General features: G+C 71.7%; 62 protein-coding genes (2 of these 62 cut by a window edge). 39 read left to right on the forward strand and 23 right to left on the reverse strand.

The features are described from left to right. Together ACIA5G_RS25880 and ACIA5G_RS25885 are read right to left on the reverse strand one after the other, a co-directional pair. Positions 1 to 343, reverse strand: partial view of a sigma-70 family RNA polymerase sigma factor gene (locus ACIA5G_RS25880; protein ID WP_395928010.1) — the 5' portion only. It extends 251 nt beyond the left edge of the window; the window shows 343 of its 594 coding nt (coding positions 1-343); its start codon is at positions 341 to 343; its stop codon lies off the left edge, out of view. A gap of 146 nt (positions 344 to 489) precedes the next feature. Beyond that, positions 490 to 978 carry an RNA polymerase sigma factor gene (locus ACIA5G_RS25885; RefSeq protein WP_395927490.1) on the reverse strand — a complete coding sequence of 163 codons (489 nt, stop codon included), beginning with the start codon at positions 976 to 978 and terminating at the stop codon, positions 490 to 492. Between the two features lie 158 nt (positions 979 to 1136). Between ACIA5G_RS25885 and ACIA5G_RS25890 the strand changes: the two genes are divergently transcribed. Together ACIA5G_RS25890 and ACIA5G_RS25895 are read left to right on the forward strand one after the other, a co-directional pair. Continuing rightward, positions 1137 to 1382, forward strand: coding sequence for a hypothetical protein (locus ACIA5G_RS25890; RefSeq protein WP_395927492.1), 246 nt, complete (start codon positions 1137 to 1139; stop codon positions 1380 to 1382). A 333-nt stretch (positions 1383 to 1715) separates the two neighbouring features. After that, entirely contained in the window at positions 1716 to 1979 is a 264-nt protein-coding gene (locus tag ACIA5G_RS25895) for a WhiB family transcriptional regulator (RefSeq protein WP_395927494.1), read from the forward strand. 235 nt (positions 1980 to 2214) lie between these two features. Here ACIA5G_RS25895 and ACIA5G_RS25900 read toward each other — a convergent pair whose 3' ends face one another. Further along, a complete protein-coding gene (locus ACIA5G_RS25900; RefSeq protein WP_395927496.1) occupies positions 2215 to 3189 on the reverse strand; it encodes an RNA polymerase subunit sigma-70 in 975 nt (324 codons plus the stop codon). Between the two features lie 40 nt (positions 3190 to 3229). On the opposite strand from ACIA5G_RS25900, the gene ACIA5G_RS25905 reads away from it, so the two are divergent. Continuing rightward, complete coding sequence (locus tag ACIA5G_RS25905) at positions 3230 to 3973, forward strand: SDR family NAD(P)-dependent oxidoreductase (protein ID WP_395927498.1); 744 nt, start codon at positions 3230 to 3232, stop codon at positions 3971 to 3973. 207 nt (positions 3974 to 4180) lie between these two features. Further along, complete coding sequence (locus ACIA5G_RS25910) at positions 4181 to 5392, forward strand: LCP family protein (RefSeq protein ID WP_395927500.1); 1212 nt, start codon at positions 4181 to 4183, stop codon at positions 5390 to 5392. Between the two features lie 4 nt (positions 5393 to 5396). On the opposite strand, the gene ACIA5G_RS25915 is transcribed toward ACIA5G_RS25910, so the two are convergent. The 7 genes from ACIA5G_RS25915 to ACIA5G_RS25945 all read right to left on the reverse strand — a co-directional run bounded on the left by ACIA5G_RS25915 (position 5397) and on the right by ACIA5G_RS25945 (position 11874). After that, positions 5397 to 6587, reverse strand: coding sequence for an acyl-CoA dehydrogenase family protein (locus ACIA5G_RS25915; RefSeq protein WP_395927502.1), 1191 nt, complete (start codon positions 6585 to 6587; stop codon positions 5397 to 5399). Between the two features lies 1 nt (position 6588). Then, positions 6589 to 7500 carry a 3-hydroxyacyl-CoA dehydrogenase NAD-binding domain-containing protein gene (locus tag ACIA5G_RS25920; protein ID WP_395927504.1) on the reverse strand — a complete coding sequence of 304 codons (912 nt, stop codon included), beginning with the start codon at positions 7498 to 7500 and terminating at the stop codon, positions 6589 to 6591. Next, the gene (locus tag ACIA5G_RS25925; protein WP_395927506.1) at positions 7497 to 8243 is read right to left on the reverse strand and encodes an acetoacetate decarboxylase; all 747 of its coding nucleotides are present in this window, start codon (positions 8241 to 8243) and stop codon (positions 7497 to 7499) included. The genes ACIA5G_RS25920 and ACIA5G_RS25925 overlap by 4 nt, the downstream gene beginning before the upstream one ends. A gap of 1 nt (position 8244) precedes the next feature. Continuing rightward, complete coding sequence (locus tag ACIA5G_RS25930; RefSeq protein WP_395927508.1) at positions 8245 to 8994, reverse strand: crotonase/enoyl-CoA hydratase family protein; 750 nt, start codon at positions 8992 to 8994, stop codon at positions 8245 to 8247. Positions 8995 to 9009: 15 nt separating this feature from the next. Then, complete coding sequence (locus ACIA5G_RS25935; RefSeq protein ID WP_395927510.1) at positions 9010 to 10164, reverse strand: CaiB/BaiF CoA transferase family protein; 1155 nt, start codon at positions 10162 to 10164, stop codon at positions 9010 to 9012. Positions 10165 to 10281: 117 nt separating this feature from the next. Next, entirely contained in the window at positions 10282 to 11187 is a 906-nt protein-coding gene (locus ACIA5G_RS25940) for a LysR family transcriptional regulator (protein WP_395927512.1), read from the reverse strand. 150 nt (positions 11188 to 11337) lie between these two features. Then, the gene (locus ACIA5G_RS25945; RefSeq protein WP_395927514.1) at positions 11338 to 11874 is read right to left on the reverse strand and encodes a TetR/AcrR family transcriptional regulator; all 537 of its coding nucleotides are present in this window, start codon (positions 11872 to 11874) and stop codon (positions 11338 to 11340) included. An 81-nt stretch (positions 11875 to 11955) separates the two neighbouring features. Between ACIA5G_RS25945 and ACIA5G_RS25950 the strand changes: the two genes are divergently transcribed. Then, positions 11956 to 12360 (forward strand): ester cyclase, encoded by a 405-nt coding sequence (locus tag ACIA5G_RS25950; protein ID WP_395927516.1) that lies wholly within the window; start codon positions 11956 to 11958, stop codon positions 12358 to 12360. 61 nt (positions 12361 to 12421) lie between these two features. On the opposite strand, the gene ACIA5G_RS25955 is transcribed toward ACIA5G_RS25950, so the two are convergent. The 6 genes from ACIA5G_RS25955 to ACIA5G_RS25980 all read right to left on the reverse strand — a co-directional run bounded on the left by ACIA5G_RS25955 (position 12422) and on the right by ACIA5G_RS25980 (position 17512). After that, positions 12422 to 13810, reverse strand: coding sequence for a sensor histidine kinase (locus ACIA5G_RS25955; protein WP_395927518.1), 1389 nt, complete (start codon positions 13808 to 13810; stop codon positions 12422 to 12424). Next, entirely contained in the window at positions 13807 to 14493 is a 687-nt protein-coding gene (locus ACIA5G_RS25960) for a response regulator (RefSeq protein WP_395927520.1), read from the reverse strand. The genes ACIA5G_RS25955 and ACIA5G_RS25960 overlap by 4 nt, the downstream gene beginning before the upstream one ends. A gap of 45 nt (positions 14494 to 14538) precedes the next feature. Beyond that, positions 14539 to 14727 (reverse strand): hypothetical protein, encoded by a 189-nt coding sequence (locus tag ACIA5G_RS25965; protein ID WP_395927522.1) that lies wholly within the window; start codon positions 14725 to 14727, stop codon positions 14539 to 14541. Continuing rightward, complete coding sequence (locus ACIA5G_RS25970; protein WP_395927524.1) at positions 14724 to 15146, reverse strand: hypothetical protein; 423 nt, start codon at positions 15144 to 15146, stop codon at positions 14724 to 14726. The genes ACIA5G_RS25965 and ACIA5G_RS25970 overlap by 4 nt, the downstream gene beginning before the upstream one ends. Positions 15147 to 15216: 70 nt before the next feature. Next, positions 15217 to 16974, reverse strand: a complete 1758-nt coding sequence (locus ACIA5G_RS25975) for a CocE/NonD family hydrolase (RefSeq protein ID WP_395927526.1) — start codon at positions 16972 to 16974, stop codon at positions 15217 to 15219. A 10-nt stretch (positions 16975 to 16984) separates the two neighbouring features. Continuing rightward, positions 16985 to 17512, reverse strand: coding sequence for a TetR/AcrR family transcriptional regulator (locus tag ACIA5G_RS25980; RefSeq protein WP_395927528.1), 528 nt, complete (start codon positions 17510 to 17512; stop codon positions 16985 to 16987). 23 nt (positions 17513 to 17535) lie between these two features. Between ACIA5G_RS25980 and ACIA5G_RS25985 the strand changes: the two genes are divergently transcribed. The 4 genes from ACIA5G_RS25985 to ACIA5G_RS26000 all read left to right on the forward strand — a co-directional run bounded on the left by ACIA5G_RS25985 (position 17536) and on the right by ACIA5G_RS26000 (position 19855). Continuing rightward, positions 17536 to 17976, forward strand: coding sequence for an SRPBCC family protein (locus ACIA5G_RS25985; protein ID WP_395927530.1), 441 nt, complete (start codon positions 17536 to 17538; stop codon positions 17974 to 17976). Between the two features lie 66 nt (positions 17977 to 18042). Then, a complete protein-coding gene (locus tag ACIA5G_RS25990) occupies positions 18043 to 18618 on the forward strand; it encodes a TetR/AcrR family transcriptional regulator (protein WP_395928012.1) in 576 nt (191 codons plus the stop codon). A gap of 40 nt (positions 18619 to 18658) precedes the next feature. Next, positions 18659 to 19030 (forward strand): winged helix-turn-helix transcriptional regulator, encoded by a 372-nt coding sequence (locus ACIA5G_RS25995; RefSeq protein ID WP_395927532.1) that lies wholly within the window; start codon positions 18659 to 18661, stop codon positions 19028 to 19030. A gap of 99 nt (positions 19031 to 19129) precedes the next feature. Beyond that, positions 19130 to 19855, forward strand: a complete 726-nt coding sequence (locus ACIA5G_RS26000; RefSeq protein WP_395927534.1) for a M50 family metallopeptidase — start codon at positions 19130 to 19132, stop codon at positions 19853 to 19855. On the opposite strand, the gene ACIA5G_RS26005 is transcribed toward ACIA5G_RS26000, so the two are convergent. Continuing rightward, entirely contained in the window at positions 19856 to 20506 is a 651-nt protein-coding gene (locus ACIA5G_RS26005) for a response regulator (RefSeq protein WP_395927536.1), read from the reverse strand. It abuts the gene before it with no gap. Continuing rightward, complete coding sequence (locus ACIA5G_RS26010) at positions 20481 to 21716, reverse strand: sensor histidine kinase (RefSeq protein ID WP_395927538.1); 1236 nt, start codon at positions 21714 to 21716, stop codon at positions 20481 to 20483. The genes ACIA5G_RS26005 and ACIA5G_RS26010 overlap by 26 nt, the downstream gene beginning before the upstream one ends. Before the next feature lie 166 nt (positions 21717 to 21882). Between ACIA5G_RS26010 and ACIA5G_RS26015 the strand changes: the two genes are divergently transcribed. Then, positions 21883 to 23334, forward strand: coding sequence for an ArnT family glycosyltransferase (locus ACIA5G_RS26015; RefSeq protein ID WP_395927540.1), 1452 nt, complete (start codon positions 21883 to 21885; stop codon positions 23332 to 23334). 10 nt (positions 23335 to 23344) lie between these two features. Next, the gene (locus ACIA5G_RS26020) at positions 23345 to 23998 is read left to right on the forward strand and encodes a GPP34 family phosphoprotein (RefSeq protein ID WP_395927542.1); all 654 of its coding nucleotides are present in this window, start codon (positions 23345 to 23347) and stop codon (positions 23996 to 23998) included. An 80-nt stretch (positions 23999 to 24078) separates the two neighbouring features. Here ACIA5G_RS26020 and ACIA5G_RS26025 read toward each other — a convergent pair whose 3' ends face one another. Next, a complete protein-coding gene (locus ACIA5G_RS26025; protein ID WP_395927544.1) occupies positions 24079 to 24675 on the reverse strand; it encodes a TetR/AcrR family transcriptional regulator in 597 nt (198 codons plus the stop codon). Between the two features lie 92 nt (positions 24676 to 24767). Here ACIA5G_RS26025 and ACIA5G_RS26030 point away from each other — a divergent pair, with 92 nt between their 5' ends. The 5 genes from ACIA5G_RS26030 to ACIA5G_RS26050 all read left to right on the forward strand — a co-directional run bounded on the left by ACIA5G_RS26030 (position 24768) and on the right by ACIA5G_RS26050 (position 29259). Beyond that, on the forward strand, positions 24768 to 25265 hold the full coding sequence (locus ACIA5G_RS26030) for a PH domain-containing protein (RefSeq protein WP_395927546.1): 498 nt from the start codon (positions 24768 to 24770) through the stop codon (positions 25263 to 25265). Then, positions 25262 to 26734, forward strand: coding sequence for a PH domain-containing protein (locus ACIA5G_RS26035; RefSeq protein ID WP_395927548.1), 1473 nt, complete (start codon positions 25262 to 25264; stop codon positions 26732 to 26734). The genes ACIA5G_RS26030 and ACIA5G_RS26035 overlap by 4 nt, the downstream gene beginning before the upstream one ends. 9 nt (positions 26735 to 26743) lie before the next feature. Further along, entirely contained in the window at positions 26744 to 27508 is a 765-nt protein-coding gene (locus tag ACIA5G_RS26040; RefSeq protein ID WP_395927550.1) for an isocitrate lyase/phosphoenolpyruvate mutase family protein, read from the forward strand. 31 nt (positions 27509 to 27539) lie between these two features. Next, positions 27540 to 28550, forward strand: coding sequence for an aminotransferase class V-fold PLP-dependent enzyme (locus ACIA5G_RS26045; protein WP_395927552.1), 1011 nt, complete (start codon positions 27540 to 27542; stop codon positions 28548 to 28550). A gap of 88 nt (positions 28551 to 28638) precedes the next feature. Continuing rightward, on the forward strand, positions 28639 to 29259 hold the full coding sequence (locus ACIA5G_RS26050; protein WP_395928014.1) for a hypothetical protein: 621 nt from the start codon (positions 28639 to 28641) through the stop codon (positions 29257 to 29259). 42 nt (positions 29260 to 29301) lie between these two features. Here ACIA5G_RS26050 and ACIA5G_RS26055 read toward each other — a convergent pair whose 3' ends face one another. Beyond that, on the reverse strand, positions 29302 to 30237 hold the full coding sequence (locus ACIA5G_RS26055; RefSeq protein ID WP_395927554.1) for a ferritin-like domain-containing protein: 936 nt from the start codon (positions 30235 to 30237) through the stop codon (positions 29302 to 29304). A 110-nt stretch (positions 30238 to 30347) separates the two neighbouring features. Between ACIA5G_RS26055 and rimP the strand changes: the two genes are divergently transcribed. The 7 genes from rimP to ACIA5G_RS26090 all read left to right on the forward strand — a co-directional run bounded on the left by rimP (position 30348) and on the right by ACIA5G_RS26090 (position 37089). Then, positions 30348 to 30881, forward strand: a complete 534-nt coding sequence (gene rimP, locus ACIA5G_RS26060) for a ribosome maturation factor RimP (RefSeq protein WP_395927556.1) — start codon at positions 30348 to 30350, stop codon at positions 30879 to 30881. Next, entirely contained in the window at positions 30878 to 31924 is a 1047-nt protein-coding gene (nusA, locus tag ACIA5G_RS26065; RefSeq protein ID WP_395927558.1) for a transcription termination factor NusA, read from the forward strand. Before rimP ends, nusA begins: the two co-directional genes overlap by 4 nt. 110 nt (positions 31925 to 32034) lie before the next feature. Further along, positions 32035 to 32319, forward strand: a complete 285-nt coding sequence (locus ACIA5G_RS26070; RefSeq protein ID WP_395927560.1) for a YlxR family protein — start codon at positions 32035 to 32037, stop codon at positions 32317 to 32319. A 78-nt stretch (positions 32320 to 32397) separates the two neighbouring features. Beyond that, complete coding sequence (gene infB / locus ACIA5G_RS26075; protein ID WP_395927562.1) at positions 32398 to 35394, forward strand: translation initiation factor IF-2; 2997 nt, start codon at positions 32398 to 32400, stop codon at positions 35392 to 35394. A gap of 87 nt (positions 35395 to 35481) precedes the next feature. Next, a complete protein-coding gene (locus tag ACIA5G_RS26080) occupies positions 35482 to 35775 on the forward strand; it encodes a DUF503 domain-containing protein (protein WP_155545954.1) in 294 nt (97 codons plus the stop codon). Positions 35776 to 35784: 9 nt separating this feature from the next. Beyond that, complete coding sequence (gene rbfA / locus ACIA5G_RS26085) at positions 35785 to 36261, forward strand: 30S ribosome-binding factor RbfA (protein ID WP_395927565.1); 477 nt, start codon at positions 35785 to 35787, stop codon at positions 36259 to 36261. 3 nt (positions 36262 to 36264) lie between these two features. Further along, positions 36265 to 37089 (forward strand): alpha/beta hydrolase, encoded by an 825-nt coding sequence (locus ACIA5G_RS26090; RefSeq protein WP_395927567.1) that lies wholly within the window; start codon positions 36265 to 36267, stop codon positions 37087 to 37089. On the opposite strand, the gene ACIA5G_RS26095 is transcribed toward ACIA5G_RS26090, so the two are convergent. After that, positions 37081 to 37698: a class I SAM-dependent DNA methyltransferase gene (locus tag ACIA5G_RS26095; protein ID WP_395927569.1), complete on the reverse strand. Its 618-nt coding sequence runs from the start codon at positions 37696 to 37698 to the stop codon at positions 37081 to 37083. The genes ACIA5G_RS26090 and ACIA5G_RS26095 overlap by 9 nt on opposite strands. Beyond that, on the reverse strand, positions 37695 to 38255 hold the full coding sequence (locus ACIA5G_RS26100; RefSeq protein ID WP_395927571.1) for a TetR/AcrR family transcriptional regulator: 561 nt from the start codon (positions 38253 to 38255) through the stop codon (positions 37695 to 37697). Before ACIA5G_RS26100 ends, ACIA5G_RS26095 begins: the two co-directional genes overlap by 4 nt. A gap of 177 nt (positions 38256 to 38432) precedes the next feature. Here ACIA5G_RS26100 and ACIA5G_RS26105 point away from each other — a divergent pair, with 177 nt between their 5' ends. Together ACIA5G_RS26105 and ACIA5G_RS26110 are read left to right on the forward strand one after the other, a co-directional pair. Then, positions 38433 to 38660, forward strand: coding sequence for a hypothetical protein (locus ACIA5G_RS26105; RefSeq protein WP_395927573.1), 228 nt, complete (start codon positions 38433 to 38435; stop codon positions 38658 to 38660). A gap of 20 nt (positions 38661 to 38680) precedes the next feature. Next, positions 38681 to 39835, forward strand: coding sequence for an SPFH domain-containing protein (locus ACIA5G_RS26110; protein WP_395927575.1), 1155 nt, complete (start codon positions 38681 to 38683; stop codon positions 39833 to 39835). 24 nt (positions 39836 to 39859) lie between these two features. Here the strand turns inward: ACIA5G_RS26110 and ACIA5G_RS26115 are convergent, their stop codons facing one another. Further along, positions 39860 to 40900 (reverse strand): TRM11 family SAM-dependent methyltransferase, encoded by a 1041-nt coding sequence (locus ACIA5G_RS26115; RefSeq protein WP_395927577.1) that lies wholly within the window; start codon positions 40898 to 40900, stop codon positions 39860 to 39862. A gap of 25 nt (positions 40901 to 40925) precedes the next feature. Between ACIA5G_RS26115 and ACIA5G_RS26120 the strand changes: the two genes are divergently transcribed. From ACIA5G_RS26120 to ACIA5G_RS26185, 14 genes are all read left to right on the forward strand, one after another. Then, positions 40926 to 41915 (forward strand): bifunctional oligoribonuclease/PAP phosphatase NrnA, encoded by a 990-nt coding sequence (locus ACIA5G_RS26120; RefSeq protein ID WP_395927579.1) that lies wholly within the window; start codon positions 40926 to 40928, stop codon positions 41913 to 41915. An 82-nt stretch (positions 41916 to 41997) separates the two neighbouring features. Then, positions 41998 to 43317, forward strand: coding sequence for an MATE family efflux transporter (locus tag ACIA5G_RS26125; protein ID WP_395928016.1), 1320 nt, complete (start codon positions 41998 to 42000; stop codon positions 43315 to 43317). A gap of 128 nt (positions 43318 to 43445) precedes the next feature. Then, a complete protein-coding gene (locus tag ACIA5G_RS26130) occupies positions 43446 to 44771 on the forward strand; it encodes a nitrate/nitrite transporter (RefSeq protein ID WP_395927581.1) in 1326 nt (441 codons plus the stop codon). A 62-nt stretch (positions 44772 to 44833) separates the two neighbouring features. After that, the gene (truB, locus tag ACIA5G_RS26135; RefSeq protein ID WP_395927583.1) at positions 44834 to 45739 is read left to right on the forward strand and encodes a tRNA pseudouridine(55) synthase TruB; all 906 of its coding nucleotides are present in this window, start codon (positions 44834 to 44836) and stop codon (positions 45737 to 45739) included. 28 nt (positions 45740 to 45767) lie between these two features. Further along, a complete protein-coding gene (locus tag ACIA5G_RS26140) occupies positions 45768 to 46730 on the forward strand; it encodes a bifunctional riboflavin kinase/FAD synthetase (RefSeq protein ID WP_395927585.1) in 963 nt (320 codons plus the stop codon). Positions 46731 to 46837: 107 nt separating this feature from the next. Beyond that, positions 46838 to 47311 (forward strand): XRE family transcriptional regulator, encoded by a 474-nt coding sequence (locus ACIA5G_RS26145; RefSeq protein ID WP_395927587.1) that lies wholly within the window; start codon positions 46838 to 46840, stop codon positions 47309 to 47311. Then, the gene (gene thpR, locus ACIA5G_RS26150; protein WP_395927589.1) at positions 47311 to 47814 is read left to right on the forward strand and encodes an RNA 2',3'-cyclic phosphodiesterase; all 504 of its coding nucleotides are present in this window, start codon (positions 47311 to 47313) and stop codon (positions 47812 to 47814) included. Before ACIA5G_RS26145 ends, thpR begins: the two co-directional genes overlap by 1 nt. Before the next feature lie 144 nt (positions 47815 to 47958). Then, positions 47959 to 48228 (forward strand): 30S ribosomal protein S15, encoded by a 270-nt coding sequence (rpsO, locus tag ACIA5G_RS26155; protein WP_003084034.1) that lies wholly within the window; start codon positions 47959 to 47961, stop codon positions 48226 to 48228. Between the two features lie 232 nt (positions 48229 to 48460). Beyond that, complete coding sequence (locus ACIA5G_RS26160; RefSeq protein WP_395927591.1) at positions 48461 to 50707, forward strand: polyribonucleotide nucleotidyltransferase; 2247 nt, start codon at positions 48461 to 48463, stop codon at positions 50705 to 50707. A gap of 100 nt (positions 50708 to 50807) precedes the next feature. Further along, complete coding sequence (locus tag ACIA5G_RS26165; protein WP_395927593.1) at positions 50808 to 52172, forward strand: M16 family metallopeptidase; 1365 nt, start codon at positions 50808 to 50810, stop codon at positions 52170 to 52172. Beyond that, positions 52169 to 52909, forward strand: coding sequence for a 4-hydroxy-tetrahydrodipicolinate reductase (gene dapB, locus ACIA5G_RS26170; RefSeq protein WP_395927595.1), 741 nt, complete (start codon positions 52169 to 52171; stop codon positions 52907 to 52909). The genes ACIA5G_RS26165 and dapB overlap by 4 nt, the downstream gene beginning before the upstream one ends. Beyond that, complete coding sequence (locus tag ACIA5G_RS26175) at positions 52906 to 53352, forward strand: tetratricopeptide repeat protein (protein WP_395927597.1); 447 nt, start codon at positions 52906 to 52908, stop codon at positions 53350 to 53352. The genes dapB and ACIA5G_RS26175 overlap by 4 nt, the downstream gene beginning before the upstream one ends. Before the next feature lie 25 nt (positions 53353 to 53377). Beyond that, positions 53378 to 54130, forward strand: coding sequence for a hypothetical protein (locus tag ACIA5G_RS26180; RefSeq protein WP_395927599.1), 753 nt, complete (start codon positions 53378 to 53380; stop codon positions 54128 to 54130). Positions 54131 to 54153: 23 nt separating this feature from the next. After that, positions 54154 to 54818, forward strand: the 5' portion of a protein-coding gene (locus ACIA5G_RS26185) for a helix-turn-helix domain-containing protein (RefSeq protein WP_395927601.1). The gene runs 169 nt beyond the window's last position; only the first 665 of its 834 coding nucleotides appear in the window; the start codon lies at positions 54154 to 54156; its stop codon lies off the right edge, out of view.

Below are 54818 nucleotides of genomic sequence, written 5' to 3' on the forward strand. Positions count from 1 at the left end.
CGGGCACCGGGTCGGTGCGGTTGCGGGCCGCGGCGCGGTGCGCGTCGGCGACCTTGTGCTGGGCGATGCCGTAGACGAAGGCGAGGAACGGACGGCCCTGGTCGCGGTAGGACGGCAGCGCGGTGATCACCGCGAGGCACACCTCCTGGGCGACGTCGTCCGCCGAGGCGAACGACCGCTCGTGCCGGCCGACGCGGGCCCGGCAGTAGCGCACGACCAGCGGCCGGATGGTGGCGAGCAGCCGGGCGGTCGCGGCTTCGTCCCCGGCGATCGCGTCCGCGACCGGCTCGTCGTGGCTGCGCCAGTGGCTCGGGAACGCCTCGGGTGGCGGTGTCGCGGCGATCTCCCGGACCAGGGCCCGGCCGCGGACCCGCAGGAGCGTGCCCTCGACGTCGAGGCCGACGCGCAGCGAGTCGTGCAGTGCGGCGTTGGACTCCCGCAACAGCTCGGTGATCGCCCGATCCCCGTACTCGGTTGCCGGCATGGTGCTCACCTTTCCCTGTCCCGCTTGTCGTCGGGTGCTGCGGCTCGCTGGCGCCGGAGGCGTTCGCGCACGTGGCGGAGGTTGGAGCGGACGGTCGCGGGGGCGATCCGCAGCGCCTCCGCGATCTGGGCGGGGGTGAACCCGTCGAGCGACCACGCGAGGACCATCCGCTGCTGGCCGGGGAGGGCGGCGAGCAGGCCGAGGAGGTCGGCGTGCTGGTCGACCAGGGCGCTCAGCTTCTCGTCGTTCCGCGGGTCGCCGGCCAGGGTCCAGTCCGCACGCGCGTCGCCCGCCGCGTCGAGCAGCCGGCTCGCGACCCGGCGCACCCACGCGCGCGGGTCGTCGAGGGTCGGCCACGCCTCCAGCGCGTGCAGCATCGCCTCGGCGGCGACGTCGCGCGCGGTTTCGACCTCGAACCCGGCCTTGCACAGGAACGCCACCAGCGGCGGGAAGTCGGCGCGGAAGAACGCGTCGAACTCGTCAAGACCGCACACGGACCCCTCACCACCCCTCGCCTCCAAGGAACAAGTGCGGTGAGGTGACCGCTACGTGTAACGATTTGATCAAGACTGCTCAGTAGGAGTAATGCGCTGCTCCACCTCGGTGACGCGATGTGACGAATGGGTGCGGGGATCTCGGGTACCCGAGCCCGATGACCCACCGAGACACGGTCCGGCGCCTGCTGAAGGAAGCGGGCCCGACGTACCCCGACGGCGCCGCGCGCTGCCGGCTGGTGCTCGACGAGTGCGGCGGCGTCCTGAGACGCGTGCGCGAAGCCGCGAACGGCGGATTCCGGTCGCCGGCGACGCGCCGGTCGAAGGTGCCGAGACCCGGGCCCGTCGGGGCCGAGAGCTTCGCCAGGTCCGGCCGGCGTGGCCAGGGTTTCAGTCGCACCTGAACGGGAAAGCCTTGTAGGGTGCGGAAAGACCCGGCCTGCGGACGCGGCCGGTCGCTCTCGCGAAGCCGGTCGGCGGTGACGGGCCGGCGGCGCTCGTCCGGGTTACACCGGAGCGCGGTCTCGCCGATCGAGTGACGTGATCGACATCGAGATCCCGGGAAGAAAGGCGTACTCTCATGTGTTGCAGTCTTGGTTGCCCGGAGGGTGAGCCGGGGACCGAAGCCAAAACCCCCTTGACCGAGGCGGATGCGCTCGCGCGCCCGCGGTGGTCAAGTCGGTTGACGCGTCCTGACAATGGGAAACAGTAGGACCTGAGGGAGGTGAACGAAGGAAATGGAAGCCACGATGACGGGCTGGGCGGAACTCGCGGCCTGCAAGGACGAGGACCCGGAACTGTTCTTCCCGATCTCCGAAGTCGGCCCCGGCAGCCGGCAGACGGCGCAGGCCAAGGCCGTGTGCGCCCGCTGCCCGGTCCGCGCCGAATGCCTCGGCTACGCGCTCGACAACGGCCTTGACCACGGCGTTTTCGGCGGTACCACCGCTGAGGACCGGCGCCGGCTGGTGCGCACCGCGCCACAACGGCACCGAGCAGCCTGACCGCCGCCCGGTGACCTCTTCCCGGCGGCCTGGAGCAGAAAACGCGAATCCGGAGAAATGATTCCGGGAGTGCGCGTGCCCGGGTGGGTGATTCCCTGGTGAATCACCTGCCCGGGCTTTTTTGCGCCGTTCGCGGGTGAACGGCGCGCACGCCATTGTGGGCATCGGGCGTGGCGACCGGCGCAGTACGCATTCCGGCACCCGGCGATCGTGCTCGGCGACGCGGCGATCGTGCTCAGTCCGCCCAGTTCTCCGGCAGTCCCCACGCCGCCGCCGGGACCGCCTCGAAGGCCGCCATGGCCGTGATCAGCCCGTCCTCGATCGTCAGCAGGCTGACCCCGAACCACCGGAAGCCGTCCTCGCCCGGCCGCCGCAGGTAGGTCGCCACCGCCGGCTGCCGGTTCGCCCGCGTCGGCCGCATCCGGAACCGGCCGACGCAGTCCGGCGACGCCGGGTCCAGCGACAGCGAGAGCGCCCGCACGATCGCGTCGCGGCCGGCGAACCACAACGAGTACGGCGGCATGATCGCCTGGGCGTCTTCGTGCAGCAGCCGCGCCACCGCGCTCGGGTCACCCTGCTCGTACGCCGCGATGAACTTCTTGAGCAGTGCCGTTTCCGCTGCCGTCGCCGCACCCGCCGTCCACTCGGCACGGCGCGCAGGCAGCCGTTCACGCAGGGTCGCGCGGGCCCGCTGGAGCGCGCTGTTCGCCGACGCGACGCTCGTCTCCAGCAGCGCCGCCGTCTCCTTCGCCGACCAGCCCAGCACGTCCCGCAGGACCAGCACCGCCCGCTGCCGCGCCGGCAGGTGCTGGACGGCCGCGAGGTACGCCAGCTCGATCGTCTCCCGCTCGACGACCACCGCGTCCGGGCCCGGCTCGTCGAGCAGCCGGTCCGGGTACGGCTCGAGCCAGGGCAGGTCGGCCGCCGAGATCGGGCCCACCGGCTCCCCGGGCGGCCCGAGCTGGTCGGGCAGCACCCGCCGCGGCCGGCGGGCGAGGACGTCGAGGCAGGCGTTCGTGGCGATCCGGTACAGCCAGGTGCGCACGCTCGCCCGGCCCTCGAACGCGTCCCGGGCCTTCCACGCGCGCAGGAACGTCTCCTGCGTGAGGTCCTCGGCGTCACTCAGCGAGCCGAGCATCCGGTAGCAGTGCACCTGGATCTCCCGGCGGTGCCGTTCGACGAGCGTCTCGAAGTCCGCTGCGTGGCCCACCCGGGCACGCTAGCGCACCCGGGGCTGGGAGACTGCTGCCGTGAGCGGAACGGTGCTGGTGCTCGGCGGACGCAGTGAGATCGGGCTGGCCGTGGCGAAACGCCTGGCCGGCGGGGACGCGCGGCGGTTCGTGCTGGCCGCGCGGCCGGGGGCGGACCTGACCGCGGAGGTCGCCGCCCTGCGTGCGGCCGGGGCCGAGACGGTCGAGGCGGCCGAATTCGACGCCGACGACCTCGCCGCGCACGGCCCCTTCCTGGAGCAGGTCACCGCCGACCACGGCCCGCTCGACGTCGTCGTGCTCGCCTTCGGCATCCTCGGTGACCAGGCCCGGGCCGAAAAGGACGCCGCGCACGCCGCCGCCATCGTGCAGACCGACTACGTCGCGCAGGTCGGCGTCCTGACCCACGCCGCCAACCTGCTGCGCGCGCAGGGCCACGGCAGTCTTGTCGTGTTCTCCTCGGTCGCCGGGGTGCGCGTGCGCCGCGCGAACTACGTCTACGGCTCGGCCAAGGCCGGTCTCGACGGCTTCGCGAGCGGGCTCGCGGACGCGCTGCACGGCTCGGGTGTCCGCCTGCTGCTCGTCCGCCCCGGGTTCGTCGTCGGCCGGATGACCGAGGGCATGTCCCCGGCGCCGTTCTCGAGCACCCCGGACCAGGTGGCCGACGCGACCGTCGCCGCGCTGCGCCGGGGCCGCTCGGTCGTCTGGGTGCCCGCGGTGCTCCGTCCGGTCTTCTTCGTCCTGCGCCTGCTGCCGCGCGCGATCTGGCGCCGGATGCCGCGCTAAGCGGGACGGTTGTGGCCACGGCCACAGCACGTTTTTGTGTGCGTGCCGGTACTTTCCGTCGCGATCTCGGCCGATCGGCTCGATTCAGCTCGGCCGATCGGGCAACGTCACGAGCTTTCAACAAGTTTCTCAGCTGATTCCCAGCTAACCCGGTGATCCTCGAAGGCGGGGTCGGAGGTTCACCACAGGGAAGCAAGGGGAAGTGTCGTGCTGCTGTCGTCCCGGGGGCGCCGCATCGGCGGGCGGGTAACGATCGGCGTCGTGTCGACGCTGGTGCTCGCCGCCACCGGGTACGCCTGGACGCAGCTGAGCAAGCTGGACGACGGCATCGTCACCGCCGACGTCATCCCGCCGGCGGCCCAGATCGACGGCAGTGACACGCCGCCGGGCGAGCCGCTGAAGGTCGCCCAGAACATCCTGCTCGTCGGGATCGACGCGCGGACCGACGCCTACGGGAACCCGTTGCCACAGAACGTGCTCGACGCGTTGCACGCAGGCAGCGGTGACGACGGCGGGGACACCACCGACACGATGATCGTGGTGCACATCCCGGCCGGCGGTGCCGCGGCGACCGCGATCTCGATCCCGCGCGACTCCTATGTGGACATCGCGGGCGGCTACGGCAAACACAAGATCAACTCGGCGTACAGCCGCGGCAAGAACGCCTCGATGTCCGATCTGCGCGCCCAAGGGCTGTCGGGTCCGCAGCTGGAGGTCGCGGCGAACGCGGCCGGCGCGAAGACCGCAATCCAGACGGTCGAGCAGTTCACCGGCCTGACGATCAACCACTACGCGGCGATCAACCTCGCCGGGTTCGACGCGCTCTCACAGGCGGTCGGCGGGGTCGAGGTCTGCCTCAAGGCGCCGGTGCACGACACCTACTCGGGCGCGGACTTCGCCGCCGGCCCGCAGACGCTGTCCGGCGCGCAGGCGCTCGCGTTCGTCCGGCAGCGCCACGGCCTGCTCAACGGTGACCTGGACCGGATCGCCCGGCAGCAGGCGTTCCTCTCCGGGATGGCGAAGAAAGTGCTGAGCGCGGGCACGTTCACCGACGTGTCGAAGCTGAACTCGCTGGTCAGCGCGGTGCAGGGCGCGGTGGTGCTGGACAAGGGCTGGGACGTGCTGAGCTTCGCGCAGCAGCTGCGGGGCATGACGTCGGGCGCGATCGCGTTCGTCACGATCCCGGTGCAGAGCCTGTCGATGCAGACACCGTCCGACGGCGACGCGGTGAAGGTCGACCCGGGGCAGGTCCGGCAGTTCGTGCACACGGCGATCAGCACCCCGGCGGTCCAGGCCTCGGGCAGCGACACTCCCGGCGGGGTCAAGCCGGTGGCGGCGACCGGCACGAAGACGCCGTCCTCGGGCACTTCGGACACGAAGCAGCCGGCGACCTCGACGGCCGCCGGCTGCGTGAACTGATCTTTTACACGAACGCGGACTGCCCGGTGATCGCCTTCCCGACGATCAGGGTGTTCATCTCGCGCGTGCCCTCGAAGGAGTAGATCGCCTCGGCGTCGGCGAAGAACCGCGCGACGTCGTAGCCGAGCACGATCCCGTTGCCGCCGAAGATCTCGCGGCTCCAGGCGACGACCTCCCGCATCCGCGAGGTGACGAACGCCTTGGCGAGCGACGAGTGCTCGTCCTTGAAGATCCCGGCGTCCTGCAGGCGGGCGAGCTGCACGAGCATGCCCCACGACGCGGTGATGTTCCCGAGGCTCTTCACGAGCAGGTCCTGCACCAGCTGGAACCGGGCGATCGGCCGGCCGAACTGCTGACGCTCCTGGGCGTAGGCCAGCGCGGCTTCGTAGGCGCCGATCGCCACGCCGAGCGCCTGCCAGGCGACACCACCGCGGGTGGCGCGCAGGATCTCCGCGACGTCGCGGAAGGAGTTGATGCCCTGCAGGCGGTTCGCCTCCGGCACCCGGACGTCGGTCAGCGTGATCTCGGCGTTCTCGACGATCCGGAACGCGATCTTGCCCTCGATCTTCTCCGGCACGAATCCCGGCATGTCCTTCTCGACGACAAAACCCTTCACGTGGTTGTCGTCGACGTCACGCGCCCACACGACGATGTAGTCGGCGAAGGTCGCGTTGCCGATCCACTTCTTGGCGCCGTTGAGGATCCAGGTGTCGCCGTCCTTCTTGGCGGTGGTGCGCATGCCGCCGGCCACATCGGACCCGCCGAGCGGCTCGGTCATCGCGAACGCGCCGATCTTGTCCATCGCGGCCATCTCCGGGAGCCAGCGGTCCCGCTGCTCCTGGTTGCCGCCGCTGTAGATCGAGTACATCGCGAGTCCGTTGTGGACACCGAAGAACGTCGCGACCGAGGCGTCGGTGCGGCTCATCTCCATCGCCATCATGCCGGTGAGCAGGTGGCTGACCGCGGGCTTGTGCTCGCCGTAACCCTCGTAGGGCAGGCCGGCGAGGCCGCTCTCGCGGAACATCCCGATCAGTTCCTTCGGGAAGGTGCCCTTTTTCCAGTTCTCGTTCACCAGCGGCTTGACGTCGTTCTGCATGAACTCGCGCGCACTCACGAGCAGCTTGCGCTCGTCGTCCGGCAGCAGCGCCTCGAAGTCGTAGAAGTCGGCGGTCAGCTTGTCCTTGAGCGGTTCCATGTCAGTTCTCCTCCACTGCGGTCAACACTGCGAGCTGCTTGCGGTCGCGCGTCTCGGCGAGTTCCGAGTACGTGGAGGAGCCGTAAGCCTTTTCGACGGCTTCGATCAGCCGTTCCTGCTCTTCGGGGCTCTGGCTGGGGTTGCCCAGCCCGGCCCACATCTGCTTCATCGACTTGCCGATGTGCTCGGCCATGTGCCGGTAGCCGCCGGGGCCGCCACCGAGGTGCGAGCCGAGGAACGGCCCGACCGTCGCCCAGCGGATCCCGAGCGAATTCGTGATGACCTTGTCCAGTTCTTCCGGTGTCACGACACCCTGCTCGACGAGGTAGATCGCCTCGCGGCTGAGCGCGTTCTGGAGCCGGTTGCCGACGAAGCCCGGGATTTCCTTGCGCTCCACGACCGGCGTCCGGCCGAGGAAGGTGTAGAAGTCGACGGCCTGCTGCACGGATTCGTCGCTGGTGCGCTCGCCGGGGACGACCTCGACCAGCGGGATCAGGTGCGGCGGATTGAACGGGTGTCCGATCAGGACGCGGCTGCCGTCGAGCTCGCCGGTGAACGCCGTCGACGGGATGGCGCTCGACGAGCTCAGCAGCAACGCGTGCGCCGGGGCTTCCTTCAGCAGGGTCGCGAAGAGGTCCTTTTTGAACTCGACGTTCTCGGGTCCGTTCTCCTGCACGACATCGGCGTCACGGACGGCTTCAGTGACATCGGCGGCGACGTGGACCCGGCTCGCCAGCTCCGCGGCGGTCGTGCCGAGGTGCGGGGCGAACGTCTCGAGTGCGCCGGTGACGGCCTCGGCGAGGTCCGGTCGCGGGTCGCTGACCCGGACGGTCAGGCCGTGGTGGGCGAACAGCGCCGTCCAGGACAGGCCGATGGTGCCCGCGCCGATCACCGCTGCGTTGCGGAACGTCATGACTGGGCTCCCTTCAGGTAGTCGAAGACCGGCTTGACCGGGGCGAGCGTCAGGTCGGTGCGGATGTGGCTCGCGGAGACGACCTCCAGCACCGGAAGGTCCGCCAGCGGGGCCAGGACGTGCTGGAACAGCTGCAGCCGCGCGGGGCCGGTGTAGGCCTCCTTGACCACGACGTCGGTGATCTCGGTGCGGACGAGCTCCTGCACGCGCGGCGCGCCGTCGTAACCGGGGATGGTCTTGAGCATGAACGTCGGGACGGTGATCTGCTTTTCGGCTTCGCGGGTGTCCAGCTCGTGGTGCTTGTAGCCCATGGTTGCGGTGGCCACCCGGAGCGTCCCGTAGTCCAAGGTGCCCACCAGGACACCGTTGTCGACATACAGACTCGGGCTGCCGACGGTCTTCGGGTACGCGCTGACCTCACGCCCGGACGCGGTGGCCGGGAAGTTGTCGAGGTACATCGCGTGCAGGTACTCGCCGCGCTCGCCGTCGAAGCTGACCTCGATCGCCTGGCCGGACTCGGTGTACGGGCCGTAGCCGGAGACGTCGCCCATCTTCATGACCTCGAAGCGCACCAACGGTTCCTCGACCTGAAGCGGCTCCGGGACGACGGCCCGCAGGGCGTCGACGTCGGTGCGGTAGACGATGTTCAGGTACTCGCGGTTGGTGAACCTCGGGACCACGGGCGCGAACGCCGGGGCGGTCAGGGGAGTCGTCACGTGCCGGCGGACTTCGTCGATCTTCATGTCACTCACCGGTCCACTTCGGGGCGCGGCGCTCGGCGAAGGCGGTCATGCCCTCGCGGACGTCGGCGGACTGCATCAGTTTCTTGGTCTCTTCGCGTTGCACGGCAAAGGCTTCGGCCTCCGAGCCGCGCACGATCTTCTTGACGGCGGCCAGCGCGAGGGGCGCGTTCTCCGCCAGCTTCTCGGCCAGCTGCAGCGCGACGGCGGCGGCGTCTCCGCTCGGCGTCACACGGTTGACCAGGCCCAGCTCACCCGCGCGGCGGCCGGTGACCGGCTCGCCGGTGAGCAGGAACTCCATCGCCAGGTGGTGCGGGATCCGCTTCGGCAGCCGGATCACACCACCGCCCGCGGCGATCAGGCCACGCTTGACTTCGGGGAGGCCGAACTTCGCGTCTTCGGCGGCGACGATCAGGTCGCAGCCGAGGGCGAGTTCGAACCCGCCGCCCATGGCGAACCCTTCAACCGCGGCGATCAGCGGCTTGGTCAGCTCGGCCTCGGTCAGGCCGCCGAACCCGCGTCCCGGGATCTCCGGCGACTCGCCCTCGAGCGCGGCCTTGAGGTCCATGCCGGCGCTGAAGGTGTTCTCGGCGCCGGTGAGGACGCCCGCCCGCAGCGTGGGGTCGGCTTCCAGCTCGTCCAGCGCGGCGGCCAGCCCGGCCGCGACGGCGGCGTTCACCGCGTTGCGGGCCTGCGGCCGGTCGATCGTGATCAGCAGGGTGCTGCCGATCCGCTCGGTGCGTACTTCGGTCATGGTCTTGCTTCTTTCTCAGAGTTCCGCGAGGACTTCGGCGGTGTCCTGGCCGGCCAGCGGGGCCAGGCGGCGGATCGAGCCGGGTGTCGCGGAGAACTTCACCGGGATGCCGACCGTGCGGATGGCGCCTTCGCTCGGGTGCTCGACGGTGTCGAGCAGGTGGCCGTCGCGGACGTAGCTGTCCTCGTGGGCCCGGTCCAGTTCGAGCACCGGCGCCATCGGGATGCTGTGCTTCGCGCACACCTCGGTCCACTCGTCCGTGGTCAGCGCCGGGGCGCAGGCCGCGATCTGCCCGGTCAGCCACTCGTTGTCGGCGCGGTCGATGGCCTCGCCGTTGACGCGCGGGTCCGCGGCGAGGTCGGGGCGCCCGGCCGCGGCGAAGAAGTCGCGGAAGTTCTTCGGGTTGTAGGGGATCACGCAGGCGAGGCCGTCCTTGGTGCGGACCGCAGCGTGGCCCTTCGTCATCGACAGCGCAAAGCCGGTCGGGCCTTCGGCGGGCTCGTAGGTGTGCCCGGCGAGGTGTTCGACCAGGTTGAACGCGATCAGCGTGTCGGTCATCGGGATCTCGATCTGCTGGCCCTCGCCGGTCTTGTCGCGGTGGACCAGCGCGGCGAGCACGCTGTAGGTGATGGTCAGCGCCGACACCTTGTCGCCGATGATCGTCGGCAGGTAGACCGGCTCGCCCAGCGCCCGGTTGGCGACGTCGACCAGGCCGGAGGAGGCCTGCACGGTCTCGTCGTAGGCGGCGTTGCCGGCGCGGTCGGAGTCGGCGCGGAAGCCCTGCGCGTGGGCGTAGACCAGGCGCGGGTTGCGCTCGGCGACGTCGGCGTAGTTCAGGCCGAGCCGGGCCAGCGCGCCGGGGCGCATGTTGGTGATCAGCACGTCGGCGGTGTCGATCAGCTTCAGCGCCTGCTCACGCTCGGTCTCGTCCTTGAGGTTGAGGGCCACGCTGCGCTTGTTGCGGTTGACGTTCAGGTTGAGCGGGGTCATGCCCGGCGTGGTGCGGTACTGGCCCACCCGCACGGTGTCCGCGGGGGACTCGATCTTGATCACGTCGGCGCCGAGGTCGCCCATGATCTGGGCCGCGTACGGGCCCATCACCACGGTCGAGAGGTCGATCACACGCACGCCGTCCAGCGGGCCGGCGGCGGTGGGGGTGATGTCCGTCATCATTCGTCCTTTCGCGCCTTGCTTCGTTGCTCTACTTACGAACGTAGGCGCGAGCGGCGGGAAGGGGAATGATCATGATGCGCACAATGGTATGACCGCGGCGGTCATACCATTTTGTCAGCTTTCGAGCGGTTCCTTGAAGACGTCTTTGGCGGCTTCGACCAGTTCTCGCAGGTCACCTTCGATGCGGTCGCGGCGCCAGAGCAGGCCGGTGTCGAGCTGCGGGCGGAAGTCGGTGAACGGCAGCACGATGACGTTGTCGAGCCGGTAGCCGTGCATGGGTGACCGGTCGTCCAGCATGGAAATGGAAAAGGCTTCGCCGCTGGAAATGATTTCGGACGTCCCGCCGTATCCGGTGTTGGTCAGCCGAATGCGTTTCTTGACGCCGAGTTCGTTCAACTGGTGGTCCAGCTGGTCGAAATAAGCGGGCGTGATCTCCCCGGGTGAAGCCACGTACGGGAATTCGGTGAGTTCGGCCAGGCTGACCGAGTCCCGGCCGGCGAAGAGGTCGGCCGGGACAACCGCGCCGAGCCGTTCCGACATCACCGGCAGCTGCTCCAGCGCCGGATCGGTGACCGGCAGCCGGGCCAGGGTGAGCGCGAGCTTGCCTTCGTGCACCCCCTGGACGAGGTCGGCGGTGGTGCCGGGCCAGCGCTTGAGCTCGTACCGCGCCTTGACCCGCTCGGCGAGGGTGGTGACGAGCTCGCGCAGGTCGGGGTGCACCCCGGCGGGCATGCCGAGGAAGACGGTGCTGCGCTGCGGCTTCATCGCCTCGTTGAGCTTCCACGGGATCGCGCCGACCTGGTCGAGGACGTCCCGCGCGAGCGGCAGCAACGCGGCCCCGGCGGCGGTGAGCGTGACGTGGTGGGTGCTGCGGTCGAACAGCTGCTGCCCGAGCTCGTGCTCGAGGTCCTTGATCCGCTGGCTGAGCGGCGACGCGGCCATGTGCAGCTTCCGCGCCGCCGCCGAGAAGTTCAGCTCCTCGGCGACCGCGACGAAGTAACGCAGGTGCAGCATCTCCATGGCCCGACCCTAACGACCCACCGTGTCGCCCCCCTGATCACGTCCGATGCCCCTCCAATCACGTGAACCGACCCTCCAGGTACGCGAGCCGACCCTCCAGGTGCGCGAACCGACCTTCCGGGTACGCGAGTCCGCGGTCCCGGGGCGGAGTCAGCGGGCCGCCGTGCCACGGCGGACCAGGGCGAGCAGGCGGCCGGGCTCGCCGCCGGACAGGGCGATGCCGGTGGCGAGCAGGAGGAGGTCCAGTTCGGTGACGTCCGGGTCGACGGCGCCGGCGGCCCGGGCGCGGCCGAGCAGGGCGGCGGCAGTCGTGTTCATCGTGGCGTGCCAGCCGGCGAACAGGCTTTCGTGGTCACCTGCGGGATCGGCCAGCGACAACGCGAGCGCGCGCTTGGTCCGGACGTGCTCGATGAACAGCCCGAGCCAGGCGAAGAGCGCTTCGCCGGGGTTGTCCGCGTCGAGGTCTGCTCGGCTTCGCAGCTCCGCGACTTCGTCGGCGTAGACCGCGACGATCAGTTCGCGCCGGTTCGGGAAGTGCCGGTACATCGTCGCGTTGCCGATGCCGGCGCGGCGGGCGACGCGGTCGAGCGGCGCGTCCGGCCCGTCCTCGGCGAAGACCTCCTTCGCCGCGGCGAGCAGCAGCGCCTGGTTGTCCCGCGCGTCCGACCTGCGGGCCCGTGCCGTCATGCTGCTCCCTTGCCAACTGGGGATATCCCCGGTTAGCGTAGCCGAACACTACCTGGGGAGTTCCCCACTTAAGGAGCGAGCATGGACGCCGCCGAGGTCCACCGCCGGCTGATCGCGCTGACGCCGTTCACGGCCGAAAGCGTCGCCGAAGGCCTGCGCTACATCGACCCGGAGGTGATCGACCACCGCGGTGGCGCGGGCGGCGACCACCACGGCATCGACGCTTGGCGCGCGAAGTGGGAAGCCATGCTGGGTGGCGAGTTCTTCGCCGACTTCCGCGACGTGGGTGTGCGGGTCGAGCAGAACGTCGCCGACGGCGAGTTTTCGGTGAACCGCTACACGAGCACGGGCACGCAGATCTCGACCGGCCGCAGTTACGCCGTGACCAGCATGGACATGATCCGCGTCCGCGACGGCCGGGTGATCGAGCACTGGGCCCTGATGGACGTGACCGACCGCGCGGCGCAGCTGGCTCCGCCGGCCTGACGCGTACCCAGAGGGTCGGTTCGCGTACCTGGACGGTCGGTTCGCGTACCTGGAGGGTCGGTCAGCCGAGCGGAAGGGGAATCGTGTGATCCGACGCGGCCAGCGGGAAGGTGATCGTGAACGCCGCGCCGCCTTCCGGGGCCGGGCCGGCCGTCAGGTCCCCGCCCATGCGGGTGACCAGGCCGTGGACCAGGGCCAGCCCGATGCCCGACCCGACCGGCCGCCGGTCGCGGTACCGCGCGTTCAGCACCCCGCGCTCGAACGCCACCGGGTAGTCCTCCGGCGCGAGTCCCGGGCCGCCGTCGCGGACCGACAACGAAGCAGCCGAAGCGGACACCGAAAGCGAGAACACCATCGGCGCGCCCGCCGGCGTGACGCGCAGCGCGTTCTCCGCCAGCCCGTCCACCACCTGACGCAGCCGGCGCGGGTCCGCCAGGACCGGGACCGGGGAAGGCGGCGCCGAAACCGAAAGCCGGACGTCCTCCCGCGCGCACCGCAGCTGCCAGACCTCGGCGCAGTCCCGCAGCAGCGCACCCAGATCCACCGGAGTGACGTCGAGCCGGAACTCGTCGGCGCCCAGCCGGGCCAGCTCCAGCAGGTCCGTGACCAGCCGTTCCAGCCGCAGAGCCTCCCGCTGGATGGTCTGTCCGGCCCGGACGGCGTCGTCTCCCGACGCGACGCCGTCCGCGATCGCCTCGGCGAACCCGGTCACGGCGGTCAGCGGTGTCCGCAGCTCGTGCGACACCGACAGCAGGAACTCCCGCTGCCGCGCCTCGCTCACCGCCAACGCGTCGGCCAGCGAGTTCAGCGACCCGGCCACCTCCGCGACCTCGCGTGGCCCCTCCACCGGCACCCGGACGTCCCGTCGTCCGGCTCGCAGCGATCCCGCGGCAAGAGCGGCCCGGCGCAGGGGACGGCCCAGCAGCCGTCCCGAGAAGAAGCCCGCCAACGCCGCCACCAGCAGCCCGATGCCCAGCGCCAGCGCGATGTTGCGCACCAGCGCCCGTTGTGTCGCTTCGGCGTTCCGCGCGGGCAGGACCAGCGCGAACGCCGCCCCGCGGGTGCCGACCACCCGCGTCTCGACCAGGTACTGCGAGCCCGCGACCGTGACGCGCCCGGAGTGGTCCGCGCCGAGCCCGAGCTTCCCCGAAGCCTGCACGGCGACGGTGTCCCCGGCCGGCTGCCCGCCCGCGCGGCGGACCACCACCGAAATCCCCTGCCCGCGCACGACGTCGGCCGCCTTGCCGATGCCCAGCCGGTTCCCGATGCCGGTCTCGTCGAGCTGCGACGCGACGACGTCGGCCTGCGCGGCAAGCGACGACTGCAGCACGTTGTCCGCCGTCGTCCGGATCAGCCGGGCCGCGACGAGCCCGGCGACGATCACCGCAACGCCCGCCACGGCGAGACAGACCAGCGTGATCCGCCCGGCCAGGGTGCCGCGGTACCTCATGCCGGGTCCGCCGCGTAGCCGATGCCGCGCACCGTCCTGATCGGACTCGACGCGCCGAGCTTCGCCCGCAGCTGCGCCACGTGGACGTCGACCGTGCGCGTGCCCGCCGCCGCGGCGTACCCCCACACCGCACTGAGCAGCTGGTCACGCGAAAGCACCTGCCCCGGGTGCCGGAGCAGGTGCGTGAGCAGGTCGAACTCGGTGGAGGTCAGGGAAATCTCCGTCTCGCCCGCCCAGGCCCGGCGGCTCGTGAGGTCGACGCGCGCGCCACCGACGGTCAACGCCGAGGGGGCCGGCGCCGCGCCGGACGCACGCCGCAGCACCGTCCGGACCCGCGCGGCCAGCTCACGCGGGCTGAACGGCTTGGTCAGGTAGTCGTCCGCGCCGATCTCCAGGCCCAGCAGGCGGTCCAGCTCGTCGTCGCGGGCGGTGACGAACAGCACCGGCGTCCAGTCGCCGGCCGCGCGCAGCGCCTTGCAGATCTCGATGCCGTCCATTCCGGACAGTCCGATGTCGAGCACGATCGCCACCGGCTTGAGCCGCCGGACGGCGTCCAGCGCCCGGCCGCCGTCCGCCTCGACGTGCACCCCGAAACCGTCGCGCTTGAGGTACAGCGCGGCCAGCTCGGCGATCGCGGCCTCGTCCTCGACCACGAGGACGAGGCCGCGCCCCGGTGACCCCATGCCTGCTCCCGTCTCCGCCGTCACTGACGGGGAGACGCTAGCCGGTCAGGGCGAGCCATCGCTGTTCATGTCGGATTCGACGCCGTTCAGCGTCGACTCGATCCCGCTCAGCTCGGACGACGCCGGGGACGAACCGGAGTCCGGTGACCCCATCAGGTTGTCGCGGCAGGCCGAGCAGCCGAGCGCGATCAGCGCGGCGGCCCCGACCGCCGCCGCGATCCTCGCGCCCCTCACTTGGTCGGCGCCGGGGCCGCGGGCTTGCAGTGGGCGCTCGCGAAGGCGTCGAGCTTCTGCTTCGCGGTGGTCAGCTCGCCGACCTTGCCCTGCCGCTTGGTGGCGCGCTCGTCGAGCTTGGTGGCGCGGTCGTTGTGCCCCGCGGTCCGCTGGTCCTGCGCCCGGGCCTTGAGGTTGGCGACCGAGCCGGCGACCTCGGGGCCGCCGTTGATCCGCTTCTCCAGGTTGTCGGCACGCTTCTGCAGCTTCGGCACCCAGTCGCCGCAGACCTGCTGCGACTCCTCCGGGCTGAGCGTGATCGGCGCGACCGGCGCCGGCGACGTGGTCTGGGCCGAGGCCAGCGGCGCCAGCGCCAGCAGGCAGGCGGCACTCCCGCTGCCCGCCAGCGCCAGCCGCCGGGTCCAGGTGGTTCCTCGCATGGTGACTCCCTCGTATCCGTTCGTGGGTACGGGAAGTACTTTCGCCGGGCGGTGTTCGGAGCGCGTCCGCCTAGTGTTCGGGCTTTGTAAGGCCGAAGGTGACGGACGTCCGTGCGAGGTCGAAGGTCAGCGTGTCGCCCAGCACCGGCAGCGCCGGGTCGAACAGCTGCCCGTCGGTGCCGCCGAGCAGCAGGCCGAGCCGGTGCCCCGCCGGGACGACGTGGTCGAGCGCGGTCAGGGTGAACGTCATCGAGTACACCCGGCCCGGGACCAGTGGCTCGCCGTGCCGGAGCGACGCGTGGTGCCCGAGGTCCGCCCAGCCCGCGGCGACGATCCGGTGGCCGACCGACACCAGGTCGGCGGTCGTGTCGAGGAAGCAGGCGGAATCCCCGGCCGAACTCGCACCCCAGCACGACCGCGTGGCCAGGTTCTTGACCCCGCTGCCGTAGTTCGCGGTGTTCCGCTCGTCGGCGGAACCGTAGTCGACGAGCGCAACACCGAGCCTGGCCGCGGTCTTGTCGGCCGACGCGGTGATCGTCACCGACGGCGACCCGGCGATCCGCACCGGCGCGGTCAGCGGAGCGCCCTTGAACACCGCGGCCGACGAACCGGCCGCCCACTGCTCGCGGCCGATCGCCGGGTCGTCGACGACGGTCGCCGTGCCGGATCCGCGCCGCCCGAGTGTGCCGTCGCTCGACGGGTGCAGCGTCGCCGACGTCGTCGCGGGCGGCCAGCTCCGGAGGTCGGTCCACCGGTCCGGCGCGGTTTCGAGGTGCACGGCGGGTTCGTGCTCGACGCCGTTGGGCAGGCCCAGCAGCCAGCGGTCGAACCAGCGGTGCAGCGTCTCCACCCACTGCGCGCGCTGCAGGTCGAACGGATCGGTGTGGCCGGCCTGGCTCAGCCACGCCTGGCGCGGGACGCCGGCGCGGCCGAGCGCGTCCCACCAGGCGGCGAACTGGTCCGGCGGCACTACCCAGTCCCCGAAGCCCTGCGCGGCGAGCACGCTCGCGCGCACCTGCCCGGCCCGCGGGACGTGGTTCACGCTCCGCCAGTAGGCGTTGTAGTCGCCGTTCGTGCCCGCGCGCGCCTTGATGTCCGCTTCGAACGGCTTGCACAGCTCGGCCGCGCGCTCGTTGTAGGTGAAGGCCGAGCCGGTGTGCTCCGGCGTGGCCAGGGGAGCGCCGTTGGCGATGAGCTGCGAGTAGTTGTCGGCGACGCCTTCGATCGGCACGATCGTCTTCAGCCCGGCGATCCCGGACGCCGCCATGCCGATCGCGGTGGCGCCGTCCTGGGACTTGCCGATCGCGCCGACGTCCCCGGTGGCCCAGCCCGCCCGCACCGGCCGGCCGCCGTCGGGCGCGTCGAAGGCCTTCGCGCGGCCGTTGAGCCAGTTCACCACCGCGTTGCCGGAGCCGACGTCGTCGAAGCAGCCGGACGAGCGGTTCGTGCCGCCGACGTCGGCGAGCACCACCGCGTATCCGCGTGGCACGAAGTAGTTGTCGAGGAACAGCGGGAACTGCTGCGGGGTGCCGTCCGGCGCGTACGTCTTCTTCTGCGACTCGTTGCCGCGGCCGCAGCACGCGTAGTACGGGCTGACGTCGAGGATCACCGGCACGCGCACGGTGGCGCGGGGCCGGATGACGTCGGCCGCGACCCGGTCGATCTTGCCGTCGCGGTCGTGGTCGGTGCCGGTTTCGACCCAGGCCGTTTCGCGGATCGCCTGGTCGTAGGCGTAACTCGGATGACTTTCCGGTGGTGCCGCGGACGCGGCGGGCGTGAGTCCCGCCGTCGTGATCAGTGCGGCCAGCAACCCCAGTGACAGACGCATGGCGCCAGTATCACGTCTGGTACATCGCGAGGAAACGCTCCATCGCGGCGTCGACGGCCTCGCGGTCGCCGGTCGTGACCAGGTCCAGCAGCAGTCCGCGCGCGACGGCGAGGCCGAGCCGCGCGTATGCGGGCCGGTCGGCCGCCGGGACGCCGTACTGCGCGAGCAGCGCTTCGATCGGGCCGAGCCAGTCCTTGATGACACCGTCGAGGAGCTCGGTGGTGCCAGGGGTGCCGCCGAGGGCCTGGCCGTAGAGCTGGAAGAAGAGCTTTTCGTTGGCGCGCAGGCTTTCGTCGGTGAGCTGTCGCCAGAACTCCGTGGGGTCGAGCCCGGTCAGGGCCGCTCGCTGCCGCGCCTCGACCTCCCGCGCGACCGCCGTGAGCAGGCCTTCCTTCGAGCCGAAGTGGTAGATGAGCATGCGGTGGCTGGTGCCGAGATCGGCCGCCAGCGCCCGCAGGCTCCGGCCCGCGCCGCCGTGGTGGGCGATGTGGTCGATCGCCGCGTCGAGGAGCTTCCGGCGCGGGCTTGATTCGATCATGTACCAAATGGTACACGTACCAAATGGTACAACGCATCTCCGTACGCGGCCGGACGTCCGCGCCGGCCGACACCGTGTACGCCCTGCTTCGTGCCGGGGCAAGCTGGCCCGACTGGTCTCCCTTGGGGTCGTTCGAGCTGGTCAGCGAGGGGGAGGGCGAGCCGGAAGGCCTCGGCGCGATCCGGCTGTTCCGCACCGGGCGCACCCGCTCGTACGAGAAGATCGTCGCGCTGGAGCCCGGCCGCCGGTTCGGCTACGCGCTGGAGCACGGCCTGCCGCTGCGCGGGTACGTGGCCTACGTCGACCTCTCGCCGCAGGACGGCGGCACCGAAATCCACTGGCACTCGACGTTCACCGCGAAGATCCCCGGCACCGGCTGGTTCTACCGGCGGGTGCTGGGGGTGTTCATCAAGCGGGTGGTCGCCGGGCTGGTCGCCGCGACCGAGGCGCGCGTCGCCCCATAAAGTAGGCGCATGTCAGCGCCACGACGGGGAACGACCGGCCGCACCCAGGAGGAGCGCAGCGCGGCGATGCGCGTCCGGCTGCTCGACGCGACGATCGACTGCCTGGTCGAGTACGGCTACGCGGGCACGACGACAACCCGCGTCGCCGACCGCGCCGGCGTCACCCGCGGCGCGCAGGTGCACCACTTCCCGACGAAGGCCGACCTGGTGACGTCGGCGATCCGGCACCTGGCGGCGAAGCGCACCGAGGTCGCGATGGCCGAGCTCGACCGGCTCCGCGCGTCCAGCGACCCGATCGGTGACGCGCTGCAGCTGATGTGGGAGATGCACCAGGGGCCGGTGTTCTCGGCGACGGTCGAGCTGTGGGTCGCCTCGCGCACCGACGCCGAGCTGCGCCGGCAGATGGCGCTGGTCGAGCCGATCGCGACGTCCAGTCTTGTGGAGTTCGGCAAGGCGCTGCTGCCCGAGCACGCGGGGCACCACGAATTCCTGCACGCGGTGTACACGGCGATGGACGTGGTCCGCGGCATCCTCATCGCCAGCTGGGCGACGCGCGACCAGGACGAGCTGGACGCACGCTGGGAGCGCGGCCGCCGTCACCTGCGGATCCTCTTCACGACGTTGATGGCCGCCACCGCCTGAATCGCGTGTTACTCTCTCCGGGAGAGTGAGGAGGCGCGCCGTGGGGCCGGACCCGTACGACCGCAACTGCCCGACCCGCCAGCTGCTCGACCGCATCGGCGACCAGTGGACGGTCCTGATCGTCGGCGCGCTCAAGGACGGCCCGCTGCGGTTCACCGAGATCGCGCGCCGGGTGGACGGGATCTCCCAGAAGGTCCTCACCCAGACGCTCCGGAGCTTGGTCCGCGACGGGATCCTGACGCGCACGGCGTACGCGGTGATCCCGCCGAAGGTGGAGTACGAGCTGACCTCCCTGGGGCGCAACCTTTCGGAGCCGCTGGAGATGCTGGACCAGTGGGCCCGCCGGCACATGACGGCGGTCCAGGAGTCCCGGGAAGCCTACGACGCGGAGCACACGCCCGCTTCCGCCTGACGGTGGACAGCTCCTGGACAGTTCGTTTCCGAGGTTCCGCCCGGAATCCCGCTCCGGTGACACTGTGGAGAACGGCTCCACGGCTCCGGGAGGGAATCCATGGCGTCCGCGTTCGCCGTGCTCAACGAGACCCTGCCCGCGCCGGGGTGGCTGCTCGTCGGCGCCACCGCGCTGCTCGCGGCCGCGGTGTCGGCCACTTCGTTCGCCTTGCTGACCAACGGCGGCCAGTTCGTGCTGAACCGGGCGAACGTCCTCGGCACGCTCTTCCACGAAGGCGGCCACGCCCTGGTGAGCATCCTGACCGGGGGCGGTGTCTTCCGCATCGAAATCACCGGCGCGGAGTCCGGCCTCACCTGGCACTGGCAGCCGTCGCCCTTCGCGGGCGTGCTGGCCACCGCGTCCGGGTACGCGATGCCGCCGCTGGCCGGCCTCGGGGCGGCGGCGCTGCTGCATCGTGGCCTCGTCCCCGCGGTGCTCGCCCTGACCACCGTCGCGATGCTGTTCATCCTGCTGTTCACCCGTGACGTGCTCAGCGCCGGCGCGGTCGTTGTGGTCGGCGCGGTCGCATTCTGCGCCTTGCGCTGGGCGCCGGGCTGGCTGAAGAACGGCATCGCGTACGCCGAAGCCTGGCTGCTGCTGACCAGTGAGCTCGGCGGTCTGGGGGCGCTCGTCGCCAACCGGTGGCGCGGCGTGTCCGGCGAGCACGCCGACGACGCCGCCTCGCTCGCCGAGCGGACCGGAATCCCCGGATTCGTGTGGATCGCCGCGTGGCTCGCCCTCATCGGCTGGGCGGTGTGGCACGCGGTTCCGTTGCTGTGGCCGTGATCAGCGGGCGACCAAACCAGCTTCATGCGCCAGCAACCCGGCCTGCGTCCGATTCGCACAGTCCAGCTTCACCAGCATCCGCGACACATAACTCTTCACCGTCGCCTCCGCCAGGTGCAACCGAGCCGCGATGTCCGCATTGGACAGTCCCTCGCCCAGGCACGCCAAGACGTCCCGCTCCCGCTCGGTGAGCCCCGCCGTCTTCCGGCGCGCGTCGTCAGATCGCTCGCGCCCGTCCGAAGACAGTGCCACCAGCCGGCGCGCGGCCGAGGGTGACAGCACCGTGTGCCCGTCCGCCGCCACGCGGACCAGGCCGATCAGGTCCTCGGGCGGGGTCGACTTCACCAGGAACCCCGCCGCGCCCGCGCGCAGCGCCCGGATCACGTACGTGTCCGCGTCGAACGTCGTCAACGCGACCACCGCCGGCGGGTCCGGGAGGGCCACGATCCGGGCGATCGCCGTCAGGCCGTCGACACCCGGCATGCGCAGGTCCATCAGGACCACGCGCGGCCGGTGGCGGACCACGGCTTCGACGGCTTCGGCGCCGTCGGCCGCCTGGGCCACCACCTCGATGTCGCCCGCCGAACCCAGGATCGTGCGCAGGTGCGCGCAGACCATCGGCTCGTCATCGACCACGAGCACCGGGATCACTGTGCGTGCCTTCCGCCGTCGGAACGTAGGCGGGCAGTATCGCACCGACCCGGAACCCGCCGCCGGGTGCCGGGCCCGCGTCGAACCGCCCGCCGACCAGTTCGACGCGCTGGCGCAGCCCCGCCAGGCCGGACCCGGAACCGCTGCCCGCCAGCGCCGGGTCGGGCGGGTGCGCCGCCGCCGTGTTGGCCACCGAGACGTCCAGGCCGTCCCGGTGGTAGCGCAGCGAGACCGTCGCCGACGCGCCCGGCGCGTGCTTGCGCACGTTCGTCAGCGCCTCCTGCACCAGCCGGTACGCGGTGCGCGCGACGGTCGGCGACACCTGCGCCGGGTCGCCGTCCACCGCGAGCTCCGTGGCCACCCCGACCGACCGGGACTCCTCGACCAGCCGCGCCGGGTCGCCCGGCTCCTCCGGGCTGAGCGTCCGCGCCCCGACTTCGGCGCCGTTGCGCAGGACGCCGACCAGGTCGCGCAGCTCGTCCAAGGCCAGCGCGCCTTCGCGCCGGATGTCCTCGGCCGCGGTCCGCACCGGCGCTTCGCGCGAAGTCACGCCGAGCGCGCCGGCGTGCAGCACCATCAAGCTGAGCCGGTGCGTGACGACGTCGTGCATCTCGCCCGCCAGCCGCCGCCGTTCCTCCGCGCGGGCCTGCTCGGCGAGCAGGTGCTGTTCGCGCTCGGCGCGTTCGGCCCGGTCGCGCAACGACTGCAGCAGCTGGCGCCGCGCCTCGAAGTACAGCGAGAGCAGCGCCGGCAGCGTCGTGCTGAGCACCGCGAACGGCGTCGTGCTCCAGCTCGGCACCCACGGCCGCGCGGCGATCACCGTGAAGATCCCGGCGAGCCAGAGCACGGTCCGCCGGTCCAGCACGCGCGCCAGCTGCGACAGCACGACCGGGGTGATGGTCGGCACCGTCGTCAGGGCGAGCGGGTGCACCGCCACGAGCAGGCCGGGCGCGAACAGGTCGGACGCCAGCATCGCGACCGCCGCCCCGACGAGGAACCAGGCGACCTGCAGCGGGAACCGGAACAGCAGCACCAGCGAGAGGTCGCAGGTCACCTGCAGCACCAGCCCGGCCGCCGGGCCGAGCGGTCCGGTCGTGACCTCGCCCAGCGCGTAGAGCAGGACGTTCAGCCCCGCGAACGCGAACGCCGCGAAGAACAGCCAGAAGCCGTCCGCGCGGCTCGGCCACATCGGCCTCCGGGTGCTGGTCACGCGGTCACGGTAACCGCTCGCGCGGGCCGCCGCCCCGGATGCGCAACCAAAGTTGCGGCCGGCGCGCGGGGGCGCAACTTTTGTCGCCGCGACGACCTTCCTTGCCCGGTTACGCCCCGGGGCCCCGATCCGGTGGAGTGGGGACACCACAGCAAGGGAGGCAACCGTGGTGACTGTCCGAACGCGACAGACGACGAGCGTGGCCTTCGCCCGCGGTCCGGTGCTCGTCATCGCCGGCCTGGCCGGGCTGGCGCTGCTGCTGACCAGCGGGCGCTACGCCGGCGGGTTCGACGAGCTCTACTTCCTGGTGGCCGGTCGAGATCACCTGAACTGGGGGTATTTCGACCAGCCACCGCTCATCCCCGCGCTGGCGGCGCTGATGGACTGGATCGCGCCGGACTCGCTGGTCGCGCTGCGGCTGCCGATGACGCTCGCCGCGGCCGCCGGCGTCGTCGTCACGGCGCTGATCGCCCGCGAGTTCGGCGGCGGCCGCGGCGCCCAGGCGATGGCCGCGGCGTGCTACGCGACGTCCAGCATCATCATCGTCAGCCACTGGATCGGGACCTACGTGCTGGACCCGTTCCTGTGGACGGTCGTGGGCTGGCTGCTCGTCCGCTGGACCCGCACCCGCCGCGACGGCCTGCTCGTCTGGGCCGGGGTCGTGACGGCGGTGTCGCTGGAGACGAAGTTCCTGATCCCGGCGCTGTGGGCGGCGGTGCTGCTCGCCGCGCTGGTGTTCGGGCCGCGCGAGCTGCTGCGGCGCCCGAAGCTCTGGCTGGGCGCGGCGATCGCCGTGGCCGGCACGGTGCCGACGCTGATCTGGCAGGCGGCGAACGGCTGGCCGTACACCCACATGAGTGAAGTCGTCGCCGCGGAGTTCCCGGGTTACGGCACGTGGGTGCGCGACGGGCTGCTCGGCGCCGGGATCGGCGTCGGCGTGCTGGCGCTGCTCTACGGCGTCTGGCGGCTGCTGCGGTCGGCGGAGCTGCGGCCGTACCGGTACCTCGGCGCCGCCCTGGTCGTCGTGGCGCTGGCGGTGGTGCTGACGCACGGCCGCAGCTACTACCTGATGGGCTGTTACGCCGTTCCCTTCGCGGCGGCCGCCACCGAGCTGACCCGGCGCAACCTGGTGCGCTGGTGGAAGGTCGTGGCGTGGCCGGCGTTCGTGCTCTCGGCGGTGGTCACGCTCGTCGCGCTGCCGGTGTGGCCGGCTTCGGCGCGGACGACCTTCGGGCCGTTTTCGCTCGGCAGCACGTTCGCGCAGGGCGAGCTGCCGCAGCAGGAGCTGGCGAAGGCGATCGGGCAGACCTACGCGGCGCTGCCGCCCGACGTGCGGGCGCGGACCGCGGTGTACGCCGAGATCTACCCGTTCGCGGCGGTGACCGAGTTCTACGGTGCGCCGTACGGCATCCAGCGCGTCTACAGTGGACACCGGGCGTACTGGTACTTCGGCCCGCCGCCGGAGTCGGCCGACGCGGTGCTGTTCGCCGGGTTCGACCCGGGGCTGCTGCGGCCGTACTTCGCGCACGAGACCCAGCTTGCCGAGGGGCTGCTGTGGGAGTACGACGGCCGGACGGTGCCGTGGCGGGAAATCTGGCCCGCGCTGAAGCGGCAATGAGAGGAGCGAGATGAGCACGTTGTCCCTGCCCGCCCGGGCCTACCTGCTGGCCTGCGACACCGGGCGTGACCGCCTGCCGGACCGGGAGCGGGTGGCGCTGCTGGTCCGCGCGGCGGGCCTGACCGACCTGGTGCTGCGCGGCCTGGTCGCCGACGACGACGGGCGCCCGGTGATCACCGGCCCCGGCGGCACCGGCCACCTGGTGCTCGACGACCTCTTGGGGGAGTTGAGCGCGGACCCGCACCGCAAGTGGCGCGCCCGCGTCCGCCGCGGCGCCCGCGGGACGCTCCAGTCCCTGGAAGCCCAGCTCGACGCGGCGGGCGTGATCACGCTGGAGACGTCCCGTTTGCTGGGGCTGTTCCCGCGCCGCCGCCCGGTGGTCCGCGACCGGACGGCGGCGGCCGAGCTCCACGACCAGGTGGCGTCCGCGCTGCGGAGTGACGCAGAGGTCGCCCCGGACATCGCGGCCCTGACGTCGCTGGCCGCGGCGGTCGAGCTGCGCTCGGTGCTCCCGCGCCGCGACCGGCGGCAGTACAAGGCCCGGATCGCGCAGCTGGAAGAGCAGGCAGGCGCCGCGGTGCCGGCGTTGCGGAAGGTGATCCGCGAACTGAACGCCGCCCGTTCGGCATCGATCGCGGCGAACTCCGGTGGCGGTGGCGGCTGACCGCACCGGACGACACGCGTACCCAGCCGGACGACACGCGTATCCCGATGGACGACACGGTGGGTGTCGTCCATCGGGGGTCAGCTCGTGAAGAGGCGGTCGAGGTAGTAGTCCACAGTGGACACCGCCTCGACCGGGGTCCGGTGGCCCATCAGGATTTCCGAGCTCTGGGAGTCTGCGATCGCCCACAGCACCGATGCCTCGGTCGCCGGGTCGGCCGATGCGGGGACGTCGCCAGCTTCCTGTGCCTGCCGGACCTGGTCGGCGAAGAATGCGAGCAGCTCCGGCATGCCTTCGCCGAACACCTTCGCCATCGCCGGGTCGGCGACCGCGCGGATGAAGTACGCAACGCCGATCAGGTAGTCGCCTTCGCTTTCCGGGGTGCGCGGCAGGATCTCGACCAGGCACGTGCGCAGGATCGACCGCGGTGTCGGCGGGCCCTCGGCCAGCACCTTCGCCGTGATCCGCTCGGTGCGCAGGCGGTGCCGGTGCTCCAGGGCGAACAGCAGCATGTCGTCCTTGGTCTTGAAGTAGTGCTGCACCGACCCCATGGACATGCCCGCTTCGGCGGCGACGTGCCGCAGGCTGACGCCCTCCAGCCCGGAGCGCGTGGTCAGCCGTTGCAGCGCCTCGGCGATCTGGACGCGGCGCTGGTCGTGGTCCACCTGTTTCGGCACGTTCGCTCCCGTTGTAATGCGACCGCATTGCGAAGACCGGGGGTCCACCGTTACGATGCGATCGCATTGTAACCAACCTCGGGGGGTGTCCGGTGCCGACCGGAACGGTAGAACTCAGGCCGCCGCGCACCACGCTCGATCGGCGCGCGATCACCTGGTGGCGCTGGCAATGGGCGCTCGTCTTCGGGCCGGCGGTCCTCGTGCTCGTGCTGCTCGGCCTGCTGATCCCGCCGGCCGCGGTCTGGCTGCTGGCGCCGGCCGCGGTGGTCGCGCTGATCGGCGTGGCCTGGTGCGCCGTGCTGCCGCTGTGGTGGTTCGGCCTGCACCGCTGGGAGGTCACCGACACCGCCGTCTACGTGCGCTCGGGGTTCCTGTGGCAGGAGTGGCGCGTGGCGCCGCTTTCCCGCGTCCAGACCGTCGACACGCTGCGCGGGCCGCTGCAGCAGCGCTTCGGGCTCGCCACGGTCACCGTGACGACGGCGTCCGCCCGCGGCGCGGTGCGGCTGCGCGGGCTCGACGCCCAGGTCGCGGCCGACGTCGCCGAGCGGCTGACCGAACGCACCGACGCCACGCCCGGGGACGCGACGTGAGCGAGTGGCGCCGCCTGGACCGGCGCTCCCTCGGTGTCACCGCGCTCCTGCTCGCCGGGGTGTCCGTCTCGGCCGGGGTGCCGATCGTCATCGGCGCCGGGCTCCCGGCCCTCGGCTGGCTGGGCGCGGGGGCCGTCCTGCTCGTCGGCGGCGGTGTGCTGGCGGACCTCGTCCGCCTGCGCCGCACGCGGTTCCGGTGCACGGCCGAACGTCTCGAAGCCGAGTTCACGTTCGTCGTCCACACGCGCAAGTCCCTGCCGCGCGAACGGATCCGCAACGTCGACCTGACGGCCAACCCGCTGCACCGCGCGCTCGGTGTCGCGGTGCTGAGCGTCGGGACCGGCCGGCAGGAGTCGTCCGGGCAAGGCCGCATCACGCTCGCGCCGCTGGCGCTGGCCGACGCCGAAGCACTGCGCACCGAGCTGCTCCACCGGGTCGCCGAGGAGCCGGCCGACGGTCCGCTCGCGACGCTCGACCCGCGCTGGATCCGGTACGCGCCGGTGTCGTTCGTGGCGCCGGCGCTCGGGCTGTCCGCGTTCGGCGCGCTGTTCAAGGTCGCCGACTGGTTCGGCGCCGGCGGCGGTCTGCTGGACTGGCTGCTGGACTTGTTCGGAGAGCTGCCCCTGGCCGTGAGCATCCTGTTCCTGCTGGCGCTCGCGGTCGCCGCCGGCGTGGTGGGCGCGGCCGGGCTGTTCGCCGAGATGTGGTGGCACTACCGGCTGGAGCGCGAGCCCGGCGGCACCCTGCACGTCCGCCGCGGCCTGCTCACGACCCGGTCGATCACGCTCGAAGAGCAGCGCCTGCGTGGTGTCGAGGTTGTCGAGCCGCTGGGCGCGCGGCTCGCGGGAGCTGCGCGCGTGGACGCCGTCGCCACCGGCATGAAGCGTGACGACGACAAGACCGACAGCAAGACGCTCCTGCCCGCGGCCCCGCGGGCGGTGGCGCACGACGTCGCGGCGAAGGTGCTGGGCGAGTCCGTGCTCGACGACGTCCTGCTGGTGCCGCACCCGCTCGCCGCCCGCGGCCGCCGGCTGCGGTGGGCCCTGCTCGCCGCGGCCGCGCCGGTGCTCGTCCTCCTGCTGCTCGGGGTGCTGCTGACGGACGTCCTGCTGGTGCTCGGCGGGGCGCTCGCCGTGGTCGTGCTGCCGGTGGCCGTGGCCCTCGCCCTGGACGCCTACCGCAGCCTCGGGCACGGCACGACCACACGTCACCTGGTGAGCCGCCGCGGCACGCTCCGGCGCGGCACGGTCGTGCTGGAGCGGGACGGGGTGATCGGCTGGACGGTGAAGCAGTCGGTGTTCCAGCGCCGCCGCGGGCTGGCGACGTTCACCGCGACCACCGCGGCGGGGTCCGGCGCCTACTCGATCCGCGACGCCGGCGCGGACGAAGGCCTGGCGTTCGCAGGGGCGGCCGTGCCCGGGCTGCTGACGCCGTTCGCTTCGGCAGCTGCCGAAGCGTCACGAGCCTAGGTTCGGGACATGGACGAATTCCGTGCCCTGCACGTCCCCGGGTCCCCGCTGCTGCTGCCGAACGCGTGGGAGTTCGGCGTCGGCGCCTTCCTCGCCGCCCAGGGCTTCCGGGCCCTCGGCACGACGAGCCTCGGCGTGTCCGCGGCGGCCGGGGAGCCCGACGGCGCGCCGTCGACGCGGGACACCACGGTCGCGCTGGCCACTCGCCTGACCCGGCTGGACGCGCTCGTCAGCGTCGACATCGCCGACGGCTTCAGCGCGGACCCCGCCACCGTCGCCGACCTGGCCGAAGAGCTGGCGGCAGCGGGCACGGTGGGTGTCAACCTCGAGGACGGCCGCGCCGACGGCTCCCTCGCCCCGGTGGACGTCCAGTGCGCGCTGGTCACCGCGGTGAAGGAGCGCGTGCCGGAGCTGTTCGTCAACGCCCGGACGGACACGCACTGGGCGGGCGACCGCTCGGTGGCCGAAGCGGAGACGCGGGTGCGTGCCTACGCGGCGGCGGGCGCGGACGGCGTCTTCGTGCCCGGCCTGGCCGACCCGGCCGACGTCGAGCGGATCGTCGGGGTGGGCCTGCCGCTCAACCTGTTGTTCCTGCCCGGGAAGGTGACGGTGGCCGGGCTGGCGGAGCTGGGCGTCGCGCGGGTCAGCCTGGGCTCGCTGCCGTACCGGATGGCGCTCGCGGCGGCCGCCGCGACGGCGTCGGCGGTGCGGGACGGCCGTGAGCTGCCGCTGAGCCCGCCGAGCTACGCCGACGTCACCGCGCTGCTGCCGTAATCGGGTTGCCCGCTCTGCCAGCCTGAAGAGCATGGACGCCTTCGGAACCGACTTCGCCGTCCCGCCCGGCTACCTGAACACGCCCAGCGTGGGCATTCCGCCCGCGCCGGTGGCCGCAGCCGTCGCCGAGTCGGTCGAACGGTGGCGGACCGGCGCGACCCGGCCGGGGGAGTTCGACCAGTACGTCACGCGGGCGCGGGCCGGGTTCGCCCGGCTGCTGGGGGTCGGCGCCGGGCGGGTCGCGATCGGCGCGTCGGCCTCCCAGCTGGTCGCCAACGTCGCCGCGGCGCTGCCCGCCGGCACTCGCGTGCTCGCCGCCGAAGGGGACTTCACCAGCGTGACCTTCCCCTTCGCGGCGCAGGACCTCTTGGTCACCGAAGTGCCCCTGGACCTGCTGCCGGAGCGGGTCGAGGGGCACGACGTCGTCGCCGTGAGCGTCGTCCAGTCCGCGGACGGCCGGATCGTGGACCTCCCGGCGCTGCGGGCCGCCGCGGAAGCCGCCGGGGCGGCCGTGCTGCTCGACGCCACCCAAGCGGTGGGCTGGCTGCCGCTGGACGTCGCCTGGGCGGACTGGGTCGTCGCGGCGGGCTACAAGTGGCTGCTCTCGCCTCGCGGCAGCGCGTGGCTCTACGTGCGGCCGGACGCCCAGGAGCGCACTCGGCCGGTCGCCGCGAACTGGTACGCGGGGGAGGACCCGTGGGCCACCGTCTACGGCCTCCCGCTGCGCCTGGCCGGCGACGCCCGCGCGTTCGACCTCTCGCCGGTGTGGCTCGCCCAGGTCGGCGCGGCCGCGGCGCTGGAGTACCTCGGCGGGCTCGACCTCGCGCAGGTCAGGGCGCACAACACCGGCCTGGCCGACCTGCTGCTGGAGGAGCTCGGACAGCCGCCGCGCGGCACCGCGATCGTGTCGCTCGAGGCCGACCCGGAGCGGGCCGCGGCGGCCGGGATCGTCTCGAGCGTCCGCGGCGGCCGGGTGCGGGTCGGATTCCACCTCTACAACACCGCTGACGACGTCGAACGCGTCTTACGCGCATTCGAGTGAACTCCGCCAGGGCCGTGAACTACCGTATGGCCCCGTGGTTGGTGCGCATTTCACCCCAGGCCCGTCCGACACGGCCCCGCTCGGCGCGGTGCCCCCGCAGCCGCGCCCGCCGGCGCCGGGCCCCCCGGCGCGCGACACCCGGACGCTGCTGCTCAGGAGCGCCGGGCTGGTCGCGATCGCCGTCGTCTCCGGGCTGCTCTGGTTCCTGATCCGGCACGACTCGACACCCGAGGAGCCGGTGGCGCAGCAGCCGGCCCAGAACACCGGGCTGTACACGTTCACGAAGGTCGCCGGGCCGGTGCGGACCAACGAGTGCGCCTCGAAGTCCTACGGCAAGACGCACGACTTCTTCCAGGACAACGAGTGCCAGTCGCTGGTGCGCGCGCTCTACACGACGGAGTCCGGCGGCGCGAAGGCCCTGGTGTCGGTGGTGCTGGTGGGGATGCCGGACTCGACGAAGGCGAAGGCGCTCAAGACGCTGACCGAAAAGGACGGCACCGGCAACGTCACGGACCTGGTGAAGGACAAGACGTTCGCTGGCACCGGCACCCCGAGCGTGAGCGGCGCGGACGCGGCCTACGCGTCGAAGGTCGAGGGTACGAACACGACGATCGTGCTGGCCGACTTCTACGCCAAGCACAAGGACAAGGAGCTGATCGAGAAGATCGCGGACGACGCCCTGCGCCTGTCCGCCGACTTCCACAGCTGACCCCGGCCAAGCGCCCCAATTGGGGCGCTTGGCCGGCGCCGGTCAGCTCGCCTGGCCGGGCATCGCGATCGCCACCGGCTTCTCGCCCGCCTCGGACCGCCACGGCGTCCCGCGCCGCGAAGCCGCCACCAGGGCGTGCAGTGCCGTCGTGCGCAGGCCCGCGTCGTCGGTGTGGTTCACCACCGCCAGCCACGCCGACGCGCAGTCGGCCTCGGCCGTCGCGACCACCAGGGCCGCCGACGCCGAATCCGTCACCGGCTTCTTCGGGACGTACGCCGGTTCCGGCGCGACCGGGGTCGCCCCGGACGCCGAGAGCATCGTCTGCAGCAGGTCACGGCGCAGGGCGTGCTCCGCCGCGCCGCTCTTCTCGGCGTCGCCGAAGTCGGCCGGCAGGAACGCGCCGACCAGCCCGTACACCCAGACCGCCGCGTGCTCGGCCGCGAGCGCCACCTGCAGCGGGTCGACAACCTCGGCGGGCACGGCGCCGGCCGGTGCGGCCGCCACCTTCGGGGCGTCTTCGCCCGGGCCCAGCGCCGGGGCGGTGCGCTGCAGGGCCGCGCAGCCCGCCGCCACCGCCGCGACCAGCCCGGCGCGGTAGCGCGGCAGCCCGCCGACGAGGTCTTCGGCCTGCTTGCGCGCCGTCGCCAGCCGCTCCTTGAGATCACCCAGTGCCGCGGCCGCCGGCGGGGTGGGGGACGACGACGGCTTGGGCCGGTTCAGCCGGTCCACTTCGGACTTCAGCGCGGCCGCGTGCGCCGCGCGCGCGTCGGCGAGCTGGCCGGCGGCGTCGGCGTCGGCACCCTTGGCCAGCGCCCGCGCGGCGGCGGCGTCCGCCTCGGCGGCGGCCAGCAGCGGCTGCAACGGGTCGGGGCTTTCGTCGTAGCCGGGCCCGCAGGCGGCGAGGGGGACGGCCAGTGCGGCCAGCGCCCCCGCGCGGAGGGCGGCACGACGGGTCAGCTCGGTCGGTCTTCCGGTCACGTCGGCCCATCCTGCCAGGCCCCCGGCCGCCCCCGCCGCTCGCGCGTGCCGAGGGGGCGACCGGATAAGCTGGTCCACCACCACCCGAGCCCGACCAAGGAGAGCCCCACGTGCCAGGAGAACTCGCCAGCCGGCTTCAGCCGATCGTGGCCGAAGCCGTCACCGCCGCGGGTTTCGACCTCGACTCGTTCGAGGTGCAGCAGGCCGGCCGGCGGCAGCTGGTCAAGGTCGTCGTCGACTCCGACGACGGCATCGGGCTGGACGAGGTCGCCGAGGTCAGCCGCAAGGTCGCGGCGGCGCTCGACGAGAACGAGCACGTCCTCGCGAGCGCGTACACGCTGGAGGTCACGTCGCCGGGCCTGGACCGGCCGCTCACCGAGCGACGGCACTGGCGCCGCGCGCGCTTCCGTCTGGTGAAGGTGACCCCGGCCGAGGGCGAGGCCTTCATCGGCCGGGTCGGCCACGCGGGCGAGGACGCCGCCCGCATCCTCGAGGGCGGCAAGCTCCGCGACGTCCGCTACGCCGAAGTGGCGAAGGCGGTCGTGGAGATCGAGTTCAAGCAGCCGGCCGCCGAGGACCTGAAACTGCTCGAAGACGACGCGTCCGGCATGATCGCCGCCGAGACGGAGAAGGGGTCGAAGTGAACGTCGACATCGCCGCACTGAGGGCGATCGAACGGGACAAGGACATCCCCTTCGAAACGGTGATCGAGGCCATCGAGACGGCCTTGCTCACCGCGTACAAGCACACCGAAGGCCACCAGCCGCACGCCCGCATCGACATCGACCGCAAGACCGGCCTGGTGCGCGTGCTCGCCCGCACGCTGACCCACGACGGCGAGACCGACGAAGAGTGGGACGACACCCCCGAGGGCTTCGGCCGGATCGCCGCCACCACCGCGCGCCAGGTCATCCTGCAGCGGCTGCGCGACGCCGAGCACGAGAAGACCTTCGGCGAGTTCTCCACCAAGGAGGGCGAGATCGTCGCCGGCGTCATCCAGCGCGACGCCCGCGCCAACGCGCGCGGCATGGTCGTGGTCCAGGTGGGTGACACCGAGGGTGTGCTGCCGTCCGGCGAGCAGGTGCCGGGCGAGTCGTACGAACACGGCAGCCGGCTCAAGGCCTACGTGGTCACCGTGGCGCGCAGCAACCGCGGCCCGCAGATCACGCTGTCGCGCACGCACCCGAACCTGGTGCGCAAGCTCTTCGCGCTCGAGGTGCCCGAGATCGCCGACGGCACGGTGGAGATCGCCGCCGTCGCGCGGGAAGCCGGCCACCGCACGAAGATCGCGGTGAAGTCGACCGTGGCGGGCGTCAACGCCAAGGGCGCCTGCATCGGCCCGGTCGGCTCGCGCGTGCGCAACGTCATGAGCGAGCTGGCCGGTGAGAAGATCGACATCATCGACTTCTCCGAGGACCCGGCCCGCTTCGTGGGGAATGCGCTGTCCCCGGCGAAGGTTGTTTCGGTACGGGTCGTGGACGAGCGGGCGAAGACCGCCCGGGTCGTGGTGCCGGACTTCCAGCTGTCGCTGGCGATCGGCAAGGAGGGCCAGAACGCCCGCCTCGCCGCCCGCCTGACCGGCTGGCGGATCGACATCCGCAGCGACGCGGCCCCGGTGGACGACGAGGGTGATCAAGACCACGCCGGTCCGTCGCGGCCCGCCGCGACAACCGGTTCGGCTGAGTGAAGGTCGAAGCGCTAGACTCAGGAGTGGTTCAACGCCCGCGGCGGGTAGCCGAGCACCAGCCCCACCGGAATCCTCCGGTGCGGACTTGTGTCGGTTGCAAGCGGCGGGCATTGATCGGTGAGCTGCTGCGCGTGGTCGCGGTGGCCGGGCGGGTGGTCGTCGACGAACGTCGGCGGCTGCCGGGCCGGGGAGCATGGCTGCACCCCGACCCGGACTGCCTGGCCAAGGCCGAACGGCGGCGAGCCTTCCCGAGAGCCTTGCGGGCTCCCGGGGCGCTCGATGCCCGCGAGGTCCGCGAGCACGTCGGGCGCACCACTACGCACCACGAGGCCGGGACATACCCGGCTTCGCGAGGAACCAAGGAAGCAGGTCGACCCGTCATGAGTCAGCCGTGAAGCTGAAGCCATGAACGCGAGACAATAAGGACGAGGTCAGCGGGTTTTCCGCCTGGCCTCCCCTAGATGAGGAGAGCTGTGCCAGGCAAGGCCCGCGTACACGAGCTCGCTAAGGAGCTCGGCATCACCAGCAAGGACGTTCTCGCCAAGTTGAAGGAACAGGGCGAGTTCGTGAAGTCCGCGTCGTCCACGGTCGAGGCGCCCGTCGCCCGCCGTCTCCGCGACGCGTACGCGCCGAAGGGCGCCAAGAAGCCCACTCCCGGCCCGTCGGCGCGTCCCGCGCCCCCGGCCGCCAAGCCGGGCGCTCCCGCGCCCAAGCCCGCGTCGCCCGCTCCTCAGCAGCAGGCGCCCGCGGCGAAGGCCGCCCCCGCGGCGGCCCCGCAACAGCAGCAGGCCCCGGCCTCGAAGCCGGCCGCCGCGCCGGGTGCCCGTCCCGCGGGTCCCGGCCCCCGGCCCGGCCCGCGTCAGCAGCCCGCCGCGCCCGCTCCGCAGGAGCAGGTCCCGGCCGCGAAAGCCGAGACGCCTGCCGCCGCACCCAAGCAGGAGACCCCGGCCGCGCCTTCGGGCAACACCGGTTCGGTCGTCCCGCCGAAGCCGCAGGGCCCCAAGCCCGGCGGTCCCAAGCCCGGTCCGCGCACCCCGCGGGTCGGCAACAACCCGTTCGGCGTCGGTTCCGGCGCCCCGCCGCGCCCGCAGGGCCCGCGCCCCGGTGGCGGTCAGGGCGGCGACAACCGCCCGCCGCGTCCCGGTGGCACCGGTGGTAGCGGTGACCGTCCGGCCCCGCGTCCCGGTGGTGGCGCCGGTGGCAACCGGCCGAGCCCGGGCAACATGCCCCCCCGGCCGAACCCCGGCATGATGCCGGGCCGCACGCAGCGCCCGGCCGGTCCCGGTGGCGGCGCTCGTGGTGGTCCCGGTGGCGGCGCCCGTGGCGGCCCCGGCGGCGGCGCTCGTGGCGGCCCCGGTGGCGGTGGCGGCGGCTTCCGCGGCGGCCCTGGTGGCGGCGGCGGTGGCGGCGGTTTCCGTCCCGGTGGTGGCGGCGGCGGTGGCGGCGGTTTCCGTCCCGGCGGCGGCGGTCCCGGTGGCGGCGCCCCGGCCGGTGGCGGCGGTTTCCGTGGCGGCGGTGGCCGTGGTGGCCCCGGTGGCCGTGGCGGCACCGCGGGTGCCTTCGGGCGCCCGGGTGGTCCCTCGCGCAAGGGTCGCAAGTCGAAGCGGCAGAAGCGCCAGGAGTACATGGACAACATGCAGGCGCCCAGCGTCGGCGGCGTCCGCCTGCCCAAGGGGCAGGGCGAGACGATCCGGCTGCCGCGGGGTGCTTCGCTGACCGACTTCGCCGAGAAGATCGACGCCAACCCGGCTTCGCTGGTGCAGGTGCTTTTCCACCTCGGCGAGATGGTCACCGCGACGCAGTCCGTGTCGGACGACATCCTCGAGCTGCTCGGCGGCGAAATGAACTACACGGTTCAGGTCGTCTCGCCGGAGGAAGAGGACCGCGAGCTGCTGGAGACCTTCGACATCACCTACGGCGACGACGCCGGTGGCGAAGAGGATCTGCAGGTCAGGCCGCCGGTCGTGACCATCATGGGTCACGTCGACCACGGTAAGACCCGACTGCTCGACACGATCCGGAAGACGAAGGTCCGCGAGAGCGAGGCCGGCGGCATCACGCAGCACATCGGTGCGTACCAGATCGAGACCGAGCTCGAAGGCAACCCGCGCCTGATCACCTTCATCGACACCCCGGGTCACGAGGCGTTCACCGCCATGCGTGCCCGTGGTGCGAACTCGACCGACATCGCGGTGATCGTGGTGGCGGCCGACGACGGTGTGATGCCGCAGACGGTCGAGGCGATCAACCACGCGCAGGCCGCCAAGGCCCCGATCGTGGTCGCGATCAACAAGATCGACAAGGAAGGCGCGAACCCGGACAAGATCCGGCAGCAGCTGACCGAGTACGGCCTGGTCGCCGAGGAGTACGGCGGCGACACGATGTTCGTCGAGATCTCCGCGCGGCAGAACATCAACATCGATGGTCTGCTCGAGGCGATCCTGCTGACCGCCGACGCCGCTCTGGACCTCCGGGCCAACCCGGACATGGAGGCCCAGGGTGTCGCGATCGAGGCACACCTCGACCGCGGCCGCGGCCCGGTGGCCACCGTCCTGGTCCAGCGCGGCACGCTGCGCGTCGGTGACTCGGTCGTGGCGGGTGACGCCTACGGCCGCGTCCGCCGGATGGTCGACGAGCACAACGTCGACGTCACCGAGGCGCTGCCGTCGCGGCCCGTCCAGGTCATCGGGTTCACCTCGGTGCCGGGTGCGGGTGACACCTTCCTGGTGGTCGACGAGGACCGCGTCGCCCGGCAGATCGCCGAGCGCCGCGCCGCTCGTACGCGCAACGCGCTCAACGCGTCGCGCCGCAAGCGGGTCAGCCTCGAGGACCTCGACTCCGCCTTGAAGGAGACGAACAGCCTCAACCTGATCATCAAGGGTGACAACTCGGGCACCGTCGAGGCCCTCGAAGCCTCGCTGCTCCAGCTGGACGTCGGCGACGAGGTCGAGCTGAACGTGGTCCACCGCGGTGTCGGTGGCGTGACCGAGTCGGACATCGACCTGGCGACCGCGTCCGACGCGATCGTCCTCGGGTTCAACGTCCGGGCCCAGGGCAAGGCGACCGAGCGGGCCACCCGCGAGGGTGTCGACGTCCGGTACTACACGGTCATCTACCAGGCGATCGACGAGATCGAGCAGGCTCTCAAGGGCATGCTCAAGCCGGAGTACGAAGAGGTCGAGCTGGGCCGCGCGGAGGTTCGCGAGGTCTTCAAGTCCTCCAAGATCGGCACGATCGCGGGTTGCCTGGTCATGTCCGGCGAGATCCGGCGCAACGCGCGCGCCCGGCTGCTGCGCGACGGCACTGTCGTCGCGGAGAACCTGCCGGTCAGCTCGCTGCGGCGGTTCAAGGACGACGTGGTCGAGGTCCGCGAGGGCTACGAGTGCGGTCTGACGCTCGGTTCGTACGGCGACCTCAAGGTCGGCGACCTGATCGAGACCTACGAGCAGCGCGAGAAGCCGCGTGCGTAAGTAAGGCGTGTTCCCCCGGGTGTGCGGTTTCGCACCGCACACCCGGGGGTTTCGCTTCCCATCCCTACAACACCACCCAAACTGCTTATGTTCGTCGGAGCCCTTGAGCTCGACATCCTGCTCGGCGACGTCCATTCGCTGAAGCAGAAGCGATCCGTGGTCCGGCCGGTGCTGGCGGAGGTGCGCAAGCGCTTCGCCGTCTCGGTGGCCGAAGCCGGTCACACCGACCTGCACCGGCGGACCCTCATCGGGGTGGCCGTGGTCGCCGAAGGTGGCGAGCACGTCCGTGACGTGCTCGACTCGTGTGAGCGGTACGTGGCCAGCCGGCCGGAATTCGAGCTGCTCACCGCGCGCCGGCGGCTGCTCGGTCCAGAAGACTAGGAGAAAGACATGGCTGATCCTGCTCGGGCTCGCAAGCTCGCCAAGCGGATCTCGCAGATCGTCGCGTCGGCGATCGAACACGAGGTCAAGGACTCCCGGCTGGACTACGTGACCATCACGGACACGAAGGTCACCGGCGACCTGCACGACGCCACGGTGTACTACACGGTGCTCGGCGAGAAGCTGGACGTCCCCCCGGACTTCACCGGCGCCGCCCTCGCGCTCGAATCGGCGCGCGGAATGCTGCGCACGAAGGTCGGGCAGGGTACCGGGGTCCGCTACACGCCGACGCTGACCTTCGTCGCCGATACGATTCCCGAGGAGTCGAAGCGGATCGAAGACCTGCTCGCGAAGGCTCGTGAGGCCGACGCGGAGGTCGCGCGGCGTTCGGCCGGGGCGCAGCACGCGGGCGAACCCGACCCGTACAAGGCGCCCCGCGAAGAGGCCGACGACGACGAGTTCGCGGAGGAGGAGAGCCGGGGCTGACCCGTGCTCTCCCGCCGCACCCTGCTCGCCGGCAGCGCACTCGCGCTGCTGGCGGGCTGCTCTGCCGACCCCTCCGGCCCGCCGCCCGGTCCGGCCGCGGTGCCGGCGCCTTCCCATCCGACGGCGCCCCGGGACCCGGTGACGGTCCAGCGCATGCGGTCGGCCGCTCGGGGCGGCGACGTCGACCTGGTGTTGATCACGCCCGAAGGTGTCCCGGCCGCCGGACTGCCGGTGTGCCTGGCCCTGCACGGCCGCGGCGCCCGGGCGCGCACCTTCCTCGAGCTGGGCGTTCCCGAGCTGCTGACGGCGGCGGTCCGCACCGGCACCCCGCCGTTCGCCGTGGCCGCGGTCGACGGTGACCACTACTGGGTGGACGTCGGCTCCGGGGACGATCCGCAGCGGATGCTCACCGAGGAGCTCCCAAGCTGGCTGACGGCTCGTGACCTGCGACCGGCTTCGGCGGTGTTCGGCATTTCGATGGGCGGCTTCGGCGCGCTGCGGTTCGCCCGCGCCCACCCGGACCTGAAGGCCGTCGCGACGGCGAGTGCGGCGCTGTTCGTCAGCTGGCCGGACGCCCGCAGCCGCAAGGTTTTCTCCGGTGAGGACAACTGGCGCGCGGAAGAACCGTTGCTGCACACCGGCGAGCTGCGCAAGGACTCGCTCGGTGTCTGGTGCGGCGAGTCGGACCCGTTCCTGGGCGCCGACCGGAAGCTCGTGAAAGCGGTGAACCCCGCGGTGGCGCAGTTCTCGCCGGGTGGGCACAAGGACGAGTACTGGCGCGGAGTGCTGCCGGACGTCTTGAAGTTCGTCGGGCAGCGGTTAGCGTGACGCGAAGAGGATCGCTTGGGGCACTTCGGCTTCCGGGCTGAGCCGCCACTCCGCGTCGACCTTGAACCCCGCGTTCCGCAGCCACCGGGCCAGGTGCGCCGGCTGTCGCAAGTGGACGTTGACGCGCATCGGATGCCCGCCGTACCCCTCGGTCTTGAGCCGTGTCTCGTCGCCGACGTGGAAGCCGATCACCAGCCGGCCGCCGCGCCGCAGCACCCGCCGGAACTGGCCCAGCGCCACCGGGACCTCGGCGTCCGGCACGTGGATCAGCGACCAGAACACCAGCACCCCCGCCACCGACGCGTCGGACAGGGCGAGGTCCGTCATCGACCCCACCTCGAACCGCAGCTCCGGATGTGTCCGGCGGGCCAGGTCGATCATTCCCGGGGACAGGTCGACGCCGGACGCGTCGACACCCAGTTCGTTCAGGTGCGCGGTGAAGTGCCCGGGGCCGCAGCCGACGTCGACCGCCGGCCCGTCGACCTGCGCGGCGAACACCGAGAGCGCCGCCCGCATGTAGGGCTGGGTGCTCAGCGCGTTCCGCACGAAGCCAGCGTAGCTCTCCGCCACCGTGTCGTAGGACGTGCGGGTGTCCGCGAGCCAGGTCATGGCAGCGGGTGCGCGGCGGCCGGGCGCAGGCCGTCGAGCACCAGCGCGAGCCCGCGCCGCCAGTCCGGGGCCGCGACGGCCGCGCCGAACACGACCGCCAGGTCGAGAAGACCGAAGTCCCGCCGCAGCGCCCCGGCCTCCTGGGCGCGCGTGATGATCCGGGCCATCCGGGCCGCGTTGGCGTGCTTGGCCTGCTCCAGGCCCGACGTCGGGTCGAACACCCGCGCGCAGACCTCGGTGAAGCCGCGGTCGGTCACCTGCATCAGGATCGAGCGTTCGAGGAAGAGCACAAAACCGTCCCACGGGTCTTCGCACGCGAGAGCCTCTTCGGTGACGGCTTTTGCTTCTTCCAGCGTCGGCAGGAATGCGGCTTCGACGAGGTCCGCCCGCGTCGGGAACCGGTTGTAGAGCGTGCCGATCGCGACCTCGGCGCGCCGGGCGATCTCGTCGAGCGGGGCGTCGACGCCCTTGGCGCCGAACACTTCCCGGGCGGCCGCGACCAGTGCCTCGCGGTTGCGCCGGGCGTCCGCGCGCAGGGGACGATGCTCGACGGTCACGCCCCGGAGTATAACCAAGGTGACGACGCTCTCAGGTTCCTGCACGCTCGGGCGGCCCGTCCGGTTGCCTCCTGATCGGAACCTCACAGTGCCGCGCCCGGGCGGCCGCCGGGAGCACAATGGGGGTGAGCGGGGTGACCCCCGCCACCGAGGCAGCCCACCGAGGGGAGGTCGGCCATGCACTCCGACCTCTCGCCGTCGGGCCGCACCGGAGTCCTCCTCGTCGGAACCCGCGGGCAGCGTGGTCCCGGGGAGGTGCTGATCAGGATCAGGGGTGGCCTGGAAACCTTCCTTGCCTGGTCCGACACGGAGCTGCCGAAGGGGACGACCGTGCTGGTCGTCGAAACCCGCGGACGGCGCACGGTCGACGTCGTGGCTTGGGACGTCTCGGAACCCTCTTCCTAGTGTTCGTCTAAGGACAGTCGATGTTCGGTTATCGCGTGCCGGCCCCCAACGAGGCGATGCTGATTTCGGGCGGCAAGACCAGCAAAGGCACGTCGCCGTTCCGGGTCGTGACCGGGCACGGCGCCTTTGTCATGCCGGTGTTCCGGAAAGTCCGGTTCCTCACGCTTTCCATGTGTGAGGCCGAAGTGACCGAAGTGTGCGTCACGAAGCAGGCCATCGCGCTGACCGTGCGGGCGGTGATCGCGTTCAAGGTCGGCAACGACACCGAGAGCATCGTGAACGCCGGCCAGCGGTTCCTCTCCGACCAGGACCAGATGTCCGTGCTGACCGGCCGCATCTTCTCCGGTCATCTGCGCTCGATCATCGGGTCGATGACGGTCGAGGAGATCATCACCGAGCGGCAGAAGCTGGCGACCGAGGTGCTGGACGGCTCGGCGGTGGAGATGGCGAAGATCGGCCTGTCGGTCGACGCGCTGCAGATCCAGTCGATCGACGACATGAAGCTCGGCTACATCGCCGCGATGGCCGCGCCGCACAACGCCGCCATCCAGCGGGACGCCCAGATCGCCCAGGCCGTGGCGAACAAGCGGGCGGCCGAGGCCGAGCAGGAGTCGCAGCGGACGCAGGCGGAGTACGCCCGGCAGACGTCGATCGTGCAGGCGCAGTACCGCGCCGAAGTCGAAGCGGCACAAGCCGAAGCGGCGCAGGCCGGGCCGCTCGCGCAGGCGAAGGCGCAGCAGGAGGTCATCGACGCGCGGACCGAGCTGGCCCAGCGCGAGGCGGAGCTGCGGCAGCAGCAGCTGGTGGCCGAGGTGATCAAGCCGGCCGACGCGGAGGCCGAGCGGATCCGCATCCTGGCGCTGGCCGACGCGGAGAAGATGCGCGTGCAGGCCGAGGCGGCGGCGTCGAACAACCGCGTTGCGCTCGACCGGATGCTCATCGACCAGCTGCCGATGATCGTCAAGGAGGCCGGGCGCGGCCTGGCCGGCGCGAACGTCAACATCCTCAACGGCGCCGACGGCCTCGGCGAGATGGCCGCGGGGCTGGTCGGACAGGGACTGTCCATCTTGGACTCGGTGAAGCGCGGCCTGAACACGCCGCCGGCGCCGGCGCCGGCGGCTCCGGAGCAGAACGGCCAGGCGCTCCCGAAGCCGGGGGAGCTCACCCAGTCCTGAGGGCGCTTTGTCGACTCGGTGTCGTCAGGAAGCGGGTTTGGCGGCGACGACCAGGTCACGCAGGATGGCCTGGTCCACCCGGTGCGAGAACTCCGCCCACGGCCCGCCTTCGCGGACGTCGAGGCCGGCCTTCCGCAGCACCTCGACGAGCTCCTCGCGCGGCAGGACCGTGGTGTTCCAGGAGATGCCGAGCGCGCCGCCCGGGCGCAGCACCCGCGTCCACACCGGGACGGCCGCCGCGAGCAGGTCGCGCGGGCTGCGCTGCAGGCCGGCTTCGCGGTGGCTGCCGTGCTGCACGCCGTACGGCGCGTCGGTGACGATCACGTCGCACGAGTTCGCCCGCAGCACCTCGTCGGTGGTCAGCGTGTCGGCCTGGAAGTAGGTGAGCTTGCGGGTGTCACCCGCTTTGTAGTCTTCCTTGCTCAACGCGTACTCGACGTCGAGCCGGCGGCCGAGGCGCACCTTGTTGCGGCGCAGCTGGCCCGTCTCGGCGGTGTGCTTGACCCGCTTGTTCCGCAGCCACGTCTTGATGAACGCCTCGTAGGCCTCGAAGTCCTTGGCGTCGACGTCCAGGCCGGTGGCGTGCAGGCCGTACATGATCGCCTGGTTGAGCGTGGTGCCGCGGCCGCACAGCGGGTCGAGCAGGTACTTCGGCTTGTCCGAAAGCAACCCCGTGGGGTCCGCGGTGGCGAGCAGCGTCACGTTCAGCAGGAGCTTCGTGAACGACTCGTTGGTCTTGCCCGCGTACTTCTGGATGGTCAGCAGGTCCGAGTCGGCCTTCGCCAGCGGTGTCACGGTGACCGGGCGCAGCACGCCGTCACCCAGCTCGAACAGCGCGTACAGCGAAGACAGGTTCGACAGCAGCGCGAGGTCACTCTCGCCCAGGGCCGCCGAACTGGTGAAGCGCACGTAGCCGACGCCGCCGAGCTCGACCTCCTCGATCCCGGACAGCTCGGCCGACAGCGCCGCGCCGAACACCGCCAGCTCGGCGCGCAGCAGCGCGGGGGAGGAGGCGGCGTACACCCGGTTGGCGGACGGGTGGACCAGAATCACGTACTCAGGCATCCCGCAGAGCGTAGCGTGACGCACCGTGACCCCTACTTTGGCGCAGGACATCCGCGACGCGGCGGCGCTGCTCGCGTCGGCCACCGACGTGACGGTGCTCGGCCACGTCCGCCCGGACGCGGACGCGCTCGGCAGCGCGCTGGCCCTCGGCCGGGTGCTGCGTCAGCGTGGCGCGAAGGTGCGCGTCTCCTTCGGTGAGCCGGACGAGGCCCCGGAGACGCTGCGGTGGCTCGACGAGGACGGCCTGCTGACCCACCCGGACGACCTGCCGGACACCGAGGCGCTGCTGGTCTGCGTCGACACGCCGGTGCCGAAGCGGCTCGGCCGGCTCGCCGGCCGGGTCGAGCTCGCCGGCTCGGTGCTGGTGATCGACCACCACGCGACCAACACGTTCTACGGCAGCTGCAACGTCGTCGACGAGACCGCGGAAGCCAGCGCGATCCTGGTGTTCCGGATCCTGGACGCGATGGGCGCCGAGCTGGACGAGCCGATCGCGCGCGGGATCTACGCGGGGATCGTCACCGACACGAGCGGGTTCCGCCGGGCGAGCCCGGAGACGCACCGGATGGCGGCGCGGCTGCTGGAAGCGGGCGTCGACCCCGAAGCGGTGGTGCGGCGGATCGTCGACGAGCGGCCGTTCACCTGGCTGCCGATGCTGTCGTCCGTGCTGAGCGAAGCCGAGCTGGAGCCGGAAGCCGCGCAGGGCAAGGGTTTTGTGCACGCGGTGGTCCGGGTGGACGCGGCCCGGACGGTGCGCGCCGAAGAGGTCGAGTCGGTGATCGACGTGGTCCGCTCGGTCCGTGAGGCGGCCGTCGCGGCAGTGCTCAAACAGGACTTGACCAACCCGGCGCAGTGGCAGATCTCGTTGCGCTCCATCGGGATCGACGTCTCGGCGGTGGCGGCCGAGTTCGGCGGGGGCGGGCACCGGCAGGCCGCGGGCTGCACGATCGCGGGCCCGGCCGAGGAGGTCCTGGCCGGGTTGCGCGAGGCGCTGGAGCGGGCGCCGCTGCTGTAGCGCGTCGGATCGCGGCCCCGGAAAGTTCCCGCGTTCCCGCCGGTCAGAACTGTCGGTGGGGGCGGTTAGAGTCCGGTTCGTGGTGAATGTGGACGAGATCGAGCGGGTCCCGGCGAAGCGGGTCCTGGGCCTGGCGGTGCCGGCGCTGGGCGTGCTGGCCGCCGAGCCGTTGTACGTGCTGGTCGACACCGCGGTGGTCGGCCACCTCGACGCGCTGTCGCTGGCCGGCCTCGCGCTCGGCGGGGTGGTGCTGGCGCAGGTGTCGAGCCAGCTGACGTTCCTGTCGTACGGCACGACGTCCCGCACCGCCCGGCTGCACGGTGCCGGCCGCCGGGCCGACGCGGTCCGCGAAGGGGTGCAGGCGACGTGGCTGGCGCTGCTGGTCGGGGTGGTCGTGCTGGTCGCCGGCCAGCTGCTGGCCTGGCCGATCGCGCGGGCGCTCTCGGGCAGTGACCAGACGGCCGAAGCGGCGGTGTCGTGGCTGCGGATCGCGCTGCTCGGGGCGCCGCTGATCCTGGTCACCATGGCCGGCAACGGCTGGATGCGCGGGGTGCAGGACGCCGCGAAGCCGTTGCGCTACGTCCTGCTGGGCAACGGGATCTCGGCGATCCTGTGCCCGGTGCTCGTGTACTGGGCCGGGCTCGGCCTGGAGGGCTCGGCGATCGCGAACGTCGTCGCGCAGGTGATCTCGGCGTCGCTGTTCTTCGCGGCGCTGGTGAAGGAGAAGGTGGGGCTGCGGCCGGACTTCAAGGTGATGCGCGCCCAGCTCGGCCTCGGCCGCGACCTGGTGCTGCGCAGCCTCGGGTTCCAGGCGTGCTTCATCTCGGCGGCGGCCGTCGCGGCCCGGACGTCGACCGAGGCGGTCGGCGCCCACCAGGTGGTGCTGCAGCTGTGGACGTTCCTCGCGCTGGTGCTCGACTCGGTGGCGATCGCCGCGCAGTCCCTGGTCGGGGCCGCGCTCGGGGCGAACTCGGTCCGGCAGGCGCGCGGGGTGGCCGCGCAGATCACCGGGTACGGGCTGCTGCTGGGGTGCTTCCTGTGCGTGCTGTTCGCCGCGCTGTCGTGGGTGCTGCCGCACGCGTTCACGTCCGACCCGGGCGTGCTCGGTGAGATCCCGCACGCGTGGTGGTTCTTCGTCGCGATGCAGCCGATCGCCGGCGTGGTCTTCGCTCTGGACGGCGTGCTGCTCGGCGCGGGTGACGCGGCGTTCCTCCGCAACGCGACGCTCGGCAGCGCGGCGCTGGGCTTCTTGCCGCTGATCTGGGCGTCCCTCGGCTTCGGCTGGGGTCTCACCGGCATCTGGACCGGGCTTTCGCTGTTCATGGTCCTGCGCCTGGTGTTCGTCCTGGTCCGGTGGCGGTCGGGCAACTGGGCGGTGACCGGCGCCGTCCGGCCGGCGTGAGGCCGCTGACCTGTGGCGAAAACCACCCGGATAACGGCTATGTTTCGAGGTTGCTTAGGCGCTACAAGTAGTAGGGACGGCAACGAGGGCGTCCTGCGCCCCGCACCGCCGAAATCCTGGAGGAACTTGTGCCGCCCGCCACCGGCCGCGCCACCGCCCGGTCCTGGCTCATCTGGCTGTCCGCCGTCACCGTCTACCTCCTCGCGGTGTTCCACCGCACCTCCTTCGGCGTCGCCGGGCTGCAGGCGGCCGAGCGCTTCGGCGTCGGCGCGGCCGCGCTCGGCACGTTCACGGTCCTGCAGGTCGGCGTCTACGCGGCGATGCAGATCCCGACGGGTGTGCTCGTCGACCGCTACGGCCCGCGCCGTGTGCTCACCGTCGCGGTCCTGGTGCTCGGCGCCGGCCAGCTCCTCCTCGGCGTGGCGCACTCCTACGGTCTCGGCCTGGTCGCCCGCGGGGTGCTCGGCCTGGGTGACGCGCTCACCTTCGTCAGCGTGCTCCGCCTGGTCGCGGCCCACTTCCCGGGCCGCCAGTACGCGCTGCTGACGTCGTTCACTGCGGCCGTCGGCTACATCGGCAACCTCGCCGCGACCGTCCCGCTGTCGCTGCTGCTCGACTCCGCCGGCTGGACCCCCACCTTCCTCGCGGTCGGCGCGATCACGGTCCTCTACACCGTCGTGGTGACGCTCCGGGTCCGCGACGTCCCCGCCGGGGAGCAACCGCCGGTCCGCGAAGCCGTCCGCCCGGGTGAACTCGGCCACCAGGTCGCCGAAGCCTGGCGGACGCCGGGGACGCGTCTGGGCTTCTGGGTGCACTTCAGCACGATGTTCGCGCCGAACGCGCTGACGCTGCTGTGGGGCGTGCCGTGGCTGGTGCAGGGCCAGGGCCAGTCGAAGGCCGCCGCGAGCGCGCTGCTGACGGTGTTCGTCTTCGGGTCGATGGCGGGCGGCCCGCTGCTGGGCGGCCTGATCGGGCGGCGGCCGTCGTTGCGGATGCCGCTGGTCGGCGGGTACATCGGCGGGGCGGCGCTGCTCTGGGCGGTGCTGCTGAGCTGGCCCGGGCAGGTGCCGGTGGCGCTGCTGGTGCCCGCGTTCGCGTTCCTCGCCCTCGGCGGCCCGGCGTCGATGATCGGTTTCGCGCTGGCTCGCGACTACAACCCGCTGAGCCGCGTCGGCACGGCGACCGGCGTGGTCAACGTCGGCGGCTTCGTCGCGACGACGATCGCCGCCCTCGCGGTCGGCGTGCTGCTGCAGTGGACCGGCGGCAGCTTCCGGCTGTCGCTGCTGGCGATCGTCGCGATCCTGGCCCTGGGCACCTGGCGGATGCTGACGTGGTGGCGCCGGACCCGCGCGCACCTGTTCCTCGCCGAGGCCCGCGGCGAGGAGCTGCCGGTCCGCATCACCCGCCGTCGCTGGGACGCCGCCCTGCCCGAGACCCCCATCGTCGCCGCCTGACCCCAGCGGCCTGCCGAACGCACCTGATCGTTCCGCAAGACCCGGCCGCTAGGGTTTGCCGGGTGTCGAGCCCCAAACCGCCCCGCCGTCCCGCCCCGCCTCCCGGCCTCCTCATCGTCGACAAGCCCGCCGGCATGACGTCGCACGACGTGGTCGCCCGCGCCCGCCGGATCATGGGCACCCGCAAGGTCGGGCACGCCGGCACGCTCGACCCGATGGCGACCGGCGTGCTGGTGCTCGGCATCGAGCGCGCCACCAAGCTGCTCGGCCACCTGGCGCTCGACCGCAAGACCTACCTCGCCACCCTGAGCCTCGGCAGCAGCACCACGACCGACGACGCCGAGGGCGAAATCCTCAGCCAAGCCGCGACCACGGACGTCACCGACGAAGCCGTCACGAACGGCATCAAGAAGCTGACCGGCGACATCCAGCAGGTGCCCAGCGCGGTCAGCGCCGTCAAGATCGACGGCAAGCGCGCCTACGCCCGGGTCCGCGCCGGCGAGGACGTCGTGATCCCGCCGCGCCCGGTCACCGTCTACCGCTTCGACGTCCTCGCGATCCGCCACGAGGCGGACCACGTCGAGGTCGACGCCGTCGTCGAGTGCTCGTCCGGCACCTACGTCCGCGCGCTGGCCCGCGACCTGGGCGCCGACCTCGGTGTCGGCGGTCACCTCCAGGCCCTCCGGCGCACCACGGTCGGCCCCTTCACCCTGGCGAAGGCGAAAACCCTCGACCTGCTCGAGGAGACGCCCGAACTGAGCCTGGACCTCGACGCCGCCGTCGCCGCCGCCTTCCCGCGGCGCGACCTCGACGCCGCGACGGCCAAGGCGGTCCGGCACGGCCAGCGCATCCCGGCGGCCGGGGTCGAGGGCACCTACGGCCTCTTCGGGCCGGACGGCCGGGTGCTCGCCCTGGCCGCGGACGAACAAGGCGTGTCCCGAGCAGTGGTCGTGTTGCTGCCCGCCTAGGGTGGGCCCGAAGAGACGGGAGTGTGCCGTGCTGCGGTGGCGTGGGCTGGGAGACCTTCCCGGCGGGTGGGGCCGGTGCGTGGTCACCATCGGCGTGTTCGACGGTGTGCACCGCGGGCACCAGGAGCTGATCAACCGGACGGTGGCGGCGGCCGCCGAACGCGGGCTGCCGGGCGTCATGCTGACGTTCGACCCGCACCCGTCGGAGGTGCTGCGCCCGGGCAGCCACCCGGCGCAGCTGACCACGTTGCGGCGCAAGGCCGAGATCGTCGAAGGCCTCGGGATCGACGTCTTCTGCGTGCTGCCGTTCACCTTGGAGCTGTCGCGGCTGCAGCCGGAGGAGTTCGTGCACGAGGTCCTGGTCGACCGGCTGCACGCGGCCGCGGTGGTCGTCGGTGACAACTTCACCTTCGGCGCCAAGGCCGCGGGGGACGTCGCGATGCTGCGCACGCTCGGCCGCCGGTTCGGTTTCGCCGCGTACGGCGCGGAACTGCAGGGCAAGGAACTGTCCGAAGAGGACCAGTCGGCCATCACGTTCTCGAGCACCTACGTCCGGTCGTGCATCGACGCCGGTGACGTGGTCGCCGCCGCCGAGGCGCTCGGCCGGCCGCACCGGCTGGAGGGCATCGTCGTTCGCGGGGACGGCCGGGGCCACGAGCTCGGCTACCCGACGGCGAACCTGTCGACGCCGCGCTTCGCCGCCGTCCCGGCCGACGGCGTGTACAGCGCCTGGTTCACCCGCTCGGCCGACCCCACGCGCCGGCTGCGTGCCGCGGTCTCGGTGGGCACCAACCCGACGTTCTCCGGGCGCGAGCGGACCGTCGAGGCGTTCGTCCTCGACGTCGACGAGGACTTCTACGGCCAGCACGTGGCGATCGACTTCGTGAGCCGGCTGCGCGACCAGGTGCGGTTCGCCGACTCGGCCGGGCTGGTCACGCAGATCGACGACGACGTCGTCGAGACGCGCAAGGCGCTCCCCGACGCCGGCTGAACGGGCCCCGACCGGGGCCGAATCGGGGATTTCGCGTTCACGCACGTGGCAGCGATGGCAAGATGCTCATGCAGGACGGGCGAAGCGGGTTTAGGGGAGCGGAACTGGTGGAGGACCACAAGATCGTCCAGCGGAACATCGCGTTGCAGCGTGAGTGGTACGGCGAGCCGCTGGGCGACCGCGTGCGCCGCCTCGTCGTCGCGTTCGACGTTTCGCAGGCGTTCCTGGCCGAGGTCCTCGGGATCAGCGCCCCCATGCTCAGCCAGGTGATGAGCGGGCGGCGGGCGAAGATCGGCAACCCGGTCGTGCTGGCCAGGATGATCATGCTCGAGCGCAAGATCCTGGTGCCCGAGGTCGCCGCCGGCAACCGCGACGCGATGCTGGCCGCGATGGAGGACGTCCGCGACTCCCGGCCCACCGTCGGTCGCGACAACATCCCGGTGGTCAACGACGACCAGAAGGTCCTCGCCTACCTGCGCGACCTGGCCGAGGACGAAGATCTCGGCGAGGCCGCCAAGCGGCTCGACGACGACTTCCCGGCCATCGCCGACCTGCTCCGCCGGGCGGGCCACACCACCTGATGCCGGTCCTGTTCAGCGCGCTGGTCCCGCCGGACGACGTCGTCGAAGCGGTCGCCGGGGCGCTGGGCGAGCCGGACGACGGGCTGCGCTGGGAGCCGCCGGAGCGCTGGCACGTCACCCTCGCCTACTACGGCCACGACGACCTCGACGTCCGCGGCGCCTGGCTCGCCGGCCGTCTGGCCGGCCGCCGGGCGGTCGACGTCCGGCTGGAAAAGGCCGCGACGTTCCCCGGGGTGCTGTGGTTGACTGTCGCCGGATCGGAGCTGACGCCGCTCGCGCACGCCGCGGGCGCCGCCGCCGAAGCGAGGCCGTATGTGGCTCACCTGACGCTGGCGCGGTTCCCCCGGGAAGATCCGGGTCTCGCCGAGCGTTGGACCAAGAGCCTGTCGAACTTCACCAGCCGGAGCTGGACCGCCACCTCGGTGGTGCTGATGACCAGCGAGCGCGAGCCGGGCGGGACCCGGTACCGGGTGGCCCGCTCGTTCGGGCTGGACCACGGCTGAAGGCCCTGCTCAGGGGCACAGTCCGGGTGGCTGGTAACGTCATGACCGGGTCCGGCTGCAGTCCGTGGCGGCCGTGACCGACTTCCCGGCGTTCATTCCGCGTCCGGGGCCGCACGGCACTGATCATTTCGAGGAGTTACCCAAGTGGCGCTGTCCACCGAAGAGAAGAAGTCGATCCTGGCCGAGTACGGCGTGCACGACTCGGACACGGGATCCCCCGAGGCCCAGGTCGCGCTGCTGACCAAGCGGATCGTCGGCCTCACCGAGCACCTCAAGGCTCACAAGCACGACCACCACTCGCGTCGCGGGCTCCTGCTGCTGGTCGGCCGTCGCCGCCGGCTGCTGAACTACGTGATGAAGGTGGACATCGAGCGTTACCGTGCGCTGATCCAGCGCCTCGGCCTGCGCCGATAGCTGTTGCCCGAGGGGGAGTGACCGCCGGTCGCTCCCCCTCGGCTTAGCAGGAGAAAGAAACGGCGCGAGCGCGCCCGAGGAACCGTCCGCCGGTCCTCGGTAGTGGCTTCCGGGAAGAGTCCCGGGGGCTTCGATCGAAGACCGGCATCACTCCTCGAGCGTCCTCAGCGAACCGGGTCCCAGGGTGGGAGACTTGCGCCGTATAGAAGGAACTAAAGAGGAGAAACACCCTATGACCGACTCCACCGGAGTCACCGTGCACGAGACCGAAGCCGTGATCGACAACGGCCGGTTCGGCACCCGCACCGTCCGCTTCGAGACGGGCCGCCTGGCCAAGCAGGCCGCCGGCGCCGTCGTGGCTTACCTCGACGAAGAGACCATGCTGCTCTCGGCGACCACGGCGTCGAAGCACCCGAAGGACCACTTCGACTTCTTCCCGCTGACCGTGGACGTCGAAGAGCGCATGTACGCCGCGGGCCGCATCCCGGGCGCGTTCTTCCGCCGCGAGGGCCGTCCCTCGACGGACGCGATCCTGACCTGCCGCCTGATCGACCGGCCGCTGCGCCCGTCGTTCACCGACGGTCTCCGCAACGAGATCCAGGTCGTCATCACCGTCCAGAGCCTCAACCCGGACGACCCGTACGACGTGCTGGCCATCAACGCCGCGTCGGCGTCGACCCAGATCGCCGGCCTGCCGTTCTCGGGCCCGGTCGGCGGCGTGCGCGTCGCGCTGGTCGAGGACCAGTGGGTCGCGTTCCCGACCTGGTCGCAGCTGGCGAAGGCGACCTTCAACATGGTCGTCGCCGGTCGTATCGTCGGTGACGACGTCGCGATCATGATGGTCGAGGCCGAAGGCACCGACAACACGCTCGACCTGATCGCCGCCGGCGGCAAGGCGCCGGACGAGGTCTCGGTCGCCGAGGGCCTCGAGGCGTCCAAGCCGTTCATCAAGGTGCTGTGCGAGGCCCAGCAGAAGCTGGCCGACGTGGCCGCCAAGCCGACCGGCGAGTTCCCGGTCTTCCTGGCCTTCGAGCAGGACGCCTTCGACGCCGTGGCCGCGATCGCGACCGACGACCTGGCGAACGCGCTCCAGATCGCCGGCAAGCAGGCCCGTGACGCCGCGACCGACGAGGTCAAGGCCGCCGTCCTGGAGAAGGTCGGCGTCGGCGAGGGCGAAGCCTTCGAAGGCCGCGAGAAGGAGATCGGCGCCGCGTTCAAGGCGCTGTCCAAGAAGGTCATGCGCAAGCGCGTCCTCACGGACAAGATCCGCATGGACGGCCGTGGCCTCACCGACATCCGGTCGCTCTCGGCCGAGGTCGCCGTGATCCCGCGGGCGCACGGCTCGGCGCTGTTCGAGCGCGGCGAAACCCAGATCCTGGGCGTCACCACGCTGAACATGCTTCGCCTGGAGCAGCAGATCGACTCGCTGTCCCCGGAGACGCACAAGCGCTACATGCACCACTACAACTTCCCGCCGTTCTCCACCGGCGAGACCGGCCGCGTCGGTTCGCCGAAGCGCCGCGAAATCGGCCACGGCATGCTCGCCGAGCGCGCTCTCGTGCCGGTGCTGCCGAAGCGGGACGAGTTCCCGTACGCGATCCGCCAGGTCTCCGAGGCGCTGGGCTCCAACGGCTCGACCTCGATGGGCTCGGTCTGCGCGTCCACCATGGCGCTGTACAACGCCGGCGTGCCGCTGAAGGCGCCGGTCGCGGGCATCGCGATGGGCCTCATCTCCGACGAGGTCGACGGCGAGACCCGCTACGTCGCGCTGACCGACATCCTCGGGGCCGAGGACGCCATGGGCGACATGGACTTCAAGGTCGCGGGCACCAAGGACATCATCACCGCGCTGCAGCTGGACACGAAGCTCGACGGCATCCCGTCGGAGGTGCTCGCCGCCGCGCTGAAGCAGGCGAAGGACGCTCGCCTCACCATCCTGGAGGTCATCGCCGAGGCGATCGACAGCCCGGACGAGATGAGCCCCTACTCGCCGCGCGTCACCAGCGTGAAGATCCCGGTGGACAAGATCGGCGAGGTCATCGGCCCGAAGGGCAAGATGATCAACTCGATCACCGAGCAGACCGGCGCCGACATCTCCATCGAGGACGACGGCACGATCTACGTGGGCGCGGCCGACGGCCCGTCGGCGGAGGCGGCGATCGACCTGATCAACGCCATCGCCAACCCGCAGCTGCCCAAGGTCGGCGAGCGCTTCCTCGGCACCGTGGTGAAGACGGCCGCGTTCGGCGCGTTCGTCTCGCTGCTGCCGGGCAAGGACGGCCTGGTGCACATCTCCAAGCTGGGCAACGGCAAGCGGATCAACAAGGTCGAAGACGTGGTCAACGTGGGCGACAAGCTCCGCGTCGAGATCGCCGACATCGACAACCGCGGAAAGATCAGCCTGATCGTCGTCAAGGAGGACGAGGCCCCCGCCGAAGGTGCCCCGGCCGACGCCGACGCCGAGAAGGCCGACGCCTGAGTAAGACAGCTTCACAGCAGAAGTAGTGGTCCCTTAAGGCCACCTTACGGGCGTCAGACGCCCGTAAGGTGGCCTTAACGGCATCGTGAGTAAGGAACCCATGGCACGGCAGGTTTCCGGGCACGAGCAGCCCGTCGGCAGCACCCGCACGCTGGAGTCCACTCCGGACGGTGCGGTAGTCAAGCGCAGCGTCCTGCCCGGCGGCCTGCGCGTGATCACCGAGCACGTCCCGGCGTCCCGCTCGGCCACGGTCGGGCTGTGGGTCGGCATCGGCTCCCGCGACGAGCCGAACGCGGTTGCCGGCGCCGCGCACTACCTCGAGCACCTGCTGTTCAAGGGCACCAAGAACCGCGACGCCACGCAGATCGCCGAGGAGATCGACGCCGTCGGCGGCGAGTTCAACGCCTTCACGGCGAAGGAACACACCTGCTACTACGCGCAGGTGCTCGACGCCGACCTCCCGCTGGCCGTCGACCTGGTCACCGACGTCGTGTTCGAGGCGCTCTGCACCGACCGCGACATGGACATGGAACGCAGCGTCGTGCTCGAAGAGATCTCGATGCGCGACGACGACCCCGAGGACCTGCTGCACGAGACGTTCGTCAGCGCGATCCTCGGTGAGCACCCGCTCGGCCGTCCGGTGCTCGGCACCGAGAAGTCGATCATCGAAATGTCGCCGGCCGCGTTGCGCGGGTTCTACAAGCGCCGCTACACGCTGCCGCGGATGGTGCTGGCGGTGGCCGGGAACATCGACCACAACCAGGTGCTTCGCCTGGTGCGCAAGGCTCTTCGCGATCGCTTGGCCGGCGCCGGGACGCCGGTCGCGCCCCGCGAAGGCCGCGCGCGGATCAAGACCCCGCCGAAGCTGGCGCTGCACACCGACGACACCGAGCAGGCGCACGTCATGCTCGGCCTCCGGTCGCTGTCGCGCCACGACGAGCGCCGGTTTGCGCTGTCGGTGCTGAACGCGGCCCTCGGCGGCGGCATGAGCTCGCGGCTGTTCCAGGAGATCCGCGAGCAGCGCGGGCTGGCGTACCAGGTGTACTCCTCGGTCGCGAGCTACTCCGACACCGGCCACATGTCCGTCTACGCGGGTTGTCAGCCGGAGAAGCTCGGCGACGTCGCCGGCGTGATCCGCGAGGTGCTCGACAAGGTCGGCGTCGACGGCCTGACCGACGCCGAGGTGGCCCGCGCGAAGGGCCAGCTGCGCGGCGGGCTCGTGCTGGGCCTGGAGGACACGTCGTCGCGGATGTCGCGGATCGGCAAGACCGAGCTCAACTACGGGCGCTACCTGGGGGTCGACGACACGATCGCCCGCATCGACGCCGTCACCACCGACGAGGTGTGTGCGCTCGCTCGCACTTTGTTCGCACGACCGGGCGGGGTCTCGGCGGCGGCGGTCGTCGGGCCGTACGCTCACGCCGACGACCTTCCTGACGACCTGCACGAGGTGATCGCTTCATGACCATCAACGTCGGTGTGCTCGGCGCTCGCGGCCGGATGGGCGCGACGGTGGTGAAGGCCGTCGAAGGCGCCGGCGACATGCAGGTCGTCGCCGCTTTGGACGCGGGCGACGACTTCTCGGCGCTGGCCGAGGCTCAGGTCGTTGTCGACTTCACCCACCCCGACGCCGTCATGGACAACCTGAAGTACCTGGTGGAGCACAACATCCACGCGGTCGTCGGCACCACGGGCTTCAGCGAGGAGCGGCTGGCCGCGCTGCGGGCGCTGCTCGAGCCGAAGCCGTCGCTGGGCGTGCTGATCGCGCCGAACTTCGCGCTCGGCGCGGTTCTGGCGATGCGGTTCGCGGCCCAGGCGGCGAAGTTCTACGCCTCCGCCGAGATCATCGAGCTGCACCACAACCGCAAGGCCGACGCCCCGTCGGGCACCGCCGCCCACACCGCGCGGATGATCGCCGCGGCGCGGGCCGAGGCGGGCGTGAAGCCGGGTCCGGACGCGACGACGTCCGAGCTGGACGGCGCCCGCGGCGCGTCGGTCGAGGACGTCCGGGTCCACTCGGTCCGGCTGCCCGGCCTGGTGGCGCACGAGGAGATCCTGTTCGGCGGTGAGGGGGAGACCCTGACCATCCGCCACGACTCGCTCGACCGGACCTCGTTCATGCCGGGTGTGCTGCTCGGCGTGCGCACGGTGGTGGCGCGTCCCGGCCTGACGGTCGGCCTGGAGAACGTGCTCGACCTGTGAAGGCTCGTAACGTCGCGCTGCTGATGACGGCGGCGCTGGTCGTCTACCTGGTCCTGCTCGCCGACCGGGCGTTTGCGCTGTTCGCGTCCGGCACGGGTGTGGGCATCGCGCTCGGCGTCGGCGTGCTGCTGCTGCCGATCCTGGGGATCTGGATCGTCGTCGTGACCTGGCGCAACGGCCTGCAGATCCAGCGGCTGTCCCGCCGGCTGGACGCCGAAGGCGAGCTCCCGGACGTCTCGGACCTGCCGCGGCGGCCGTCGGGACGCGTTGACCGTGACGCGGCCGACGCGTGGTTCCAGGACCGCCGCGCCGAGGTCGAGGCCGACCAGGAGAACTGGCGGGCCTGGTACAAGCTCGCGTACGCCTACGACATCGCCGGCGACCGGCGGCGCGCCCGCGAGACGATGAAGAAGGCCCTTGAGCTCGAAGCCGCCGATCACTGAGCCCTTCCCTGGCAGACTGGGGTCAGTGACGCTGCTGCTGAAGCTCGTGCTCGCGCCACTGCTGGTGGTCGGGTCGTCGCTGGCCGGACGCCGCTGGGGCCCGAGCCTGACCGGCCTGCTGGTCGCGATGCCGGTCGTGGCGGGGCCGATCCTGCTGATCACGTTCCTGGAGCACGGCCCGGCGTTCGTCGCGCGGGCCGCGTCGGCGTCGCTGCTGGGGCTGGTGTCGCTGGCGGCGTTCGCCGTGGTCTTCGCCCGGGTGAGCCGGGCCCGGAGCTGGCCGGGCACGGTGCTGCTGGGCTGGCTGGTGTGCCTGTCCCTGGACCTGGCGTTGTCGTTCGCGCCGGTCCCGGTGTGGGGCGCGCTGGGCCTGGCACTGGTGGCGGCCTGGGCGGCCACCCGGATCATGCCTCCGCCGGGGGAGGCCGGGCCGGTGACGCTGCCGTGGTGGGACCTGCCCGCCCGCGCGGTCGCGACGGCCGGGCTCGTGGTCACCCTGACGGCCGCCGCCGGCCGCCTCGGGCCGGATCTGACGGGCGTGCTGGCGCCGTTCCCCACCGGGACGAGCGTGGTGGCGGTGTTCGCGCTGGCCCAGGGCGGCCCTGCGGCGGCGGCCGCGACGATGCAGGGAGTGCTGCGCGGCCTCGGCGGGTTCGCCGCGTTCTGCTTCCTGGTGGCGGTACTGGCCGAGCCGATCGGCGGGTGGGCTTTTGTGGTGGCGACCTGCGGTGTTCTGGTGTGGCAATTCGCTTACAGTTGTCGTTCATTCGGGAAATGACGGCGCTTCGTACGATCTCCCGCATGAAACCGACTTCTGCTTCGCCTGGTGCGAGGGCGTTGTCCGCTTCGCTGCGAGAAGTACGCGAAGCGCGGAAATACGGGCTGCGTGAGCTGTCGCGGGCGTTGGAGATCGATCCGCAGTTGTTGTCCCAGTGGGAGCGGGGGCAGCGGGTGCCGCCGGTCGAGGAGGTGGCGCGCATCCTCGGTTATTTGCGGGTAAGCCGCGAAGTGACGAAGCGCCTGCTGCACTTGGCAAAGCACGCGAAGGACCCCAACTGGCTCGATTCCAACCCTTCGGACCTGCCCACCGCGCTCACCGGGATCATCGAATACGAGCGCACCGCCACGAAGATCACCAACTGGACCCCGGCGATCGTTCCCGGGCTGCTCCAGACACCCGACTACGCCCGGGCCATCCTCGGTGCCGGGCGGATCGGCGAGGAAGAAGTCGACCGGCGGCTGGTCAAGCGCCTGCACCGGCAGGCGATTCTCACCAAACCGGAACCCGTTCGCCTGCACGCCATCATCGGCGAAGCCGCGATCCGCACCCGGGTCGGCGACGAGGACACCATGTCCGACCAGATCGATCATCTCGTCGAAGTGGTGCAGCAGCCCAACATCTCGCTGCGGATCGTGCCGCTCGATGCCGGTTACCACCCGGGCCTGATCGGTCCGTTCATCGTCTA

The organism is Amycolatopsis sp. NPDC051758 (genome assembly GCF_044453095.1).
Taxonomy (GTDB): Bacteria; Actinomycetota; Actinomycetes; order Mycobacteriales; family Pseudonocardiaceae; genus Amycolatopsis.

Coding starts and splice junctions, on each gene's coding strand:
- ACIA5G_RS26110 (WP_395927575.1), top strand. CDS start 38,681: ATGTTCGGTTATCGCGTGCCGGCCCCCAACGAGGCGATGCTGATTTCG.
- ACIA5G_RS26080 (WP_155545954.1), top strand. CDS start 35,482: ATGTTCGTCGGAGCCCTTGAGCTCGACATCCTGCTCGGCGACGTCCAT.
- ACIA5G_RS25925 (WP_395927506.1), bottom strand. CDS start 8,243: ATGAAGATCGACGAAGTCCGCCGGCACGTGACGACTCCCCTGACCGCC.
- ACIA5G_RS25985 (WP_395927530.1), top strand. CDS start 17,536: ATGGTACAACGCATCTCCGTACGCGGCCGGACGTCCGCGCCGGCCGAC.
- ACIA5G_RS26045 (WP_395927552.1), top strand. CDS start 27,540: ATGGACGCCTTCGGAACCGACTTCGCCGTCCCGCCCGGCTACCTGAAC.
- ACIA5G_RS25895 (WP_395927494.1), top strand. CDS start 1,716: ATGGAAGCCACGATGACGGGCTGGGCGGAACTCGCGGCCTGCAAGGAC.
- rbfA (WP_395927565.1), top strand. CDS start 35,785: ATGGCTGATCCTGCTCGGGCTCGCAAGCTCGCCAAGCGGATCTCGCAG.
- ACIA5G_RS25990 (WP_395928012.1), top strand. CDS start 18,043: ATGCGCGTCCGGCTGCTCGACGCGACGATCGACTGCCTGGTCGAGTAC.
- dapB (WP_395927595.1), top strand. CDS start 52,169: ATGACCATCAACGTCGGTGTGCTCGGCGCTCGCGGCCGGATGGGCGCG.
- ACIA5G_RS25950 (WP_395927516.1), top strand. CDS start 11,956: ATGGACGCCGCCGAGGTCCACCGCCGGCTGATCGCGCTGACGCCGTTC.
- ACIA5G_RS25940 (WP_395927512.1), bottom strand. CDS start 11,187: ATGGAGATGCTGCACCTGCGTTACTTCGTCGCGGTCGCCGAGGAGCTG.
- ACIA5G_RS26115 (WP_395927577.1), bottom strand. CDS start 40,900: ATGCCTGAGTACGTGATTCTGGTCCACCCGTCCGCCAACCGGGTGTAC.
- ACIA5G_RS26020 (WP_395927542.1), top strand. CDS start 23,345: ATGAGCACGTTGTCCCTGCCCGCCCGGGCCTACCTGCTGGCCTGCGAC.
- ACIA5G_RS25955 (WP_395927518.1), bottom strand. CDS start 13,810: ATGAGGTACCGCGGCACCCTGGCCGGGCGGATCACGCTGGTCTGTCTC.
- ACIA5G_RS26160 (WP_395927591.1), top strand. CDS start 48,461: ATGACCGACTCCACCGGAGTCACCGTGCACGAGACCGAAGCCGTGATC.
- thpR (WP_395927589.1), top strand. CDS start 47,311: ATGCCGGTCCTGTTCAGCGCGCTGGTCCCGCCGGACGACGTCGTCGAA.
- ACIA5G_RS26000 (WP_395927534.1), top strand. CDS start 19,130: ATGGCGTCCGCGTTCGCCGTGCTCAACGAGACCCTGCCCGCGCCGGGG.
- ACIA5G_RS25915 (WP_395927502.1), bottom strand. CDS start 6,587: ATGGAACCGCTCAAGGACAAGCTGACCGCCGACTTCTACGACTTCGAG.
- ACIA5G_RS25975 (WP_395927526.1), bottom strand. CDS start 16,974: ATGCGTCTGTCACTGGGGTTGCTGGCCGCACTGATCACGACGGCGGGA.
- ACIA5G_RS25970 (WP_395927524.1), bottom strand. CDS start 15,146: ATGCGAGGAACCACCTGGACCCGGCGGCTGGCGCTGGCGGGCAGCGGG.
- ACIA5G_RS26095 (WP_395927569.1), bottom strand. CDS start 37,698: ATGACCTGGCTCGCGGACACCCGCACGTCCTACGACACGGTGGCGGAG.
- ACIA5G_RS25980 (WP_395927528.1), bottom strand. CDS start 17,512: ATGATCGAATCAAGCCCGCGCCGGAAGCTCCTCGACGCGGCGATCGAC.
- ACIA5G_RS25890 (WP_395927492.1), top strand. CDS start 1,137: ATGACCCACCGAGACACGGTCCGGCGCCTGCTGAAGGAAGCGGGCCCG.
- ACIA5G_RS25935 (WP_395927510.1), bottom strand. CDS start 10,164: ATGACGGACATCACCCCCACCGCCGCCGGCCCGCTGGACGGCGTGCGT.
- ACIA5G_RS25930 (WP_395927508.1), bottom strand. CDS start 8,994: ATGACCGAAGTACGCACCGAGCGGATCGGCAGCACCCTGCTGATCACG.
- ACIA5G_RS26040 (WP_395927550.1), top strand. CDS start 26,744: ATGGACGAATTCCGTGCCCTGCACGTCCCCGGGTCCCCGCTGCTGCTG.
- ACIA5G_RS26165 (WP_395927593.1), top strand. CDS start 50,808: ATGGCACGGCAGGTTTCCGGGCACGAGCAGCCCGTCGGCAGCACCCGC.
- ACIA5G_RS25960 (WP_395927520.1), bottom strand. CDS start 14,493: ATGGGGTCACCGGGGCGCGGCCTCGTCCTCGTGGTCGAGGACGAGGCC.
- ACIA5G_RS25920 (WP_395927504.1), bottom strand. CDS start 7,500: ATGACGTTCCGCAACGCAGCGGTGATCGGCGCGGGCACCATCGGCCTG.
- ACIA5G_RS26105 (WP_395927573.1), top strand. CDS start 38,433: ATGCACTCCGACCTCTCGCCGTCGGGCCGCACCGGAGTCCTCCTCGTC.
- ACIA5G_RS25945 (WP_395927514.1), bottom strand. CDS start 11,874: ATGACGGCACGGGCCCGCAGGTCGGACGCGCGGGACAACCAGGCGCTG.